At 68.1% G+C, this 42,353-nt stretch carries 38 protein-coding genes and 2 pseudogenes; 15 read left to right on the top strand and 25 right to left on the bottom strand.

The window, feature by feature from the left end; all coding sequences use genetic code 11:
- Positions 1 to 99 precede the first annotated feature (99 nt).
- A complete protein-coding gene (locus tag AB0C46_RS38235; protein WP_362833722.1) occupies positions 100 to 1,980 on the bottom strand; it encodes a BRCT domain-containing protein in 1,881 nt (626 codons plus the stop codon).
- A gap of 558 nt (positions 1,981 to 2,538) precedes the next feature.
- On the opposite strand from AB0C46_RS38235, the gene AB0C46_RS38230 reads away from it, so the two are divergent.
- Positions 2,539 to 3,123, top strand: coding sequence for an NUDIX hydrolase (locus AB0C46_RS38230; protein WP_362833721.1), 585 nt, complete (start codon positions 2,539 to 2,541; stop codon positions 3,121 to 3,123).
- On the opposite strand, the gene AB0C46_RS38225 is transcribed toward AB0C46_RS38230, so the two are convergent.
- The 5 genes from AB0C46_RS38225 to AB0C46_RS38205 form a co-directional block, all read right to left on the bottom strand.
- Entirely contained in the window at positions 3,017 to 3,904 is an 888-nt protein-coding gene (locus tag AB0C46_RS38225; RefSeq protein ID WP_362833720.1) for a hypothetical protein, read from the bottom strand. The genes AB0C46_RS38230 and AB0C46_RS38225 overlap by 107 nt on opposite strands.
- A 202-nt stretch (positions 3,905 to 4,106) precedes the next feature.
- On the bottom strand, positions 4,107 to 5,558 hold the full coding sequence (locus tag AB0C46_RS38220; RefSeq protein ID WP_362833719.1) for a hypothetical protein: 1,452 nt from the start codon (positions 5,556 to 5,558) through the stop codon (positions 4,107 to 4,109).
- Between the two features lie 347 nt (positions 5,559 to 5,905).
- Positions 5,906 to 7,156, bottom strand: coding sequence for a formamidase (fmdA, locus tag AB0C46_RS38215; RefSeq protein ID WP_362833718.1), 1,251 nt, complete (start codon positions 7,154 to 7,156; stop codon positions 5,906 to 5,908).
- Between the two features lie 24 nt (positions 7,157 to 7,180).
- A complete protein-coding gene (locus AB0C46_RS38210) occupies positions 7,181 to 7,819 on the bottom strand; it encodes an AmiS/UreI family transporter (RefSeq protein WP_362833717.1) in 639 nt (212 codons plus the stop codon).
- Positions 7,820 to 7,900: 81 nt separating this feature from the next.
- The gene (locus tag AB0C46_RS38205; protein ID WP_362833716.1) at positions 7,901 to 8,179 is read right to left on the bottom strand and encodes an FmdB family zinc ribbon protein; all 279 of its coding nucleotides are present in this window, start codon (positions 8,177 to 8,179) and stop codon (positions 7,901 to 7,903) included.
- A 368-nt stretch (positions 8,180 to 8,547) separates the two neighbouring features.
- On the opposite strand from AB0C46_RS38205, the gene AB0C46_RS38200 reads away from it, so the two are divergent.
- Both AB0C46_RS38200 and AB0C46_RS38195 read left to right on the top strand, forming a co-directional pair.
- Positions 8,548 to 9,711 (top strand): NAD-dependent formate dehydrogenase, encoded by a 1,164-nt coding sequence (locus AB0C46_RS38200; RefSeq protein WP_362833715.1) that lies wholly within the window; start codon positions 8,548 to 8,550, stop codon positions 9,709 to 9,711.
- 302 nt (positions 9,712 to 10,013) lie between these two features.
- A complete protein-coding gene (locus AB0C46_RS38195; RefSeq protein ID WP_362833724.1) occupies positions 10,014 to 10,397 on the top strand; it encodes a hypothetical protein in 384 nt (127 codons plus the stop codon).
- A gap of 103 nt (positions 10,398 to 10,500) precedes the next feature.
- Here AB0C46_RS38195 and AB0C46_RS38190 read toward each other — a convergent pair whose 3' ends face one another.
- The 3 genes from AB0C46_RS38190 to AB0C46_RS38180 are packed head-to-tail and all read right to left on the bottom strand — an operon-like array spanning position 10,501 to position 13,408.
- On the bottom strand, positions 10,501 to 11,172 hold the full coding sequence (locus tag AB0C46_RS38190; RefSeq protein ID WP_362833714.1) for an LUD domain-containing protein: 672 nt from the start codon (positions 11,170 to 11,172) through the stop codon (positions 10,501 to 10,503).
- Positions 11,169 to 12,659: a lactate utilization protein B gene (locus AB0C46_RS38185; RefSeq protein ID WP_362833713.1), complete on the bottom strand. Its 1,491-nt coding sequence runs from the start codon at positions 12,657 to 12,659 to the stop codon at positions 11,169 to 11,171. The genes AB0C46_RS38190 and AB0C46_RS38185 overlap by 4 nt, the downstream gene beginning before the upstream one ends.
- The gene (locus tag AB0C46_RS38180; RefSeq protein WP_362833712.1) at positions 12,656 to 13,408 is read right to left on the bottom strand and encodes a (Fe-S)-binding protein; all 753 of its coding nucleotides are present in this window, start codon (positions 13,406 to 13,408) and stop codon (positions 12,656 to 12,658) included. Before AB0C46_RS38180 ends, AB0C46_RS38185 begins: the two co-directional genes overlap by 4 nt.
- Positions 13,409 to 13,530: 122 nt before the next feature.
- On the opposite strand from AB0C46_RS38180, the gene AB0C46_RS38175 reads away from it, so the two are divergent.
- The 6 genes from AB0C46_RS38175 (at position 13,531) to AB0C46_RS38150 (ending at position 20,249) form a co-directional block, all read left to right on the top strand.
- Complete coding sequence (locus AB0C46_RS38175; protein WP_362833723.1) at positions 13,531 to 14,838, top strand: MFS transporter; 1,308 nt, start codon at positions 13,531 to 13,533, stop codon at positions 14,836 to 14,838.
- Between the two features lie 679 nt (positions 14,839 to 15,517).
- Positions 15,518 to 16,282: an MHYT domain-containing protein gene (locus AB0C46_RS38170; RefSeq protein WP_362833711.1), complete on the top strand. Its 765-nt coding sequence runs from the start codon at positions 15,518 to 15,520 to the stop codon at positions 16,280 to 16,282.
- 168 nt (positions 16,283 to 16,450) lie between these two features.
- Positions 16,451 to 18,886, top strand: coding sequence for an ATP-binding protein (locus AB0C46_RS38165; RefSeq protein ID WP_362833710.1), 2,436 nt, complete (start codon positions 16,451 to 16,453; stop codon positions 18,884 to 18,886).
- On the top strand, positions 18,883 to 19,290 hold the full coding sequence (locus AB0C46_RS38160; RefSeq protein WP_362833709.1) for a roadblock/LC7 domain-containing protein: 408 nt from the start codon (positions 18,883 to 18,885) through the stop codon (positions 19,288 to 19,290). The genes AB0C46_RS38165 and AB0C46_RS38160 overlap by 4 nt, the downstream gene beginning before the upstream one ends.
- A gap of 10 nt (positions 19,291 to 19,300) precedes the next feature.
- Positions 19,301 to 19,675, top strand: a complete 375-nt coding sequence (locus AB0C46_RS38155; RefSeq protein WP_362833708.1) for a DUF742 domain-containing protein — start codon at positions 19,301 to 19,303, stop codon at positions 19,673 to 19,675.
- The gene (locus tag AB0C46_RS38150) at positions 19,656 to 20,249 is read left to right on the top strand and encodes an ATP/GTP-binding protein (protein WP_362833707.1); all 594 of its coding nucleotides are present in this window, start codon (positions 19,656 to 19,658) and stop codon (positions 20,247 to 20,249) included. The genes AB0C46_RS38155 and AB0C46_RS38150 overlap by 20 nt, the downstream gene beginning before the upstream one ends.
- Here the strand turns inward: AB0C46_RS38150 and AB0C46_RS38145 are convergent.
- The 6 genes from AB0C46_RS38145 to AB0C46_RS38120 all read right to left on the bottom strand — a co-directional run bounded on the left by AB0C46_RS38145 (position 20,210) and on the right by AB0C46_RS38120 (position 26,190).
- Positions 20,210 to 21,328 carry an NAD(P)-binding domain-containing protein gene (locus AB0C46_RS38145; protein ID WP_362833706.1) on the bottom strand — a complete coding sequence of 373 codons (1,119 nt, stop codon included), beginning with the start codon at positions 21,326 to 21,328 and terminating at the stop codon, positions 20,210 to 20,212. The two genes, AB0C46_RS38150 and AB0C46_RS38145, sit on opposite strands and share 40 nt — an antisense overlap.
- A 263-nt stretch (positions 21,329 to 21,591) precedes the next feature.
- A complete protein-coding gene (locus tag AB0C46_RS38140; protein WP_362833705.1) occupies positions 21,592 to 22,797 on the bottom strand; it encodes an LLM class flavin-dependent oxidoreductase in 1,206 nt (401 codons plus the stop codon).
- A 1-nt stretch (position 22,798) separates the two neighbouring features.
- The gene (locus AB0C46_RS38135; RefSeq protein ID WP_362833704.1) at positions 22,799 to 23,854 is read right to left on the bottom strand and encodes an ABC transporter substrate-binding protein; all 1,056 of its coding nucleotides are present in this window, start codon (positions 23,852 to 23,854) and stop codon (positions 22,799 to 22,801) included.
- 117 nt (positions 23,855 to 23,971) lie between these two features.
- Positions 23,972 to 24,820: an ABC transporter ATP-binding protein gene (locus AB0C46_RS38130; protein WP_362833703.1), complete on the bottom strand. Its 849-nt coding sequence runs from the start codon at positions 24,818 to 24,820 to the stop codon at positions 23,972 to 23,974.
- Positions 24,793 to 25,716, bottom strand: a complete 924-nt coding sequence (locus AB0C46_RS38125) for an ABC transporter permease (protein WP_362833702.1) — start codon at positions 25,714 to 25,716, stop codon at positions 24,793 to 24,795. Before AB0C46_RS38125 ends, AB0C46_RS38130 begins: the two co-directional genes overlap by 28 nt.
- A 384-nt stretch (positions 25,717 to 26,100) precedes the next feature.
- A complete protein-coding gene (locus AB0C46_RS38120) occupies positions 26,101 to 26,190 on the bottom strand; it encodes a putative leader peptide (protein WP_362608349.1) in 90 nt (29 codons plus the stop codon).
- A gap of 145 nt (positions 26,191 to 26,335) precedes the next feature.
- Here AB0C46_RS38120 and AB0C46_RS38115 point away from each other — a divergent pair, with 145 nt between their 5' ends.
- Positions 26,336 to 26,770 (top strand): secondary thiamine-phosphate synthase enzyme YjbQ, encoded by a 435-nt coding sequence (locus tag AB0C46_RS38115; RefSeq protein ID WP_362833701.1) that lies wholly within the window; start codon positions 26,336 to 26,338, stop codon positions 26,768 to 26,770.
- Between the two features lie 608 nt (positions 26,771 to 27,378).
- Here AB0C46_RS38115 and AB0C46_RS38110 read toward each other — a convergent pair.
- From AB0C46_RS38110 to AB0C46_RS38070, 9 genes are all read right to left on the bottom strand, one after another.
- Positions 27,379 to 28,371 carry a phospholipase gene (locus tag AB0C46_RS38110; protein ID WP_362833700.1) on the bottom strand — a complete coding sequence of 331 codons (993 nt, stop codon included), beginning with the start codon at positions 28,369 to 28,371 and terminating at the stop codon, positions 27,379 to 27,381.
- Positions 28,372 to 29,011: 640 nt separating this feature from the next.
- Positions 29,012 to 30,106, bottom strand: coding sequence for an aminotransferase class I/II-fold pyridoxal phosphate-dependent enzyme (locus AB0C46_RS38105; protein WP_362833699.1), 1,095 nt, complete (start codon positions 30,104 to 30,106; stop codon positions 29,012 to 29,014).
- A gap of 29 nt (positions 30,107 to 30,135) precedes the next feature.
- Positions 30,136 to 30,840, bottom strand: a complete 705-nt coding sequence (locus tag AB0C46_RS38100) for a class I SAM-dependent methyltransferase (RefSeq protein ID WP_362833698.1) — start codon at positions 30,838 to 30,840, stop codon at positions 30,136 to 30,138.
- Positions 30,841 to 30,862: 22 nt separating this feature from the next.
- Positions 30,863 to 31,492 (bottom strand): hypothetical protein, encoded by a 630-nt coding sequence (locus AB0C46_RS38095; protein ID WP_362833697.1) that lies wholly within the window; start codon positions 31,490 to 31,492, stop codon positions 30,863 to 30,865.
- Positions 31,479 to 32,429 (bottom strand): NAD(P)-dependent oxidoreductase, encoded by a 951-nt coding sequence (locus AB0C46_RS38090; protein ID WP_362833696.1) that lies wholly within the window; start codon positions 32,427 to 32,429, stop codon positions 31,479 to 31,481. The genes AB0C46_RS38095 and AB0C46_RS38090 overlap by 14 nt, the downstream gene beginning before the upstream one ends.
- Positions 32,426 to 33,574: an aminotransferase class I/II-fold pyridoxal phosphate-dependent enzyme gene (locus AB0C46_RS38085; protein WP_362833695.1), complete on the bottom strand. Its 1,149-nt coding sequence runs from the start codon at positions 33,572 to 33,574 to the stop codon at positions 32,426 to 32,428. The genes AB0C46_RS38090 and AB0C46_RS38085 overlap by 4 nt, the downstream gene beginning before the upstream one ends.
- A gap of 33 nt (positions 33,575 to 33,607) precedes the next feature.
- On the bottom strand, positions 33,608 to 34,939 hold the full coding sequence (locus AB0C46_RS38080; RefSeq protein WP_362833694.1) for a hypothetical protein: 1,332 nt from the start codon (positions 34,937 to 34,939) through the stop codon (positions 33,608 to 33,610).
- 13 nt (positions 34,940 to 34,952) lie between these two features.
- Positions 34,953 to 36,620 carry a hypothetical protein gene (locus tag AB0C46_RS38075; protein ID WP_362833693.1) on the bottom strand — a complete coding sequence of 556 codons (1,668 nt, stop codon included), beginning with the start codon at positions 36,618 to 36,620 and terminating at the stop codon, positions 34,953 to 34,955.
- Positions 36,617 to 37,600: a methyltransferase domain-containing protein gene (locus tag AB0C46_RS38070; RefSeq protein WP_362833692.1), complete on the bottom strand. Its 984-nt coding sequence runs from the start codon at positions 37,598 to 37,600 to the stop codon at positions 36,617 to 36,619. The genes AB0C46_RS38075 and AB0C46_RS38070 overlap by 4 nt, the downstream gene beginning before the upstream one ends.
- Positions 37,601 to 37,996: 396 nt before the next feature.
- Here AB0C46_RS38070 and trpS point away from each other — a divergent pair, with 396 nt between their 5' ends.
- From trpS to AB0C46_RS38050, 4 genes and pseudogenes are all read left to right on the top strand, one after another.
- Entirely contained in the window at positions 37,997 to 38,962 is a 966-nt protein-coding gene (trpS, locus tag AB0C46_RS38065) for a tryptophan--tRNA ligase (protein ID WP_362833691.1), read from the top strand.
- A gap of 497 nt (positions 38,963 to 39,459) precedes the next feature.
- Positions 39,460 to 39,669, top strand: a pseudogene (locus tag AB0C46_RS38060) (IS5/IS1182 family transposase); the annotation flags it as partial.
- 288 nt (positions 39,670 to 39,957) lie between these two features.
- The gene (locus AB0C46_RS38055; protein ID WP_362826065.1) at positions 39,958 to 40,137 is read left to right on the top strand and encodes a hypothetical protein; all 180 of its coding nucleotides are present in this window, start codon (positions 39,958 to 39,960) and stop codon (positions 40,135 to 40,137) included.
- Between the two features lie 39 nt (positions 40,138 to 40,176).
- Positions 40,177 to 41,009 (top strand): annotated as a pseudogene (locus AB0C46_RS38050) (IS5 family transposase).
- A 137-nt stretch (positions 41,010 to 41,146) separates the two neighbouring features.
- On the opposite strand, the gene AB0C46_RS38045 reads toward AB0C46_RS38050, so the two are convergent.
- Entirely contained in the window at positions 41,147 to 41,641 is a 495-nt protein-coding gene (locus tag AB0C46_RS38045; RefSeq protein ID WP_362833690.1) for a CGNR zinc finger domain-containing protein, read from the bottom strand.
- A gap of 56 nt (positions 41,642 to 41,697) precedes the next feature.
- Here AB0C46_RS38045 and AB0C46_RS38040 point away from each other — a divergent pair, with 56 nt between their 5' ends.
- A complete protein-coding gene (locus AB0C46_RS38040) occupies positions 41,698 to 42,270 on the top strand; it encodes an MFS transporter (protein WP_362833689.1) in 573 nt (190 codons plus the stop codon).
- The last annotated feature ends 83 nt before the right edge of the window (positions 42,271 to 42,353 follow it).

Genomic DNA, 42,353 nt, shown 5'->3' with positions numbered 1-42,353 from the left:
GGTCCCGTTCCTGAGCAGTCAGCACCAACGCAGCCTTCGGCCGCCCCATCCGAGCCATGAACAGACTCTACTCATGAAACGAATTCCTGACTCAGGACACTAGAGCGAGTCCCAGTAGTTCCGCAGCCACTCGCCGTCCGGCGCATCCCCGAGAGCGGTTCCCGCGCTCCGGGCGTCCGGTACGACATCGAGCTCGCCCCAGCGCACCGGCCAGGCCAGACGCTCATTCACTGTCCAGGCGAGTATCTCGTCCAACGACTCCATTCCCCGACCGTCCGGAGCGATCACCACCCCCTCCTCGAACAACGCGCACCACGTCTTGTCGTCCGGTGCGAAGTGCCTCCTCGCGAAAAACCAGTAGTTGGTACCCAACGGCTTCGGGACCCGCGGTTTGTGGAGGAAGGCGAAGTCGCCGAGGACCTCGCCGGATCCGGCCCGGAGGAACCGCAGGGTGGTGGGGCCCATCGCGACCAGGACATCGTCGGCGCCCCACAGCAGCACACCCGTCTCGGACGGGACGTCCAAGGTGCGCAGCCGCTGCGGCTCGTCCCCGTCCAGCGACCACACCTCTACCCGCCCGTCGGCCGTGAGCCAGGCTCCCGCGTCGCCGGACGGGGCCCACGCCCAGGAATCGGCGTAGACCATGCCCTCTTGCACCGGTGTGACGTCGAGGCGGTAGCGGAACCGGTCCTCGTCGTAGATGAGGACACCCGGCTGTGTCCTGGAGGCGTTGCCCGCGCCGACCAGGGCCGCCAGCCGCGGCACATTGCCCCGCATGCCCCATTGCAGCGCCGAAACGCCTTGGTGGCCGGTCTCCCTCCCGCTCGGCTTGCCGGTCACCGCGTCGAGGAAGCGCAGCCCCTTGTCGTAGTGCACCAGCAGCCGGTCATCCGGGCTCCACGCGGCGAGTTCACCGATTCCGGCCAGCCAGCTCACCTGCCCGGACGAGACGTCGATGACGAATGCCTCCGCGTGGCCCCTGCTCTCGCCCTGCGCCTGCAACCGGGCGCCGTCCCGTGACCAGCGGACCCAGCGGTCGGCCTGGAGCGTGACGCCGTCGTGCGCGGCCATCTCCTCGGTCCGCAGATCCTCCCGGAGCCTGTCGGCCAGCAGGAACGGATGCGCGGGCGGGGCGTCACGGGAGGTCCAGTGCAGCTCGCCGCTGTCCATGGGGACGATGCAGCCGCCCACCTCGCACGGGGTCCCGGAATTCACGAAGACCCGTGTCCCGTCGGGCGCCAGCGCCCAGGGCACCGGCCGGGTCGTGCCGTCCGTGACCAGGCACTCGGCGAGGGTGACGGAGCCGAGGAAGGGGCTGAACGGATCGAAGACACCGAGGTGGTCGGTGTCGTACGCGAGGCCGATGCGGCGGCTGTCGGCCGACCATTGGATGCTGCGCTCATCGCCGGGCCGGCCGATGCCGCCCTGAATGCCGATGTCATTGACGCAGCGTCCGGTGACCATTTCCCAGATCTGCAAGGTGCCGCTGTGGTCGCCGCCCGGCAAGGTGCCGGTGGCCAGATAGCGGCCGCAGGGGCTGAGAGCGTAATCGTTGATCTCCGTCTGATGGCTGTACGGATGGCGAAGGAGTGCGCCCGGCCTCTCGCGGACCTCTCGCGTGGCGGCGCGGTGCTCCTCGGTGATGCCCTGCTCGCGCTCCAGTTTCAGCAGCCGCGCCCGCAGAGCCACCAGATCCGAAACCGCCCCGGCGGCCTGAGGCTCGCCGTGGTCGGAGGCGTCCTCATCAGCGAGCAGGGCCCGTAGCGCCTGCTCGTCGAATATCGGGATGTTGCGTCCCCGTGCCTCTTGGAGCTTTCTCCCCTCGTTGTAGTGGAGGCTGTCCACGAACACCAGATCCGTCCGGCTGGTCACCGCACCCGTCACCCGGGCACCCAGCTCCTCCAGCCGTCGCTGCGCCTCGTCCTGGCGCAAGCCGTCGAAGCGGCCGATGAGCACGATCGACTTTCCTCGTACGTCCATGCTGCAGACCGTAGCCGCAGCCACTGACAACGGCCCTTCGGTGGCGTTCAACAGCGCCTCTGGGGAGGGAGGTTGATGTGTGCGGTAGCCGCTCCCCGGGTGGTGGCCCGCGATCTCCTCGGCACCGCGAGCCTTACTGGCCGGTGAGCCTTCCCGGTCGGTGGGGCTTCTCGCCCAGAGGGATCCCAGTGACCCGGCAGGCGAAGACGTCCACATCGCGTCGGTCGGCCGGTACCGGGTGGCCTGTCGCCTCGGCTGTGTCGTCGCAGGCGGTGGGCCGTTGAGCGTCGGACCCGGGATAACGGTGCGGATGGCTTGGCTCGTGGGAACGCGCTGTGTTGGCGGTGGTGTCTCGATGTCCCCTGGCCGGCGCCGACGGCCCGTCGTGGCGCGGGGCACGCCGCTCCGCCGGGAGCCCTTGAGCGGGTGGTCCGCCGGGGGCCCTTGAGCGGGTGGTCCGCCGGGTGCTCCGGAACCGGTCCGCCGCTGATTCATCGCCGGTACGGTGGACGTCCGCCACGGGCCTGACGCCCGTCTCTTCGGATTGCGAGAAGTCCGATGAATCAGATTGCAGCCGACACTTATCTGGCCGCGGCGGTGGTGGTGCACCACGCCCGCGTGCTGATCGTGCGCCGTAGCTACCGCGAGCGATTTCTGCCCGGCGCCTGGGGTGTGCCGTGCGGGAAGCTTGATCGTGGGGAGTCCGCCGAGAGCGGCGCCCTACGGGAGTTGAAGGAAGAGACCGGGCTCCTCGGCACCGTCGTCGCGCACACCGGCTCGACCAGCTTCCTGAGCGACTACCAGGGCCGCCGCGTCCACAACCATCAGGAGAACTTCGTCGTCCGCCCGCTCACGCTGGATGTCGTCCTGCCCAGCGCGGACCAGGCCTACCGCTGGGCACGGCCTGCCGAGCTGGCCGAGGCAGGGGTGGACGCATACAACCTCACGGTGATCCGCCAGGCACTCGGGGGACGGCTGGACACCGCCGGGGTCCGCGTCATGACGGCCCGCTTCGGGCACCCGGGCCCGCCCCCTTTCAGTAGCCCAAAGACCCTGCCAGAGCGTCGAGTTCGGCAAGATAGACGGCCGGCGGCAGCGGAGTCTTGGGCAGCGGATCGACGCGCTCGGCGCGGCCGGTCCTGACCTCACCGCCGGTCCTGATCTCACCGTCGGTCCTGATCTCACCGTCAGCCCTCACCGCACTGTCGGCCCTGATCTCACTGCCGCCCCGGCCGGCGTCGCCGGTCGGGTCCGGGGCGCCGCCGCTGTTCATGGCGGAACTGCTGTGCATGACGGAGCCGCTGCCCCTGACGCGTCCGCGGCTCCTGACGTAGACATCGGTCACCGACCGCTGCTGGGCGGTCTCCAGGAACAGCGTCACCGTCGGCTCCTCGCTCACCACCCGGTGCAGCGTACGGGCGGCCAGGCCATAGCTCCGCCCGGCGCCGTACTGTTCCGTGCGCAGCAGTCGCAGCCGTGCCTCGCCGACCCGCCGCAGGCGCCAGGCCCCGCCGGGGCCGTCGATGGTCTCCCGGTAGGCGACCGCCGGCACGCCGTCCGCGGCAGGCTCGTAGCACTCCATCCGCACGCTGCCGCGCACCACCGCCGAGGCGATCGCACAGCGGTGATTGTGGATGTCCTCGGAGACCGCGCCGGCGGTGCCGTGCCAGAAATGGACCCGCAGCATGAACCGGGGCGCGCCGGGCAGCAGCAACAGCTTGTCGAAGCCCAGGACATGGCGGTACGAGAGCCGGATGCACTCCGCAAGCTCCAGATCGCCGGCGGATAATCGGCGCACCAGTGGACCGAGTGTGCCGGGGTGCGCCAGCTGGGCGATCACCTCGCGCGCCGACTCGGGCGACGGCGGCACCGGCCCGCCGCCCAGCCCTTCCACCAGCAGCCGCCTGGCCTTATCGACCTGCATCTCCGACTCCCCTTCGCCGACCTACTGGCCCGCACCGCCCCCTGACCTGTCCCCCTGACCTGCCCCGCCCCTCCTGACCTGCCCCGCCCCCCTGACCCGCACCGCTCCCGTGACCTGCCCCGCCCCCTGACCCGCCCCGCCCCCTGGCCCGCCCCGCCCCAGACAGCACCGGCTGGCCTCGTTCCTCGGAACCCGGCTCGCCTCACGGCCGGTAGACCATCAGGGCGTACCGTCGCAGCACCGACAGGCCCTGGTACGCCATCCACACCGGGTGGCCCATGGGACCGTCGTCCCACCGCCACACTCCGCCCTGCTGCATACCGTGCACCCGCGCCACGGCGGCGGTCAGCTGCGCCTCCCACACCGGCAGCCCCACCTCCTCGGCCGCCACCTGCCGGGCGCCGTCCGTCATCAGCGCGCGGGCCACCCACGCGGCGGCGAAGTGCCGTACGGACAGCAGCTCCTGATGCAGCGGATCCTCCTGGACCGGCCGCCGTACCTCCTCCTGACAGTTCTGCAGATCGGCTGCGCCGCCCCCCGGTGCCGCCGGTCCTGCCAGCAGCCAGCGCAGTCCCTCCTCGCGCACCGTACGCTGCCGTTCGTCCTCACCCAGCACCCGTGCGGCCCGGTCCAGCGCCACCACCGCCCGCGCGGTGTGCACCGCGGACGGCGCCGGATTGCCGTGGCCGGTGGCCAGCGCCGCGCCCCAGCAGCGGTGATGGCCGCGCGCCGGATCGGCGGTGGCGCCGTTGACCAGGACCTCACGCAGTCCGCCCAGCGCGGTGGCCCCGGGCGCCGCCCGCAGCAGCCCGCGCAGCACATTCGTGACCACGTAGGTGTTCGCCAGCCCCGACGCGTCATGGTCCGGGTCCCACAGCACCTCGCAGGAGCGTATTTCGGCCTCCAGCAGCCGTGGATCGGCACCGGCCCGCGCCAGCGCACCCAGCACGATCGCGGACACCTCGGGGCGCGCCCCGCTGCCCTGGGAACGGGCGGCCCACCCGCCGCCGGGAAGCCGTAGCCGCCACAGCGTCTCGGCCACCTCACCGGCTCGTATGCGGCCGTCGCACGGCGCGATGTCGAGCAGCAGATGCAGCCCGTACGCCGTGCCGAACGCCGTCGGATGCACCGGCGGTTCGCTCTCCGCGAGGGAGTGCGGCCAGCCCGTGAGCGGTCCGCGGCCGGACACCTCGATCACTGCGAGGCCGCGCCGCAGCGCCTGGTACGTGCCGTCCACGAGCTCGGGCAGCGACCCGGCGGGGGAGGGCACGGGGGCGGGCGGGGGCGCGGCGGAGGCGGCCGCACCGCGGGCCCGCAGCAGCGCCGCCGCCAGCCACACCACGGTGCCGACGCCGACGCCGGCGGTCGCCGCCACGCAGTAGCGCGCCGCCTCGCCCGCGAGATTCTGCGGCAGGATCCCCAACAGCGCCTGGAACACGGCGAACGCGGCGGCCGGCACGCCCAGCCGCCCCAGCCAGGGCAGCAGCCGGGACGGGGCCAAGGCCCGCGGAGCGGCGGCGGACGGCGGGCCGGGATCCGGCAGGGGCGAGCGGTCGGCCGCACCGGAACGCTGTGGTGGTAAGTCCTGCCGCAGCACCATCTGCTGCTCCCTCCCCCCGGGCGCGCGCCCCCGCACGGCCTGTGCGAAGGGCATCCCGATCAGTGTAGGAATCCCCACTGACAGCGGGGTCGCACACCTGTTGCAGCCCTTCCGGGCCATCGCCCCCCCGCCAGGGCGCCCGGCTCCAACTCCCGGCGCCCGGCTCCCGGTACCGTCCCCCGGCTCGGGGACCCCCCGGCTCCGGCCCCCGCCTCCGCGCCGTGGCCCCGGCCGGGTAGGCCCTTCCTGACGCGAAACCGCGAAACCGCGAGCGGGTCGCTTCCTGACGTGAAACCGCGAAACCGCGAAACCGCGAGCGGGCCGCCGGACCGAACGGCGCTGACGGCGCTGAGCAACGCCCCGCAGCCCGCACGGACTGCGGGGCCGTCGCTGCGATCCGGTCAGGCGCCGGCCACCGCGCACTGGCCGCGGTCGGCCTTCATCGGGCCGGCGGCAGTGGGGCGGACGTCGAAGTCGAACATGGCGGTCGGTACGTACAGCGAGCAGCAGGCATTGGGGATGTCGACGATGCCGCTGATGCGTCCCTCTATGGGTGCGGAGCCGAGCAGCAGGTAGGCCTGCTCTCCGCTGTAGCCGAACTTCTTGAAGTACTCGACGGCGTTGAGGCAGGCCCGGCGGTAGGCCAGCGTCGCGTCCAGGTAGTAGTTCGTGTCCGTGTCGTGGTCGACGGAGACCCCGATGAAGGTGAGGAACTCCGTGTACCTCGGCTCGACGTTGCCCGGAATGAAGACGGGGTTGGTGGTGATGCCGTACGTCTCCATGCCGCCCTTGATCAGGTCGACGTGGAAGTCGATGAAGCCGCCCATCTCGATGGCGCCGCAGAAAGTGATCTCTCCGTCGCCCTGGCTGAAGTGCAGATCGCCTCCCGAGAGCTTGGCGTCCTTGACGTACACGGGATAGAAGACCCGCGAACCGCGCGTGAAGTTCTTGATGTCGTGGTTGCCTCCGTTCTCGCGGGCCGGCACCGTACGTGCGCCTTCCGCGGCGATGCGCGTGGCGAGGTCTCCGGTTGCCGTGCCGGCGAGCGCGTTGGAGCTGTCCGGCGGTACGGCGAGTGGCGGGACCCGGTTCGGGTCGGTGTCGATCAGCGCCTGCTCGCGGGTGTTCCAGCGGGCGAGCATTTCGGTGGACGGGGCGGTTCCGAACAGGCCGGGGTGGGTGATCCCGGTGAAACGGATCCCGGGAAGGTGGCGGGAGACCGCCTGCTGCCCGTGGAAGTCCCATATGGCCTTGTAGGCGTCCGGGAAGTAGTCGGTCAGGAATCCGCCGCCGTTGGCCTTGGCGAATATCCCGGTGTAGCCCCAGCCCTGGCCCGCCGCGTCCCCGGCCTGCTGCGGCACGGGGCCGAGGTCGAGTATGTCGACGACGAGCAGGTCGCCGGGTTCGGCGCCCTCCACGCCTATCGGGCCGCTGAGCATGTGAGGGATGGTCAGGTCGATGTCGCGTACGTCGTTGGCGGTGTCGTTGTTGCCGACCTGGCAGTCGGTCCAGTCGCGGCACTCCATGCGGAATTCCGCTCCCGGCTTCACCATGGTGACGGCGGGGATGTCCGGGTGCCACCTGTTGTGCCCGGGGACGTCCTGGTCACGCATCGACTTGCTGTGGTCCACTTTGAAGACAATTTCGGGCATGACAGCTCCTCATTTCTGGTCCGGTCACGTTGGTGCGCCCACGCTTTCGGCCGCCGGGGCCGCCGGGGGCGTCTGCCGCGACTTCCGGGTGAGCGGCCACAGCGCCGCGAACACCACCACGCCGAAGACCGCGAGTGCGATGGCGGTTTCGGTGGAGTGCAACCAGTAGCCGGAGAGCAGCAGCGCGGCGGGAATCACGCCGGTGACCCAGCCCTCGATCGCCGTGACATAGCCCGTATAGGTGGTAAGTCTGTCCAACTTGAGACCGAGCAGCAGGAAGAACAGGAACCACAGGAATGCCCAGTAGAGCCAGATCACGCCGAAGGGGTAGTCCTTCAGGAGATGGAAGTTGGCGAACGAGTATCCCAGGGCCGCGACGGCCACGAACAACGAGTAATAGCCGACGCCGGTGGTGTCCAGATTGGTGAGCAGCCCGATACCTACGTAGAGGTAGGTGAAGCCGAACAGATAGATGCCGGATACCGCCAGGATCTTGGTGGGGTCACCAGCGGCAGCGATGATGAGGTAGGTCGGTGTCAGCACCTGCAGTGCGCCTACGAAAAGGTTGAACACCGCTGCTGCCCGGCCATCAACCTTCCCGAGCAACAGCATTCCGTTGAGGAAGAGCACCGCACCGACAAAGAGCAGTCCCACGTTACCCACGGGGACGCACCTCCTCAGTCCGCGTGGGGGACGGAATCGTCGAAACCCGCCTGCGACGTTCTGCCTGGTCGACCACCGCCCTCAGGGGCGCGGCAACCGCGAGAGTGCGGGATGCGGGTGCCGTGGCACCGTCCTGCGTGGCGGCACTTCGGAGACCACTGCCGGGGCCTCACGGGCCTGCTCCTCCTGGTCATGGAGGGCGGCGACCGTGTGCGAGGTCTGGGTAAGGCCAGGCGAGGAGTACACGCGTCTCGCGGCGCTTGCGCAATCAGGGCAGCCATACGTCTTGGGCGCCGTCCCGATCGCCAACTTCACGTCGAAAGACCCACAGCGGCTGCATAGATATTCATAGGTTGCCATCAGCAGCCTCCGGATGCCGGTGGACGCTGGCCAACCCGAGTGTGTGCGGCGCGCCTCGATAGGCGTGCGCCAGAGTTCACTTCGTCTCTTCCAGGAGACGTCTCCTAGATCCACGTGTCAAGTCCCGGACGGCTGGGCCCGTCCCTTGGCGGAACGGCCCGACGCCAAGCCCTGACGCTGCCGCCGCCAGACCCACCGCGAGGCGTGCCACGGCGTACAGCTCGGACCTTCCCACCTGGTGCGGACTCGACGGGGATTGCAGCGCCGATGCCTACTCGACTAAAATTCAAGATCACCGGCAAACCGAACCGGTTCGAGGAAACCGGCCGGTTTACAGGAGCAATGGCCCCCACTGATGGAGGACGGCCATGGCAAAGATCCTTGCGGTGCTCTATCCGGACCCCGTGGGCGGCTATCCCCCCGATTACGCCCGCGACGAGATCCCCACCATCACCGGCTATCCGGGCGGTCAGACCGCGCCGACCCCACAAGCCATCGATTTCACCCCGGGAGAGCTGCTCGGCTGCGTCTCCGGAGAACTGGGACTGCGCCGCTTCCTGGAGGAGCGGGGCCACACCTTCGTCGTCACGTCCGACAAGGAAGGAGCGGGCTCCACACTGGACCGCGAGCTGGCCGACTCCGAGGTGGTGATCTCGCAGCCCTTCTGGCCCGCCTATCTGACCCCCGAGCGCATCGCCGCGGCTCCCCGGCTCAGACTCGCGATCACCGCCGGGATCGGGTCGGACCACGTCGACCTGCCGAGCGCCATCGCCCAGGGCATGACGGTGGCCGAGGTGACCTACAGCAACAGCATCAGTGTGTCCGAACACGCCGTCATGCAGATCCTCACCCTGGTGCACAACTACCTGCCCGCCCATGACTGGGTCACCGTCCAGAAGGGCTGGAACATCGCGGACAGCGTGTCGCGCGCCTACGACATCGAGGGCATGAACGTCGGCGTCCTCGGCTCCGGCCGTATCGGCCAGGCGGTGCTGCGCCGCCTCAAGCCGTTCGACGTCACCCTGCACTACTGCGACGTGCACCGGCTGCCCAAGGACGTCGAGGAGGAGCTGGGGCTGACCTATCACCCCGACGTCCGTTCGCTGGCCTCCTCGATCGACGTGCTGTCGATCCACACTCCGCTGCACCCGCAGACGCAGAACCTCTTCGACGACGAGCTGATCGGCGCCATGAAGCGCGGTTCGTACATCGTCAATACCGCACGCGCGCTCATCGTCAGCCGGGACGCCGTGGTGCGGGCCCTCAACAGCGGCCAGCTGGCCGGGTACGCCGGTGACGTCTGGTATCCGCAGCCGCCACCGCCCGACCATCCCTGGCGCACCATGCCGTACGAGGCGATGACCCCCCATGTGTCCGGTTCGACGCTGTCGGCGCAGGCCCGCTACGCCGCCGGCACCCGGGAGATCCTGGAGTGCTGGCTCGACGGGCGCCCCGTCCGCCAGGAGTACCTGATCGTCGACGGCGGCGGGCTCGCCGGGGCGGGAGCACGCTCGTACACGGTCGCCGGATAGCAAACGGCGGCCGCGGCGGACGAGAAATTGCCGGGAGATTTTATAGGGGTCTTTGAAAGATCCAGCATTCTTGGAGAAATTCCAGCAGAAGATCCACCACCCTGCTGTGAGCCGACTCACGCCGAAATTCCTGGACGGGCGCCAGGTGCGGCCCTTAGCGTCCGTAAATAGATTGATTTTTCCTTATGCGAAGGCATCGGCGCCGCGCATACTGTTTCGCAGGAAAACAAGGTGAACCCCGGGAAGGTGGATCAGTGAGCAGCACGGACGCCGTGTGGGTACGAGGCGTGAACGGCATTCAGATGCATCACGTGACCGACCTGCAGGATGCCGGCAGATTTCTGGGCAACGCAGCCATGGCGCTACGGTCCGCGCATGTGCGGACCGGCTCCGACCGGTACTCCGGCATTGCCGCCGAGCTCAGGAGCCTGGTGGAGCGGGTGCGGGAGCTGGAGGACGAGGCCAGGTCGACCATGCACGACCTGCACTCCACCGACCCCGAGCGGTTCCTTCGCTGCCGGGACGGCCACGAGCCGTGGCCCGGTGAAATCCCGGCCGGATTCATCCCCCGCCATACCTGCAAGGACGAGTGCCTCTATCACGACCGTGAGGTGCTTGAGGCCATCATGCAGTGCACGTGCGGCCGGCCGCCGTGCCGGGCGTGCGAGATCGGCGGAAAGCTCTGACGAGCAAGGAGCGGAAAGCTCTGATGAACAAGGATCAGAGCGCGCGCTGAGGGAGCCCCCGCACGGGTGGCTCCCTCAGCGCTTTCCCGCGTCCGCCCACCGCCTATGCCAGCCCTGGGTCCGCCGTCCGCGGTGCGCTCAGCAGAATCACCTCCAGCGTCCGCGGCCCGTGCACTCCCTCCACCCGGTCGAGTTCGATGTCGCTGGTGGCGGACGGGCCGGAGATCCAGGTCAGCGGGCGCTCCGGCGACAGCCGCGGCAGCGCCTCCGGCACCGAGCCGACCACCTGGTCAGGGACCCGGACGACACAGAGGTGATGGTCGGGCACCAGCGTGATCCGACGCCGGCCCTGGTCGGGGCCGCCGTCCAGGACCAGGGTGCTGGTCTCCGCGATGGCCACCGCACAGCCCGTCAGCACACTGTCCACGGCGTCGAGTTCCCGGGGCGTGCTCGACGCGCGGTCCTCGGCGCGGGTGATCTCGGCGCCGGCCGTCCAGGCGGCATCCAGCCCGGGCGGCACCAGCACCGTCCGCGCCCCGCGCGCCGCCAGCAGGCGGCGGATCAGTGACGGCAGCTCCTCGGCGGTGCTGCGATGCACGAGCGCCCGGTAGTCCGCGAGATTCTCCGCGAGCAGGTCGATGTCCTGCGCGGCGGTACGGGACCCGTGCACCCGGCGATAGTCGCGCGCCACCGGCGGGCCGTCGGGTCCCTCCCCGCGCGGCACATCCGCCAGCGCCCGGCGCATCCGCGCCAACACCACATCCCGGCTGCTCACTTGGCGCCTCCCTGCGGCTCGGACGCGGTACCGCGGGTGCGCTGCCACCAGTCGCGGAAGGACTCGGCCGGTACCGCGGGCAGCTCACGCGTCGCCGACCAGGCGCGCCCCGGCCCCGGCAGCCGCCGTGGATGCAGCCGCCGGGTGCGGGCCGCCAGCCGCGCCCCGGTGCGCAGCGCGCCCGGGTGATCGAACGCCCAGGCCGCCGCGCGCATCGCGGCCCGCTCCGCGGCATGCCCCTTGGCCGGCTTGAGGACGGTGCGTGCCCCGCCCCGGGTGACCGGCCCGCCCTCGACGACCCGCTCCCGCAGATGCACCAGCACCTCGGGGATGTCGATGGCGACCGGACACACGTCGTAGCAGGCCCCGCACAGCGAGGACGCATACGGCAGTGAAGCCTCCAACGAGCCCTCGACGCCGCGCAGTTGCGGGGTGAGGATGGCACCGATCGGGCCGGGGTACGGCGAGCCGTACGCATGCCCGCCGGCCCGCTCGTACACCGGGCAGACGTTCAGACAGGCCGAGCAGCGGATACAGCGCAGCGCCTGCCGCCCGACGGTGTCGGCGAGGGTGTCGGTGCGCCCGTTGTCGAGCAGCACGAGATGGAAGGTCCGCGGCCCGTCGCCGTCCGTCGTGCCCGTCCAGGTGGAGGTGTACGGGTTCATCCGCTCCGCGGTGGAGGAGCGGGGCAGCAGCTGCAGAAAGATCTCCAGATCCTGCCAGCGCGGCACCACCTTCTCGATGCCGACGACGGAGATCAGCGTCTCGGGGAGGGTCAGACACATCCGGCCGTTGCCCTCGGACTCCACGACGACCAGGGTGCCGGTCTCGGCGACCATGAAGTTGGCGCCGGAGATCCCGACCTTCGCGGACAGGAACTTCTCCCGCAGATGCAGCCGCGCCGCTTCGGCCAGCTCGGCGGGGGAGTCGGACAGCCCCTCGGGTGCCGGCCGTCCCCAACTCCCCATCTCCCGGCGGAAGATGTCGCGGATCTCGGAGCGGTTGCGGTGGATCGCGGGGACCAGGATGTGGGAGGGCAGATCGTCGCCGAGCTGCACGATCAGCTCGGCCAGATCCGTCTCGTACGCGCGGATGCCGGCCTCGGCCAGCGCCTCGTTCAGCCCGATCTCCTGTGTCGCCATCGACTTGACCTTGACGACCTCGCGCTCCCCGGTCTCCCGCACCAGCCGGGTGACGATCCGGTTGGCCTCGTCCGCGTCCGCCGCCCAGTGGACCTGCCCGCCCGCGGCGACGACCGCGGCCTCCAGCTGCTCCAGATAGTGGTCGAGATGGCGCAGCGTACGGTCCTTCACCGCGGCGCCCGCGGCCCGGAGCTGCGCCCAGTCGTCCAGCTCGGCAACGGCCCTGGCCCGCTTGTCACGGATGGTGTGGGTGGCGTGGGTGAGGTTGGCGCGCAGCCGGGTGTCGCGGGTGGCGGCGGCCGCCGCCCGGGGGAAGGCCGGCATGCCCAGGTAGGTGCCGCTCACCACACGCTCCCTTCCGTACTGGCCAGGATCTCGGCGATATGAACCGGGCGGACGGCCGAGCCCTGCCGGGCCAGCGTCCCGCCGATGTGCAGCAGACAGGAGTTGTCGACCGTGCAGACCGCCCCGGCACCCGTCCCGAGGACATTGCGGACCTTGTCGGCGCCCATGGCCGCCGACACCGCCGCGTTCTTCACCGCGAACGTGCCGCCGAACCCGCAGCACTCCTCCGCGCCCGGCAGCTCCCGCAGCTCCAGCCCCTTGACCTGCGCCAGCAGCCGCCGCGGCCGGTCGCCCAGCCCCAGCATCCGCAGCCCGTGACAGGTGGGGTGATAAGTGACGGTATACGGGTAATAGGCGCCGACATCCGTCACCTTCAGCACATCCACCAGGAACTCGGTCAGCTCGTACGTCTTGGGTACTGCGAGCGCCGCCGCGTCGGCGAGCTCCCGTCCGCGCCCCTCGGCCACCGCCTTCGCCCCGATCCGCGGATAGTTGTCCCGCACCATCGCGGCGCAGGAGCCGGACGGGGCGACCACATACTCGTAGTTCCGGAACGCACGGTCGAAGCGGCGCACCAACGGCTCGGTCGCATGGCGGTATCCGGTGTTGAACTGCGGCTGGCCACAACAGCTCTGCTCGGCGGGGAAGCCGACCGCCACCCCCAGCCGCTCCAGCAGCGCCACCACCGCCTGCCCCGTCCGCGGATGGAGCAGATCGTTGATGCAGGTGACGAACAGTGCTACGCGCACGTTGCCATCTCCTTTCGGCCGCTCCGGCCTCTGGCGGCCATCCGCTTCCGCGGTACATGATCACCTGTCGGCTCATCCTGCCCCAGCTGCAGGCCCAGGAGAAGAACCAGGAGCGGAGGACCATGTCGAGTGCCGAGCACATAGCCAAGGACCAGGCGCCGAGCGGTGCCCGCCCGCCGTCGCGGCTACGGCAGCTGGCCGCCGCCTCCATCGGCAACGCCGTCGAGTGGTACGACTGGTACGCGTACTCCTTCCTCGCGGTCTACTTCGCGGGGCAGGTCTTCCCGGAGGGCGTCGGCAACTCCCTGGTGCCGCTGCTCTCCACCTTCGCGGTCTTCGCGGTCGGCTTTTTCATGCGGCCGGTCGGCGGACTGCTGATGGGTGCGATCGCCGACCGCCGCGGGCGACGGACCGCACTGACCCTCACCATCCTGCTGATGGGCGGCGGCAGCCTGCTGGTCGCCCTCACCCCCACCTATGAAGCCACCGGAGTGCTGGCCCCGGTCGTGCTGGTCATCGCCCGTCTGGTGCAGGGCCTGTCGGTGGGCGGTGAGTTCGCGGCCTCCACCACCTTCCTCGTCGAATCGGCGGGGCCCGGCCGGCGCGGGCTGTTCTCCAGCTTCCAGTACGTGTCCACCACCGCCGGCCAGCTGCTGGCGTCCGGGACCGCGGCGCTGCTCGCGGCGCTGCTCACCGAGCAGCAGATGGGCCTGTGGGGCTGGCGGGTGGCGTTCCTCTTCGGCGCGCTGCTGAGCCTGCTGGGACTGTGGATCCGGCGCGGCGCCCAGGAGACCCTCCCCGACCCCGCACAGCAGGCGGCCGACCGCCCCGGCCTCTTCGAGGCGCTGCGCCGCCACCCCCGCCAGTCGCTGCTCATCTGCGGTATCACCGCGGGCGGCACCATCGCCTACTACACCTGGACGACCTACCTGCCCACCTACGCGCAGGTCAACGCGGGCTTCGACAAGGGCGATTCGCTCACCGTCGGCACCCTCTCGCTCGCCTTCTTCGCCCTGCTGCAGCCGCTCGGCGGCCTGCTCTCGGACCGCATCGGCCGCAAACCGCTGCTGCTCGGCTTCTCCCTGGGCTTCGCCGTCCTGGTCGTTCCGCTGCTGCACCTGGTCACCGACGCGTTCCTCTCGCTGCTGCTGGTGCAGTGCGCGGGCATGGTGCTGCTCACCGGATACACCGCGGTCGCCGCGGCCGTGAACGCCGAGGTGTTCCCCGCGCGGGTCCGGGCCGCCGGCATCGGCTTCCCGTACTCGCTCACCGTCGCCCTCTTCGGCGGCACCGCCCCGTACGTCGGCACCTGGTTCCAGCAGGCCGGCCACGCCGATCTCTTCCCCTGGTACGTGGCCGCGCTGTGCCTGGTGTCGTTCCTCGTCTATCTGACGCTGCCGGAGACAGCCCGGCAGAAGCTGGACAAGTAGCCCGGCGGACACGAAGGCGCCGCCCGTCCCGGGACAGGGACGGGCGGCGCCTTGGCCATGCGGTCTGTCAGACGAGCCAACCCACGAAGTGCAGGATGTTGGCCAGCAGGTGGGTGAGGATGTCCATGGGGATTCGTCTCCTTGAAGTCGGGGACTCAACTCTCCGGCCCAGCAAGGGATATCGACCGGAGGCGCGGTAACGGTCTGCAGCACGTCGCTTGCGCCCCGTCATCATGGCTCGTCGCTACGAGTCAATTGAAGGCCTTCCCTCTTCGATCATGCTTACCGGCGAACACTCGCTCCCACGTTCGTTTGTTCCCCTCGTGTGGAGTCTTCGCGATGTCCCATATGGCGCTCCTGCCGCCCTTTAGGGGGGCATGGAAGAGCTTGTGCGGGCATGGTGACCGTGCCGCGCGTGACCTTTCTCATTTTCGATCTCATTGCTGAAATGCAGCCGGGCGGCATTCGCCCGTAATTGACGTGCAATCAGAAGTGCCAGGCGCCCGGGCAATGGTGGACATATGCCCGGAAGTGAGATCACTGAACTCGCCGGTAGCGAAACGGTGCGTCAAGAACTCCGTATTCCCGTCGGAATCTCTCGGTGCCGGTGTCCGATTTTCACAAGACGATCACGTGTTAGCGTCCGTCGCCGCGAACCGAAAACGCGAAAGGAAACTCCGTGGGCCACCTGCACCACTTCAGCGCGGGCTGGATATCTCCGGTTCTCGCCTATGCCATGGCATGCGTGGGATCCGCCCTCGGCCTGCGCTGCACCGTAAGGGCGCGAGCGGCCGAGGGGCGCTCACGCCGCAATTGGCTGCTGACCGCCTCCGTCGCCATCGGCTCCGGCATCTGGACCATGCACTTCATCGCCATGCTCGGATTCGGGGTCACCGGCAGCCCGGTCCACTACGACGTCCCGCTGACCGTGCTCAGCCTGCTGATCGCCATGGTGGTCGTCGGCGCGGGTGTCTTCACCGTCGGCTACGGCACCCCCGGACTGCGCTCGCTGCTGCTCGGCGGTCTGGGTACCGGCGTCGGTGTGGCCGCCATGCACTACCTGGGCATGGCGGCCATGCGCCTGCACGGGCACGTCGGCTTCGACCCGGGCCTGGTCGCGCTCTCGGTCGTTATCGCCGCCGGCGCCGCCACCGCCGCCCTGTGGGCCGCGCTCAGCGTGCGGGGCACCGTCGGGGCGGCCGTCGCCTCCCTCGTCATGGGGCTCGCCGTCAGCAGTATGCATTACACCGGAATGAGCGCTGTGCGCATCGAATTGACGCCCAGTCGAGCGCCGTTGAGCGGTGTCACTGCAATGGAATTCATCTTTCCGCTGGCCGTCGCACTCGGTTCATTTCTCTTCCTCACAGCGGCCTTTGTCGCTTTGTCCCCGACCGCCCGCGAGCGTGCCGCAGCCGCCTCCGTTGATTCGCTGGGCGAGCACTGAACTCCCCACCTCGCCCGACCTGTTGAGGAATTCATGCACACACGACAGACCCCGGACCATTCCGGGCCCGCAGGGGAGGCCCCGCCGCCCGGGAACGGCCGCCCCAGACATGCGCTGCCCGCAGTTGCCAAGCCCCGGAAAATCGCCGCGGATTACCGTATTGGCCTGATGCCCCGATCGGTGCGCGCGAAGATCGTCGCGCTGCTCATGGTTCCCGTGGTGTCCCTGATCGCCCTCTGGGCGTTCGCCACCGTCACCACCGCGCGGAACGTCTCCGATCTCCAGCGGCTCAAGGACGTCAACGCCACCCTCGTCGCCCCGGTCGGGGACTTCGTCTCCGCCGTACAGGAAGAACGCAGCGCCGCGGCACGCGCCCTCGCCTCCCCCGATCCCGGACGACAGCAGACGCTGCGGGAACGGCAGCGGGCCACCGACTCCGCCGCGGTCGCCCTCCGGGACGGCATCACCTCCGGAAGTGCCGACGCGGAGACCGTCGACCCCCAGCTGCCCGGCCGTATCGACCGGCTGCTGCACGACGCCGACGGGCTGCCCGCGCTGCGCGGACGCGTCGACGGCCACCGGCCCGACCGGGACCGTCTGGTCGCCGGCTACACCGGCGTCGTCGAGGACGGTCTCGCCACCGTCGGTGCGCTGACCGGCCTGGAGAAGACGGCGGTCTCCTCGGAGGTGCGGGTCGTTCTGGAACTCTCCCGGGCCCGCGAGGCGCTCGCCCGGGAGGACGCGGTCCTCGGCGCCGCCCAGCTTTCCCGCCGGATGTCACCGGGGCAGTTCGACGCGTTCACCGGTGCGGTGCACACCCAGCGCGCACTGTTCACCGCCGCGGTCGACGACCTGCGGCCCCAGGACGCCGCGGCCTACCACCGGATCCTGGACGGCGCGGCATACCGTGAACTGCGCGCCGCCGAGAACGCCGTACGGGACGCCGGCGCGGGCACCGCGGCTGCCACGGCCGTCTCCGCCGTGCACTGGACCGATATCAGCGACACCGTCCTGCGCGACCTGCGTGGCGCACAGCGGGCCGCGAGCACCGGGGCGGCCCAGGACGCCGACCCGCTGTCCGCCGGCACCCTCGGCGGACCCGGTATGGCCGTCGGCCTGGGCCTGGCCGGTGTCCTGCTCTCGCTCCTCATCTCTGTCAAGATCGGCCGTCGGCTGGTCGTCGAGCTGGAGGAGCTGCGCAACTCCGCGCTGCGGGTCGCCCGCCGGGATCTGCCCGCCTCGATGCGGCTGCTGCACGCGGGCAAGAAGGTGGACATCGATGCCGTCGCCCCACTCGGCCCGCGCGGCACCGGCCGCGACGAGGTGGGGCAGGTCGGCGAGGCCCTGGTGGCGGTGCACCGCGCCGCGCTCCAGGCGGCGGCCGGCCGCGCCGAGGCACTCAGTGGTATCTCCGGTGTCTATGTGAGCCTCGCGCGGCGCAGCCAGCTGCTGCTGCACCGCCAGCTCGCCCTGCTGGACACCATGGAACGCCGTACCGAGGACCCGGTGGAACTGGAGGACCTCTTCCGGCTCGACCATCTCACCACCCGGATGCGACGGCACGCCGAGAGTCTGATCATCCTCTCCGGCGCCGCGCCGGGCCGCGGCTGGCGCCATCCCGTGCCGCTGCTGGATGTGGTACGCGCGGCCGTCGCCGAGGTGGAGGACTTCCCGCGGGTCGAGGTGCAGGCCCTCGTCGACACCCGGCTGATCGGCGGTGCGGTCGCCGACCTCACGCATCTGCTGGCCGAACTCGTCGAGAACGCGGTGATGTTCTCGCCGCCGCAGACCAAGGTGCAGGTGCGCGCCGAACGGGTCGGTTCCGGTATCGCCGTGGAGATCCACGACCGCGGCCTCGGTATGGACAAGGAGGCACTCGACGAGGCCAACCGCCGTATCCAGGACGCCGAAGAGGTCGACCTGCTGGACACCGAACAGCTCGGTCTCTTCGTCGTCAACCGGCTCGCCCACCGCCGGCACGTCAAGGTGGCCCTCCAGCCCTCGCCGTACGGCGGCATCACGGCCGTGGTGCTGGTGCCCGACGCCCTGCTCGCCGCAGGAGCGGACGAGGAGTCGCCGGACGCGCGCAGCGCGGAGCCGTCCGAGGAGAGCGCCTCGCTCTTCCACCCGCGGCGGCCGGCCGCACACCGGCCACTGCCGGCTGTGGCGCCACGCCGGGACGCGCTCCCGCCCGCCGCGGACGGCACAGCGGCACAGAGGCCTCCGGCCGAGCACCGCACACCCGCACCCGCCGCCCCCGCACCGCCGTCCGACGCCGCGGCAGACCCGGACGCCGCTCTGCCGCGCCGGGTGCGCCAGGCCAACCTGGTGCCCGAGCTGCGGACGAGTCCGGAGAAGCAGCCCGAGTGGGTGCCGCGCACCGAGGGCCGGCCCGCACCGCACCGTTCCCCGGAACGGGCCCGCGCCACCATGGCGTCGCTGCGCGCCGGCTGGGCGCGCGGCCGTGGGGCCACACCTCCGCCGCAGTCCCCGCAGCCGGCGCCGTCGGAGCAGCCGCAGCCGCAGCCGCAGCCGCACCCGCAGGACCCGCGGCAACCGAACGCGACGAACGACAATCCGTCACGAGGAGAAGAAACACCATGACCGGCGACCAGCAGCTGTCCGGCGAACTCAACTGGCTTCTCGACGACCTGGTCTCCCGTGTGCTGGAGATCCGCTCCGCCGTGGTGCTCTCCGGCGACGGCCTGGCCGTCGGTACGTCCAGCGGACTGACCCGTGACGACAGCGAGCGCTTCGCGGCGATCGCCTCCGGCTTCCACAGCCTCGCCAAGGGAGCGGGCCGGCACTTCGCGGCCGGCCAGGTCATCCAGACCATGGTCGAGCTGGAGGGCGGCTTCCTCTTCGTGGTGGCGGCCGGCGACGGCTCGTGTCTGTCGGTGTTCGGCGACGCCGAGGCCGATATCGGCCTGGTCGCCTACGAGATGGCCCGGCTCGTCAAGCGGGTCGGCGCACACCTCGGTACCCCCGCGCGCGCCGGATCGGAGTGACCGGCCTGCCATGACCGACTCCACCCCGCGCTGGTACGACGACGAAGCGGGGCCGATGGTCCGGCTCTATGCAATGACCGCCGGGCGGGCCCGGCCGAGCAGTGCGGCCTTCGACCTGATGGCCGTGGTGCAGGCCGAGCCCCGGCCGGACGAGGGCCCCACGCTGTCGCCCGAGCAGCACACGATTTTCACGCTGTGCGGCGAACGCCCCCGCCCGGTTGCCGAGGTCGCCTCCGACTCCGGGCTGCCACTGGGCGTGGTCCGGGTGCTGCTGAGCGATCTCCTGGCCGAGGGGCTGATCCGCGTCAACCGCCCCGTGCCGCCCGCCCAGTTGCCCGACGCGCACATACTCAGGGAAGTGATCGATGGACTCCGCGCGCTCTGACTCCTTCATGGCCCTCAAGATCCTGGTGGCCGGCGGGTTCGGCGTGGGCAAGACGACCCTCGTCGGTTCCGTCAGCGAGATCCGCCCGCTCAACACGGAGGAACGGCTGACCGAGGCCGGCCGCCCCGTGGACCGGCTCGATGGGGTCAAGCAGAAGACCACGACGACCGTGGCCATGGACTTCGGACGGATCACCATCCACGACGACCTGGCGCTGTATCTGTTCGGCACGCCGGGACAGGACCGGTTCTGGTTCCTGTGGGACGAGCTGGCGCAGGGTGCGCTCGGCGCGGTGGTACTCGCCGACACCCGGCGGCTCGCCGACAGCTTCGCGGCCATCGACTACTTCGAGCACCGCAGCATCCCGTTCGTCGTCGCCGTCAACTGCTTCGACGGCGTCCGCGCCCACCGGGCGCAGGAGGTGGCACGGGCCCTGGACCTCGATCCGGAGACCCCGGTGCTGCTGTGCGACGCCCGGGAGCGCGCGTCCTGCAAGGAGGTGCTGATCGGTCTGGTGGAGCACGCGGCCTCGGCCTACGAGGCGAGGCTGCCCGCCAACTCCGTTTCCCCATAGGTCTGTTGAGGGTCCTCCGCAAGCAGTCTGCGCATGCCGACGGCCGCGGCACGGCCCGCCCGGTTGGCGCCGATGGTGCTCGCCGACGGCCCGTAACCGACGAGATGCACCCGCGCGTCACGGAGCGTGCGGGTGCCCGCCATCCTGATGCCGCCACCCGGCTCGCGCAGCCGCAGCGGGGCGAGATGGTCGAGGGCGGGGCGGAAGCCCGTCGCGTAGAGGATCACATCGGCCCCGACCGTGCGCCCGTCGCCCCAGACCGCCCCGGTGGGCGTGAGGCGCTCGAAGAGCGGCAGCCGCTCCAGCACGCCGCTCTCCCGGCCCCGCCGGATCGCCTCGGTCATCGGCAGCCCGGTCACGCTCATCACGCTCCGGGGCGGCAGCCCCTGCCGGACCCGCTCCTCCACCAGCGCGACCGCCGCCCGGCCCTGCTCCGCGCCGAACGGTCCCGCGCGGAACACCGGCGGCCGACGGGTCACCCAGGTGGTGGCCGCCGCGACCGGCGCGATCTCCAGCAGCTGCTGTACAGCCGACGTCCCGCCGCCCACCACCACGACCCGCGCCGCACGGAAATCCTCCGGGCCCCGGTACTGCGCACTGTGCAGCTGACGGCCGCCGAAGACCTCCTGCCCGGGGAACCGCGGCCAGAACGGCCGGTCCCAGGTCCCGGTCGCATTGATCAGCGCCCGCGCCGTGTAATCCCCCTCCGACGTCTCGACCAGCAGCCGCTTGTTCTCGCCCTCGCGCACCGCCGGCACGCTCACCGGCCGGTGCACCCGCAGCCCGAAGGTCCGCTCGTAGCTGTCGAAGTACGCGCCGATCACCTCGGACGACGGGCGGCGCGGATCGGCGCCGGTCAGCTCCAGGCCCGGCAGCGCATGCATCCCGTGCACCTTGTCGTACGTGAGCGTGGGCCACCGGAACTGCCAGGCACCTCCGGGGTGTGGCGAGTGGTCGAACACCACGAAGTCCCGGTCCGGCTCAAGGCCGACCCGCCGCAGATGAAACGCGGCAGCCAGGCCGGCCTGCCCGGCACCGACCACCACGACCCCGACCTCACGCACCCCGCTGTAGTTCATGTTTCTACTAACCAGGGGGGAGGGGCAGGTCTTCCCGCCGGGCGGATCGGCCCTTCCCGGGCTCCGGCCCGGCCACTCCGTACGAGGCGGGTGATCCACCGCTCGTCCCCGGGACGCCGCCGGGACGCCGCCGGGAGCGCCGTGGGCCACGGTGGCCCGCCGGCCGAGGGGCGGAGGTAGCCGGGCCGAGGGAGGGCAGTGGCCGGGTCGAGGGGAGGCAGCACTGCGCTTCATCGGCCCGGCCACCGTGATCCATATGACGCTCAGCGACCGCCGGCGATCAGCAGCGGTGCACCACCCGGCGCGGACGCCGGCCGGCCATTGGCCGCCGGTACGCCGTCCAGCGGAGCGGGGCCCGCATCCAGCAGCCCCCGGGCGGCAAGCTCCGGCCGTACGCCTTCACCGAACCAGTAGGCCTCCTCCAGGTGCGGATAGCCGGAGAGGATGAAGTGCTCGATGCCCAGGGAGTGGTACTCCTCGATCCGGTCGGCCACCTCGGCATGGCTGCCGACCAGCGCGGTGCCCGCGCCACCCCGCACCAGACCCACCCCCGCCCACAGATTGGGCGAGATCTCCAGCCTGTCGCGCGAACCGCCGTGCAGCGCCAGCATCCGCTGCTGCCCCACCGACTCGCTCTTGCCCAGCGCCTGCTGCGCGGCCGCCACCGTCTCCGGATCGAGGTCGTCCAGCAGCCGGCCGGCGGTCGCCCAGGCCTCCTTCGACGAGTCCCGTGAGATCGTGTGCAGCCGAATGCCGAACCGGACCGTACGCCCTTCCTTCTCCGCCAGCCCGCGAATCCAGTCGATCTTCTTCTTGACCTCCTCGGGCGGTTCGCCCCAGGTGAGGTACACATCCACATTCCGGGCGGCTACCGGCCCCGCGGCCGCGGACGAGCCGCCGAAGAAGATCTGCGGCAACGGGTCCGGCGGCAACGCGGTCAGACCGCCCTCGACCTGGTAGTGCTCGCCCTGGAAGTCGAACGGCCGGCCACCCCACACGCCCCGAACGATCTGCAGGAACTCATCGGTACGGGCATACCGCCGGTCATGGCCGAGATGATCGCCGAACCGCTTCTGCTCGGTCGAGTCACCGCCGGTCACCACATTCAGCAGCAGCCGCCCGCGCGAGATCCGCTGATAGGTTGCCGCCATCTGCGCCGCCAGCACCGGCGAGACCACCCCCGGCCGGAACGCGACCAGGAACTTCAGCCGCTCGGTGACCTGGGTGAGCGCCACCGTCGTCAGCCAGGCGTCCTCGCACCATGTACCGGTCGGGGTGAGTACCGCCTCGAACCCCAACTGCTCTGCTGCCTTGGCGATTTGGGCCAGATACTCGATATCCGGGGCCCGTACCCCGCTCACCGGGGTGATGCGGTCCCGCCGGATCCCGCCGTCGGTGTAGGCATGCCGGTCGACGAGGGTCCGCCCGTCGCCGCCGGTCGGGAGAAACCAATGCAGGTGTACGGACATCTCAGTGGGCCTTTCCATAGGTACGCGGCGCCGTGCCCGAAGGCGGCAGGTCACCGTTGAAACGGGGGTCGACGAACGTCCCGAAGTCGAAGGAGCGGGGGATCAGCTTCAGCGCCGCGAACGAATCGACGATCTGCTGCTCGGAGGCGATGGCGGCCTTGTCCACGGCCACCGCGACCGCCGTCCCCCGGGTGCGCTTGACCGCGTCCAGCGCCACGTTGTCCGGCAGTCCGGTCTCCTTCGCCCAGGCCTTCGCCCAGACGTCGGGGTGCTTGAACACCCAGTCCTGTGCCCGCCGCAGCCGGTCGGTGTAGTCCTTGAGTGCCGCCGACTTCTTCTTGTCGTCCAACGCGGCAGGCGCGGCGACCTGGAAGCCCAGCCCGTTGACGACCCCCCGCCCGGTGGTCAGCACCCGGGCATCGGCCTGGTCCAGGGCCTGCGAGGTGTACGGGTCCCACACCGCCCAGGCATCCACCTTCCCCCGGGTGAATGCGGCGAGCGCATCGGCCGGCTGAAGGTAGTTGAGCGTGACGTCCTTCGGCGTCAGCCCGGCCTTCTTCAGCGAGGCGATGAGCTGGTAGTGCGCCGAGCTGCCCTGGGCCACGGCGATCGACTTGCCCTTCAGCTGCGACGGCCGCTTGAGCGGGGAGCCCTTCTTCACCAGGATCGCCTCGCCGTCCGACCTGCTGTGCGTCCCGGCGATCACCTTGATCTTCGACTTCGCCGCGGCGGCGAAAACGGGCGGGGTATTGCCCACCGCGCCGACATCCACCGCCCCGGCGTTGACGGCCTCCAGCAGCGGCGGACCCGACGTGAACGTCGACCACTTGATCTTGTACGGAAGGTCGTCCAGCTCTCCGGCGGCCCGCAGCAACGCCTCCGAACCGCCTTTCTGATCACCGACGTTGAGGGTCAGTGAGCCCTTTCCATCGGTTCCGCTCCCGCTCCCGCTCCCGTTCCCGCCGGCCCCCTCGGCCCGCGACGCACCACCGCAGGCGGCCAGCAGCAGGGTGAACGGAAGCAGCAGGGCGGCTGGGGCGAGGTGGCGTGCTCTCATGGGGTGTCCGTTTCGGTCTTGGTGTGGTGGAGCGATCGGTGCGTGTGGCCGGTGTTCGTGTGGTGGAGCGATCGGTGTGCGTGTGGCCGGGGGAGTGGTGGTCTGGTCCCGGCGTGGTCAGGCAGCAGCGGCGGATCCGTCGTCGGTGGCCTCCGCGGGGGCAGCCCCACCCGCCACGCCGTCCGCGTCGTCCAGGCTGTCCGTACTGCCCTCCACACCGAGGCGGTCGAGCAAACGGGCGCGCAGGGCGCCGAACCGCGGATCGGAAATATCGCGCGGCCGCGGCAGATCCACCGTGGTCCCGTACGCGATCCGGCCGCCCTCCATCACCAGCACCCGGTCGGCGAGCAGCAATGCCTCCTCCACGTCATGGGTGACCAGCAGCACCGCGCAGCCCCGCTCCCGCCACAGCTCGGCCACCAGGCGCTGGGCCTTGATCCGGGTCAGCGCGTCGAGCGCACCGAACGGCTCGTCGAGCAGCAGCAGATCGGGCTCCCGTACCAGCGCCCGGGCGAGCGAGGCGCGCTGCGCCTCACCACCGGAGAGCGTCTTGGGCCAGGCATCCGCCCGATGGCCGAGCCCGACCTCGTCCAACGCCCGTACCGCAGACGCACGTTCGGGGCGCCCCGGCAGCCCCAGCAGGACATTGCGCCAGACCCGCTTCCAGGGCATCAGTCGCGGCGCCTGGAACGCCACGGCCTTACGGCGCGGCACCAGCACCTCACCCTCGATCTCCCGGTCCAGCCCGGCCAGCACCCGCAGCAGGGTCGACTTACCGCAGCCGCTGCGTCCGAGCAGCGCCACGAACTCGCCCGGCTGAACGGTCAGTTGCAGATCGTCGATGACGGCGCGGTCGCCGAAGGCGCGCACCAGCCCCGCCACCTGTACGGCGGCACCGGAAGGCGCGGAGCGCGGGCCCTCCTCGGTCGCGAGGTCGGTCACTGACCCGTGAACGTCGGTCGCCATTGCAGCAACAGCCTTTCGAGGGTACGGACGAGGAAGTCGGCGATGAGCCCGAGGATCGCGTAGACCACCAGGCACACCACGATCACGTCGGTGCGGAAGAATTCCCTGGCCTGGTTCATCAGGAAGCCGAGGCCGTCATCGGCATTGACCTGTTCCCCGAAGACCAGCGCGAGCCAGGCGGTGGCCAGCGAGTAGCGCAGCCCGGTCATGGCGCCCGGCGACGCACCCGGCAGCACCACATGCCGGATCAGCCCCCATCGGCTCAGCCCGAGCGATGTCCCGGCCTCCACCAACTGGGCATCCACGCCACGGATACCGGCATAGACATTCAGATACAGATGGAAGGCCACACCCAGCGAGATCAACGCGATCTTGGGCGCCTCACCGATGCCCAGCCAGATGATGAAAAGCGGAATCACGCCCACCCACGGGATGGAGCGCAACATCTGCACAGTGGCGTCGACAAGGTCCTCGCCGAGCCGCGAAAGCCCCGAGGCGAGCGCCAGCACCACGCCGGTCACCCCGCCCAACAACAGCCCGACCGCGACCCGTTGGAGAGAAACCAGCATCGCCGACGGCAGCGTTCCGTCCGAGACCAGATCCCCGGCGGTGGCAGCGATGGTGCCGGGCGACGCCAGGATGTCTTCCGCCAGCGCACCACTCGCGCTGAGCACCTGCCACAACACCAGCAGCGCGACGGGCCCCACCGTACGACGCAACCACCGCGGCACCGACCGCCGCCGCCCCGAGACCGGAACGACACGGGCGAGCTCCGGCTGGCCGCCACGGGAAGCGGACTCCACCCCCGCCTCCACACCCTTGGAGAACGAAGGCCGCGCCGCTTCAGCGGATATATCGGGTGGGGCATGGCCGGGCACGGCCTGGTCGAGAGTCATGAATGCTCCACGAGGAGGTGAACTGGGGGAGGGGGAGGGAGAAGCGAAGGGAAGCGAAGAAAAGCGAAGAAAAGCGAAGAGAGAGGAGCAGAGAGGGAGCGGAGAGGAGAGAAGGCGCGCCGTCACACGCCAGGACGCACCATGCCAATGCGCCCGGCCAGCAGCAAAAACACCGCCAACGGACAGTCCCGACAGGACCGACAGGACCGACAGGCAAAAGGTCCGGCAAGAATCGTGAAAGCCGAAATACCGCGAGGTCCGCAAATACCGCTCAGAGCCGCGGAGAACCGCAGAGAACCGCGAAGGGCCAACCCCTAAAGAAGCGGTATCAGCGTCGACACCGGCGGCATCTACGCCGCCAACAGCATCAGTGACAGCAGCGCATCAGCAACGGCCGCCGCGGCGACACGCGGCAGAGGCCACCCGCACCAGGTCGATGTGACCGCGCGTGGTGAGCAGGGCTGATGTAGACATGCCGCTGAACGTAGCGGTGCGCTCCGAGAGGGGTCAAACGTCATCTCGGCTGGTGGACCGTTGTTGCCGGAGCATTGAGGCAGCATTGCGGACAACACCCGCGGGGGTGCGGACGAGGGCGGGTCGTCCATACGAAAATGAACGCATGAGCACCGCATTCACCACCCGCACCCTTGACGTCACCACCGGCTCGACGGAAACCGTCACCGACCTCACCGCCGACTGTGCCGCTTTCCTCCGTGAGGCGGCAGACGGCCGCGACGGCCTGCTGAACATTTTCGTGCCGCACGCGACGGCCGGCATCGCCGTACTGGAAACCGGCGCCGGCAGCGACGAAGACCTTTTGGCCGCATTGCACGACCTCCTGCCCGCCGACAACCGCTGGCGCCACCGCCACGGCAGCCCGGGCCACGGCCGAGACCACGTCCTGCCCGCTCTCGTCCCACCCCACGCGACCCTCCCCGTCGTAGCGGGCCGCATGGAGCTGGGCACCTGGCAGTCCGTCTGCCTGGTCGACACCAACGTCGACAACCCCAACCGCCAGGTGCGGTTGAGCTTTTTCGGCCAGGGATTCGCGTAGGTGGGACTGAATCGGTGGCGTTCGGCCCCGCCCAAACGATCGTGGCGGGCCACGACTCTGCACGGTCGTGTGTCGGAGCTGAACCCGCGACATCTACGTCGGGAACGAGGAACGCGCAGGTCGCCTCCCTGTTGAAGATGACGTTTGCACAGCTCAGAGCATTGTTCTCGGTTGGTCTGGGAGGCCTATTGGGGCTTTGGGTGAGGATCTCTATGCAGGAGCCGGTAGTTGGCACGGAGAGATCGCGGTCATTCCCAGAGGTGACGGTGCATCATCTCGATGGCACGTGGCTTGGGCAGCGATCGATCGGTCCCGCGGATATGGCACCCCGAGGTTCATCCCGCTGTCGGTCGTGATCGGGGGGAGGCGCAGATCGTGGAACATCGGCTGCGTGGTCGGATCGGCGCGGCTGCCACGCACCGGGTGCCTGCCCGGTGCCCCGAGCTGACCAGCGGCACGGCAGGCCGACATCCCGGACGGTGACCGGACAGCGAGAACTCACCCGCGCCCAGCCGTGACCGGGGGCCGCCGTGTCTGACTCGGCCCCCGGCGGTCCGGGCGGCGACGGCGCTGACAGGAAGCGGGGCCGGGCGGGGTGGCTCGGGGCGTCAGCTGCCGAAGGGGATGTCCCGAGGGGTGGCCATCCGGCGGGTGTCCGGGTGGGCCTTCACATAGTCCGTGACGTACGAGAGCGACTCCCGCACCGCGCTGTCGTCCGTGCCGCAACCCTTCGGGCCGCTGACGCCGTCCGGGTAGCACGACATCCGGTTGCCGTAGATCAGGCTGTCCACGGCGGCGTTCCCGCCGGAGGAGTCAAGCAGGGTGGCGGCACGGTCCCCGTCCCCCTTGCTCACCGTCCAGCCGACGGTCAGGCCGAGCTCTCCGGCGTCCCGGGCCTTCCTGCCGGCCTCCAGTTCCTTCCGGATGCTGCCGAACTTCAAGGCCATGTTGAACAGGCCGTTGTCCATCACGCGCTGGTTGCCGGGGACGTTCGGCCCGTGCTCGGCGAAGCCGTCCCGGACCTTCGCGTAATCGCCGCTGAAGCTGACCGCTTCCTTGGAGTTCAGGTCAGCGAGGGCGGTCTTCCAGCCGCTGCCGCCCTCCTTGCCGTAGAAGCCGTAGAGCACCCGAATGCCCTTGCTCTCCAGCTTCTTGCGCGCCATGTCCCGCAGCCCGGCCACGGAGCAGTGGCGCCACTTGGGGTCGTTGCTGTCGCACCAGTCGGGGTTCTTCATGTCCAGCCAGACGAAGGAGGCCTGACGCCCTTGCTCATGCTCCTTCGCCACCTGGTCGAACATGGCCGACATGGGGTCGCCGTAGCTGGTGAGAGTGCCGTCGTGGTCGGCCCACCAGCCCTTGCGCCAGGCCGTTGCGTCCATCTCCAGCGCGTTGGCCCCGTTCGCGAGTGCCCTGGTCACACCGCCCGTGGTCAACACCCGGTGGGCGATGGCCCAAGTGGGGCGCTGCTCGGTGGTGCCGGGCGCGGGCTCGGAGGGCTTGTCCTCCGGTGTGGCCATCGCGGCTCCGGTGCCCAGGGTGGCTGCGGAGGCGACCAGAGCCAGCGGCAGCAGTATGGCGCGAAGCGGACGTGGGGCGGCCATGAGGATGGTCCTTTCCGTTGCACGGGCCAGGTGTGGTGGCGGCCCGTGTGCTGTGCGGTGACTGTCTGCGTTACAGACAGGCGGCGGGTCAACTGCCCGCCGGTGCAGCACTGTACGATTAAGTTACCCATCAGTAAATAGACTGGCCGGCCGCACGCGTCCGCCCCCGTTCGAGGCAAGGGAGCGGAACTTGTCGACGGTGCCCATGGGCCCCGCGTCCCCGGAGGTGCACTCGACGACTGTCGAGTGCGGTGGGAATCGCAAGGTGCGCGGGCCGATCAGGGCCGCCACGGCGGGACTGTTATGCACGGCCAACTCCACGAAATAGACGCGGAATTGTGCGTACGGTTTACCGATCAATAGCGTGATTTATTGCACCCGAGGTGAGCGGTCACGGTGACGCCAGAGCCTGGAGTGATCTCGTGCCGGGTGCGGCCTTCGTCGGCGTCCACCCGGAGCAGGCGAGCGAAGCGCCAATCGCCGAGGAGCGAATTCCAGATGAGATGCCGCGAAATCTCCGTACCCTGCATGCGGCGTCAGCGGGAGGACGTCCTCACGGCCATCTGCTCAAATCTTTGACCTTGAACAAAGCGAAGAGGGTCCGCCAGCGAGCTGACGGACCCTCTTGCCGGAATCGAGGTCAGCCCGAAACCTGCACGGCTTGCGCATAGCGCTGTGCTGCCGTCAGGACTGCAGCATGTGCCTGCTCAGGGCCAACAGTGATGCGAACACCTTCGCCGGGATATTCCCGGACGATGACCCCATCCAGTAAGGCGCATCGACGGAACACGTGTGCCTTCTGACCGAGCGGGAGCCACACGTAGTTGCCCCTGCTCGGCCACGAGCAGACCCCCACCGATCGCAGTGCCTCTTCCAGCCTGGTGCGTTCCGCCTGGATCCCGGCAGTGCGCTCCCGGAGGGCGGGCTGTTCCCGAAGAGCGGCAACGGCGGCCAGCTCCGCAGCACGAGTGACGGAAAACGGGATGGCGGCTTTGCGGGCCCGCTCGCAAAGGGTCCGAGAGGAAGAGAGGGCGTACCCAACGCGCAAGCCGGCGAGCCCGTAGGCCTTGGAAAAGGTACGAAGTAGGGCCAGCCGACGCCCGAGACGTAACAGGGTCATGTCATATGGATCCGCTTCCTCGTCGAATTCGATGTATGCCTCGTCCAGAATCACGGTGACGGCGGCCGGCAGCCTTTCGAGGCTGTCCAGCAGCTCGTCGCGTGGAATCCGGAGGCCAGTCGGATTGTGCGGGGAGCACAGGATGACGACCTTGGTCCGGGGGCTTACGTGTTTGAGCATCTCCGGTAGATCGTGATGCCCCCGGGGAGTGAGAGGTACCGCGACAGCCGCTGCTCCTGTCGAAGCGATCAGTATCGGATAGGCATCGAAGCCAGGTGTGGCGTACAGCACTTCGTCGCCCGGCGAACACAATGCCAGCAGCAGTTGCTGCAGCACTCCTGCGCTGCCGGCGCCGACCAGGATTTGCCGCGGACCGACCGCGTAGTGCTCGGAGAGCGCGGCAGCGAGCTGGCCAGGGTAGGGGGAGGGATACCGGTTTGCGTGGGTCATGCCGCACTGCAGTGCCGTGAGGGTTCTCGGAGCAGGTGGGGAGAACACCTCATTGTTTGAGAGATCCCAGGTCAAGCCGTCCTGTTCGTGCAGCTCGGGGTCCTCTTGGCGGTAAAGCGGCACCTTGTCGATCTGCGCTGCACGCGTGGTGAGAGAATGGTGCACCTGAAGTCCTTCGTATTGGGTGCAGTCACCTACGCCGTACCGTGAACGAGCAAGAACTGAGGGTGCGGCGTGGAGTCACCAGCAGGTGGTGGCAGGTGTATGACCTCGACGTCCCGGAAGCCGGCATCGGTGACGACGGTGGCGTAGTCATCGACGCTCCAGTAGTAATCACGGAGGGTCAGTTCCCCGTGCTCGGTTGCGAGCACGGTCGTCATGGGATCGCCCGAAGCGTATGTGCGGTCAGGTTCGCCGTTGCGGAGCGTTTTGAACTGGATTCCGACACTGTCCGGGTCGGTGTTCAGCATGGCGAAGACGGCGTTGGGGCGCAGTACTCGCTGTATCTCCTTGCAGGCCTCCAGCATGGCCCTCCGATCCGCGATCTGCATGAACACGAAGCAGGACATGCAGGCACCGGCGCTGGAGTCGGGAAGGAAGGACATCCGTCCTGATGCGATGTGCTGGTGGTTGACTCGCGAGTGAGGATGCTTCTGAGCGGCCAGGTTCACCATGGACTTCGAGGTGTCCACGGCGAGGACCGGATGGTCGAACGCGGCGGCGACGTGTTGTGCCACGAAGCCGGGGCCACAACCGTAGTCGATGACGGTGCCCTTGCCGACCTTGCCCAGTCCGAGGACGTCGAAGACCGCTGGGTATCCCATGGTCTGCCAGTCGGCCGCTTCGACGCTGTGCGAGTAATCCTGCGCAGACGAGGAGGTCTCCCAATTGGTATGCATCGGCGTTCGCCTCTCGTGAGTTCTATTCAGAGCTGAGGAGAGAGTTTTCGAGGGCAGACCATAGGTCCTGAGGTTCGAGGAGCCGCCCTGGCGCAAGAACAGGGTCGAGTACGCAGGCGGCGATCCCTTGCGCGTGGCATTCGGACAGCTCATCCACCACGTCGTCGTCAAGACCTGATCTGCTCAGTGGGGGAAGCTGCGCGGCGTCCAGGAGGCCATGCACGGACGTGCCGCCGGCGGTCGCCAGGCCGCCGGCGGGGGCACAGCCTGCTGCGACTACGACGAGCCGGGTCGCTCTGCCGGAGTCCAGCATGCACCGCCCGGCGGAGAATGCCTCGGCCCGAGACGACAGGGTGTCTTGAGCAACGAACAGAGCACTGACTTCCGGCGAATGATGCCGAGCTGCGGCTTTCAGGACTTCCATGACGTACAACGCGGAGAGGGAGACGGCGCTGTGGACACCGTGCACGCGCTCGGCCCAGGGCTCGTGCCAGCAGCACAGCAGACAGACGCGGGCTCGCTGGTCGGGATTGAGGTGAGCCGTGAAGGTTCCTTCGGACTCGCTGACACGGGCGCCGGAGGACAGATACCGAAGCTGGTCCGCGAACCATGCGTGTGCGTGGTCAGTGGCGTCGGGGCTAGAAAGCTGCATTGCGACATTCTCCGGAGAGGTAGCTTCTGACGTTGTCGAGGACCTCGTGCAGATTTTCTTGACGGGCGCGCTCGGTGTACCAGGCGACCCCCGGTGTCAGAAGAGTGTTCGGCACCGCGGTCAGCGCAGGGACAAGATCATCAGGGGTGTCGTCCAGTGCGACGCCACCGAGCTTTCCGGCGCGGTGTCGTTGCACCAACGCCTCCACGTCAATGACGGAGTGGCGCGAGACGCTGATCACGATGGCATCCGGACGCAGGTTGGAGATCAGGTCGGCCGACAGCAGATGGGCCGTGTCCGGCCTGGCCGGCACCTGCACGGAAATGACGTCGCTGCGGCGGACAAGCTCGTCCAGCGGCACGATGTCGATTCCCGGCACCGGTGTGCCGCTGCTGTTCGTGCCGAGGACGCGCATGCCCAGTTGCGCGGCCTGCTTGGCGACGGCTTGCCCGATGCGACCGACGCCAAGCAGCCCCAGCACGAGCTCTCCGGACTCTCGCCCGCGGTAGGGAACGTAGCGATGCTGGACACCGGCAGATGCTGCGGCGTGAGCTGGTAGCAGCTTGCGGCGGAGCGCGGCCACACACGTCAGGGCGTGGTCAGCCACGGAAGCCACCGAGTATTGCGGACAGTGCGAGACACTGATGCCCAGCTGACGGGCTGCCGCCAGGTCCACCTGGTCAGTGGCGGACAACACGGTGGCGATGTGCTTGAGGTGCCTGGCCTTGTAGAGGAGCTCTCGGGTGAGGCGGGTCCACTCGACGATGACGATATCGGCGTCGGCCAGGCGTCGTGCAGCTTCAGCCGGGTTCGGCCGGTCGTAGTACACCTTCACCGGGCCGAGTTCGGCGAGCGAACGCAAGAACCCGGTGGTGATGTACGTGGGCTCGTCGAGGTAGACGATGCGCGGTTCGACGCTGTCGCTGGTCTCGGTCATGCCTGGAAGTCTTCGTTGGCTCCGATGACCGTCCGCAGGTGCCGGCATGCGCCGACGAACCAGTCGCACGGACGGGCGAGAGCGAACCGGATGTACTGGGATCCGGTTTCGTGGTCGGCCCAATAGAAGTGGTCCCCTGGGAGGATGCCCAAGTGGTCCTGGCCCAGCGCTTCAACGACGTGCTCACTGCGGAGTGTGGCGTGGTCGATGCGCGTCCACTCGACGCTCACGGTGCTCTGCGGGAACGCAGGCGCGAAGATGCTGCCCTGCAAGGCGTCGCGCAAGGCCTGCCGGTTCGAGCGGATAACGCTCCATATGGTCTCGTCGAGACCATTACGTTCCGTGTCGCGAACATAGGAGGTTAAGAGTCGGAGAATGAAAGGGCTGACGTTGAGCAGGATATCGTTGTGCAGTTCCAGCATGTCGTCGTAAAGATCTTTACTCACTGCGAGGATGCTGCACTTCAGGTCCTGGGTAGGCCACGTTTTGCCTGTGTCCTCGACGACGATGTAACTGACCCCAGACTTCTCCAATACCTCGTACTGATCCCAGAATGGGGAAGTGGCGAAGAAGCGGAAGGTGCAGTCGATGATGAGGATCTTACCGTGAACACGACAGTGGCCGACCACGCGCTCGAACGCGGCGGGGTCAAGGCTGAATCCCGTGGGATTATTGGGAAGCGTGAGGAAGAGTGCGTCCTCTCCCAGAGAATTCAGGAATGCCTCAAGCCGTTCCGGTGCGAATTCGTTCTCGGCGACCGGAACGAGGGGGATATTCCGGCGTTTGAGGATCGTGGCGAGGTTGTCGAAGGAGGGCTGTAGGAGTCTCACGGTCAGGCGCTTGGATGACAGGTATGTCGCGACCAAGTCCGTCGCGAGCGACGCGGAATAGCACAGGAATGTCCGCGGGTGCGTTACGGCCGAGTGCTGGCCGGCCAGAGAATAGAACGCCTGCTGGAATTCGTCTTCAGAATCGGCCTGCCGCGCCTTCTCTGCTGCATAGAAGAGATCGGGCAGTTCGGCGACGATGGATTGCTGAGTGGAGTTTTGCCCTTGATGGGCGTGGCCGTCGGCGAGGTTGAACTCCTTGTTGATTCCGATGTTCTCGTAGCGGGTGAGGTTGGTGTACCGAGCGCTTGCGGGCATCTGTCTCTCCTGGGGATCATGGTGTACTGAACGTCAGGAAATGAGGCTGATTATCTGGTTGCGCTTTCCCCTGTTGGTCACGCGAAGGAAATCGACGAACTCGACCTCGACGGTCACTTCGTTGAACAGGAACTGGGTGACCTCGTTCCGAATTCGTTCGCGAATGTCGTCCGTCATGCCCGGGCCCGGAATGCACTCGAAGGCGACCGTGTTCTTGTCCTTCTGGACGAGGCTCCAGGAATTCAGGGCCTCCCCGTACTCCATCAGGCGCGTATATCCGACATCCAGCAGGTAACCAGAGGACAGGAACCTGCCGCTGGGCAGGACGAACGAAGAGTTCCGCCGCCCCTCGAAAGATTTGAGCATTCGCATGGAGCGGCCGCAGGAGCAGAGTTTGTCGACCGGGTGAAGCGCCGCGATATCGCCCTGTCGATACCGGATCATGGGCATGGCCCAGTTGTAGAGGCAGGTCGCCACCAGGTCGCCGGTGTCCCCGTCCGGCATGGGGTTGCCTGAGTCGTCCACCACCTCCACGACCGCAATGTCCTCCCAGACGTGGTAGCCCTTGTGTGTGCACTGAGCGGCGACGGTGCCGGCCATCTCTTCGGACCCGTACTCGTCCAGGACCGGAACTCCGAAGAAGTCCGACCACTCGTTGCGTTGAGCCTGCGTCGACATTTCTGACTTAACGTTGATAACGACCAAGTTCGTACGCAGGAGTTCGACGTCTTGAGGGCTCAAGGTCCGGCGAATATCCTCCAGCCTGGAGGGATACAGCGTGAGCATGTGGGGCTTGCTGTGGAGCAGCTTTTCCCTGGCTTCGTCCAGAGGATCCAGCGTCCAGATATGCTTGAGCTGATAGCTCCCGTCCGGGAGGCTCTCCAGCGGGTACTTTCCGGTGTAGACGTAAGTCTGTACGTGATGCGACTTGTAGCCTCCCATCATCATGTCGTAGATCCGGTAGGCAGTCATGACGCGCTTGCGCATCGTCTGAGCTGAATAGGCAACGCGCACGGTCTTCCCGCTCGACCCCCCTGTGATTGCGGTGGTCAGCTCGTCCAGGGCATACCCCGCTGCGATGGTCTCCTCAGGGAAGCCCTCGATCAGTTCTTCCTTCTCCAGGACCGGGAGGAGGTGGGCGTCCTGTACCGCACGAATAGAGTGGATGTCTACGCCGGCCGCGTCGTACTTCTTGCGGTACAGCGGCACGTTGCTGTAGGCATGGCGCACCATTTTGACGAATGCTGCGTCCTGGAGTCGCTGTAGCTGCTGCCGCTCCAAGAATTGGTTACGGCGCAGTTCTCGACGTATTTCTGGAGCCTCTTCCATCAGAAGCTTGAGCTGTTCTTGATCGAAGTCCTTCATTGCGGTCTCCTGTTCAAGCGCTGTTGAGATCTCTGGCTCGCCCGGTCAAGAAGTAGTGAAATGCGAGAACTTCGCCGATTTCGAAGTCGTGATCACCTATGTGGAAGGCATGCCGCATAGGGTGTGAACTCTGCGTGAGGCCGCAGAGGGCTTGCTGCCAGCGCACGACATTGTCTGATCGGAAGTCGACCCAGGCTGTAGGGCTGCCCGGGATTTGAGGCGCTTTCGACGGCCCAGCTGAAGGCGACGATTCCTTGTCGGTGGGGTCGGTGGGAAGCGATGTGAGGTACTGGTCATCGAGCGTCAGGATTCCTAGCCCGATGGACAGGGCCTGCTGGCGCAGGTACCAGTCCGTGGCCATCAGATCCGCGCACTGCTTGGCCAAAGTATCGCTTTGGCCATCTCGTGCGCAGTGGAGGGACCCGGCTGCCTCCAGGAGCACATGGAGTTCGAAGAGATCCTTGGCGATACCTGGTCCGAGGTTTCCGCTGACTACGCTGGGCCGCCCGACTTCTTGCTCCAGGTCTCGCATTTGCCGTAGCAGCGAATCCCTCATGTGAGCGCTGCGATACGAGGAGTGGAGAGCGGCCCCGTCCATCGCCGACAGGAGGTCGTACTTCGTGGAACCTAGGGCCGTTTCTGCCACGGCGAGTGCAACTTCCTCGCGAGTGACGCTCTCGAACTGTCCTAGGGCGGTGCTGAGGGCCATCTCGGCGCGGCTGTAGGTGGAGTTGTCTCCAGCCGGAACGACGACCATCTGAGCCGCGGCAGGAGACACACCGGCGTCCGGCGACGGCGGGAGGGACTGCACGCCGGAGCGGAGATCATCCCGCGTCGACACGCCGACTCCCCGGTGGGTGTACGGCCCGTACCTCACTTCTTCCCAACCCACCAACGCGAGCGGGACGATGAGGCGGACATCCCGTCCGCGGGTGTGGTGGAGATTCCACAGGAGCTGGTGCAAGACGCCGGCTGCACCGATCTTTCCCAGCAGCGCGTCGGAGGCGAAACCATCCGCGGCGGTGCCGTGGGTGTAGGGGCATGCGAACCCCATACCGCCCAGGCCACTTGTGGACACCTTGATGTAGCGCTGCACATCAAACGCTTCCAGTGCGGCATCCAGGTTGGCCACGTACCGAGAGAGCGGCGCCGTCGGGTTGCCCAGCAGCGCGTCGAGCAGGGCTCGTTTGCCGACGCTCTCCGCGATGTGCGCGTTGTCAGTGGCATGGGGAGCGGCTGCCCGGAGCAGTTCCTCGAGCGACTCGGTGGGCAGGACGGTACGGGGGCCACTCGTAGCGGAGGTCACCGCATCGACGATCAGGTCCGGACGATGTTCTCGGACGACCTCGTAGATCATCGAAGCGTCCGGCTGCGCCACCGGTTTGGATGGCTGGTGGTAGAAGGCTGCGAGTTGCCAGCGGTCCCGGTCCGTCATGACGTCGGCCGGTACCTGGGCCAGGGTGCATGGGCTGAAGATGTCACCCCAACTCCCGCCGATGTGGGTGGAGGCCCCTGCCAACGATTGCAGGCGACGGGTCCGGGTGTGCAAGGTCTGCTGCCGGGAGGTGTGTATGGCCAGGTAGGAGGGTGCTAGCTGGCGGAGGAGTGCTTCACTGACAGCGGCCCCGACCTCGCCTGCCCCGAGCACCAGGATCCTCCGGCCGGTGCTTGCCTCGCTCACCCGTGCTCCCTCAGGGGTTGTAAGATCCAGGCATAGCTGTGGGGCACGGACAGAGCAGTCTCCTGCATGCAGCGATATCCAGCCTCGCGGATCAGCCTGCGCATGGCCTCGCTACTGCGAGGCTCCATGCCTTGCAGGGCATGCAGGTAGTCGAAGCCCGGCCCGAACAGTTCGGCACCCTCCACCGAGGCCGGCGGCGTCACCGTGTCGAAGACAACCAAATAGCGCGCGTTGGGGAAGGTTTGCTTGTAGGACCGAAGTACTGCGGCGCAGTAGTCGTCGGGCGCAATATGGTGGGTCATGAACGCCTGCATGACGATGTCTACGTCTGGGCGCTGCCGACCCGGCGCCGTCGCGTCGCCCCGCTGCACATCCAGTTGGATGCCGAGTGCACGGGCATCTCGGACGGCAGCCTGCGCGGACTGCACGGCCGAAGCAGAGATATCAAACCCCAGGCCTGGCTGTCCCGTCCGCTCGCAAACCGCCAGCAGCCGGGTGGCTGCGCCACATCCCAGGTCGCAGATCGCACCGCGGGGCTGTAGCGACTCCAGGAGTTGAAGAATCGTTTCGTCAAGGTGCTGGGCCCCAATGCGCCCGGATGACTCGGCGACGACGCTCCCGCGCGCGTGGGTGGTTGGATCCGGGGTTCCTGCCACGTTGCGGGCGAGGACCGAGGCGTACCCGCCGAACCAGAGCTTGAACACGGCGACGTGACGCTGCAGGTCAGTGCCAAGCTCGGTCAGTTCGAATGCCCTGTCGCTGCGCCGGACGATGCCGGCCCGAAGCAGCGCTTGCAGCACGCCCCTTGCGCGAACTCGGTCGTGCAGCCACGGGGGCTTGTTGAGATCTGACTCCCTGACGGGGTCCTTGATCAGGGCGTCAAACAGCCCGATATCGTCGGCTACAACGACCGCGTGCGCCGCGACCGCGCCGGTGAACATCTGTGCCATCTGTGAATGGGCAAACTCGTTGCCAGCCATAAGGGTCTCCGGTTCTCGAGCCGTTGTCCGGATCGATGTATGGGGGGCCAGAGGCAATGGCCGTGACGCTAGATGCTGTGTGATCTACGAACAACACCTGCGTAACTGGCGTGGAGATGATCAAGACACATGTTCGCAATAACCCGCTTGGCTCAAGATCGAGCCCTTCTCGATGAAGGTCCCCCGACACCTGGGGCCTCTGTGGAGAGCATGTGGATCAGAATGGCTAGTTGCTGGTGATAGCGTCACAGTCATGAAGCGCATCAACGGGAAGTGGCGGGCCACCTAACGTGGCCTGATCCTGCGCTTCGAGAAGCCAGTCAGCCGCTCCGCCGGTGGGTGACTGAGAGCATGGCCCACCCGAGCGGGTCCCCCACCAGCAGAGGAAACGGGTCAGTGATCAAACTCTCCGGCATCACGCCTTCAGGCACGGCTCACCTGGGCAACTACCTCGGAGCGATCCGGCGTTGGGCCACTCGCTCAGAGCCCGAAGACCTGTACTTCGTGAGCAACATGCATGCCATGACGACCAAGCACAGCGCTGAAGAGTTGCGGTTACTGACTTCTCATCAGCTGGCGGTCCTCGTGGCTGCGGGAGTCCCGAAGGAACAACTCTTCGTGCAGTCCGACCTCATGCGCGAACACATGGCACTGGCCTGGATTCTGGAGTGCACCTGCACATTCGGAGAGGCGAGGCGCATGATCCAGTTCAAGGAGAAGTCCCAGGGCAGTGCATCCGTCCGGCTCGGGCTGCTGACATATCCGGTGCTCATGGCCGCGGACATCCTTCTGCACGGCACAGCGCGGGTGCCGGTGGGGGAAGACCAGAACCAGCACGTCGAGTTGGCCCGGACTCTCGCCCGGCGCTTCAACACTGACTATGGAGAGGTCTTTGTGGTGCCCGAGGCCGTACTTCCTGAGGCCGGTGCACGCGTGCGCTCGCTCAGCGACCCGTCCCGGAAGATGTCCAAGTCCATTTCAGATGACGGCGGGACGGTGTACGTCCTTGACGAGCCCGACGTGATCCGCCGCAAGTTCCGGCGGGCGATGACCGATAGCCGCAACGAGGTGCGGTACGCACCCGACGAGCAGCCAGGGGTTGCGAACCTGCTGGACATCCTCGCCGCCTGCCAGGACTCAACTCCTGAGCACGTCATCCAAGGGATCGGGAGCTACCGCGACCTCAAGGAGGCGGCTGCCGAAGCGGTCGTGACCACACTCTCCCCGGTGCGTGAACGCGCGCTCGAACTCCTTGAGGACAAGGTTGAGCTCGCGCAGATCCGCCAGGAGGGGGCCGACCATGCGCGAAAGAGGTCCGAGGAGCGCTTGAATCAGGCGATCTTCCTGGCCGGCCTGGTCTAGCGGAGGAAGTAGGCCACAGGCCTCGGTTTAGGCGGCACAGTACGTGCCGCGAGGCAGAGGCACCAGCGGGCGCGTCCGGTGGTCGGGCGCGCCCGGTCGGTGGGGGCAGCGGATGAGCTGCACCATGAGTTCGACACCAACGCCGTATCCTCGACGGCGGTTGTACTCGACCACCACGACGAGTCGCCTTAACGGAGTTTGCCGGATACCAATATCGACAATGTCAACCGTCAGGTGCGGCTGAGCTTCCTGGGCTGACCAAGATCGTCCTCGGGGTGGCCGTGAATTCTCCGTACCCTGCGTGCCCGAAACGGAGAGACCTTGCGCGGTACGGACCTGAACATGGTCGAACGACCCTATGACGGATGCGGAAAGTGCCTGCTGGGCGTGCGGCGGCTGTCCCGTATGAAGCTGGCCACGTCGTCCCCGGAGCGCGACGCGCCTGCGGAACTCGTCTGGCGTCCCGGGTTGGCGAAAGCGGAGACGGGCGATGGCTCCGCCAGCGCGGCATCACTCATCGCATCGCCCGCAAAGGTGTCGAGCCATCGCAGCGGCTCGGTCGCCACCGCTGAGTGGTCGAGAGAACGGTGTCCTGGCTGGCCGGCTGCCGACGCCTCCACCGGCGCTACGAACGCAAGCCCGAGCACTTCCTCACCTTCGTGGGCATAGCCGCAACCCTCATCGACCACCACCGACTCACCAAGTGAAACAACCTTTTAGCTTGTCGTTTAACCTCGTCTCCGTTGGGGGTGGGGATGGAGCAGGCGGTTTTCGAATCCGTCAGGTACTCCGCTGTGTGCCAGGACTGCGGTGCGGAGCTGGAGTGCTGGGGAGTTCAGGCCCTGGTGGACGGCCGGTTGCGATGGGACGTTGAGTCAACCTGTTCCGCCTGTGGATTTGCGGTAGCCGCGTGCGGTGGCGACGTGCCGGCCGAACGGCGGGATCAGATGCTCTCCAAGCATGGACCCGCGAGGCTGCAGGTGAGCAGTCCGCCGGTGAACAGCGTCGCCATCATGCGCGTGCTGCGGGCTGAGCTCGGCATTGACCTGATAAACGCCAAGGCTGTGCTGCGCCGTGTGTTGGACGGTGACTACTCAGGAACGCTTCCCGAGATGGAACACCTGGCCCGCACGCTTCGGAAGTCCGGCATCGCTGCTGCAGCTACTCGGCCTTAGAGGTCATCTCATTTGGTTGGTTAGCCTGGGCCCGTGGGGATTGTGGAGCGTCTCGTGCCTGATGAGTTGTGGGAGCTGTTCGAGCGGGTGGCGCCGCCGGCTCCGCTTCGGCCGCAGGGTGGTGGTCGTCGGCGCCATGGAGACCGTGAGGTTCTGACGGCAATCGTCTTCGTTGCCACGTCGGGTTGTACGTGGGCCCAGTTGCCGCCGTCGTTCGGACCGTCAGGACCCACGGCGCATCGACGCTTCAGCGAGTGGTCCGAAGCCCGGGTATGGGCCAAGCTGCACCGCCTGGTCCTGGATGAACTGGGGGCGCGTGGAGAACTTGACTGGTCGCGGTGCGCGATCGACTCAGTGAACATGAGGTCAATGAGAAGGGGGACCTGACGGGTCCGAATCCTGTGGATCGGGGCAAGTACGGTTCGAAGATCCATTTGATTACCGAGCGCACCAGTCTGCCGCTCTCGGTCGGCATCTCCGGAGCGAACATGCACGACAGTCAGGGACTGGAGCCACTCGTGCGAGGGATCCCGCTGATCCGCTCCCGGCGTGGACCGTGACAGCGAAAGCCCGACAAGCTCCATGGCGACAAGGGGTATGACTACCGCCACCTGCGGCAATGGCTCCGCAGTCGAGGCATCACCCCTCGCATCGCCCGCAAAGGCATCGAATCATCCGAGCGATTGGGCCGTCATCGCTGGGTGGTGGAACGGTCGATGTCCTGGCTCGCGGGCTGCCGCCGCCTCCATCGACGCTACGAACGCAAGGCAGAACACTTCCTCGCCTTCGCCGGCATCGCCGCCACGCTTATCTGCTACCGGCGACTCGCTTGTCGCACCCGGCGCTCCCCGGCCGCAGTGGACGACGGATGAGCTGGAAGGCGCGACAGGGAGCGGCAACCGTGCTGGCCATCGCCCACAGAAGGGGCTCAGCGAGCCCTCACGCCCGCCGCGCTTATGGCAAGAAGATCAGCGAGGCGCCCGGGGATTCCGGTGTCGTCCACAGCTGGTCAGGTGATCGCGGCTCGCGCCCGGTGCCTGCGGACGGCGTCGCGGTTGGCGCAGCGCTGTGAGCAGTAGCGCTGTCGTCCGGTGGGCGAGGTGTCGGCGAAGGCTGTGTCGCACTCGGTCACCTCGCAGCGCCGCAGCCGGTGCATGCCTCGGCCCGCCAGATGCAGTGCGGTACCGACAGCGAACAGCGTGAACAGTACGGAGCCGACCGGCTGTTCCGCGTCTCGGTAGTGCAGATGCCAGCCGGTACCGGAGTGGGAGGTCAGCCTCGGGTAGGCGGCGGCCTCGGCCAGCATCTGGTTGAGCAGTTCTGCGCGCTCCTGCTCCTCGGCGGCGTCGACGATCCTCTCCCAGGCGTCCAGTGCGGCCTGGGTGCGGCCGAGATCGTCCGCTGTCACCGGGCACTCCAGCATGAGCCCGGCGGCGCGGCAGCGGTCTGTTAGCTCGTCCACGCTCTCGGGCCGGCGGTTGGCCAGGTCCGCGGCCAGGTTCACCGCATCTTCACCGTAAGGGTTGAGCTACATAAAGGGATTACAGCAGGGTGGGCGACATGACACAACAGACCGCCGGGCGCGCTGGATCCCAGGCCCGCGACCCGTGGCGCTATCGCTGGATCGTGCTGGGCATTGCCACCTTCACCCAGGCTGCGTCCGGGTTCTTCGTGGGCGGGATCGGAGCGCTGGGTGTCCACCTTCAAAGCGCCCTGGAGCTGAGCACGGCGCAGCTGGGTCTGCTGGTCTCTGCGGCCCAACTCGTGCCGCTGGCCGGGTTGCTGGTGGCCGGTGAGCTGCTGGACCGCTACAGCGAGCGCTGGGTGGTCGGGGTCGGGGCAGTGGTGGTCGCGCTGGCTCTGGGCGTGGGGAGCGTGGCGCCGGGATACACCGCTCTGTTGATCACGCTGTTGGTGGTCGGCGCGGGATATAGCACCGTCCAGCCGGGTGGGAGCAAGTCGGTGGCTTCCTGGTTCGACGCGTCACAGCGCGGCTTCGCGATGGGTGTCCGGCAGGCCGGGCTGCCGCTGGGGGCGGCGCTGGCCTCGGCCCTACTCCCGCTCGTTGCTGAGGAGTTCGGTTGGCGGGCGACACTGCTGACCGGCGGCATCGTCGCACTGCTAGATGAATGAGTCCGATGTTTGTGCTGGCCGCGACCATGGCGAAGGGCGCCCGTTGACTCGTGTGTGACTACCAGCCTGGACGCCCTTCTGGC

It is taken from the genome of Streptomyces sp. NPDC048637, assembly GCF_040650675.1.
In the GTDB taxonomy this organism is placed as follows: Bacteria; Actinomycetota; Actinomycetes; order Streptomycetales; family Streptomycetaceae; genus Streptomyces.
The sequence above is the reverse complement of the archived record's forward strand: the minus strand, read 5'-3'. Positions and strand labels throughout refer to the sequence as shown.

Excerpts from the sequence above, each read along its gene's own strand:
- AB0C46_RS38150 (WP_362833707.1), top strand. The coding sequence starts at position 19,656 with ATGGACTCCGCGCGCTCTGACTCCTTCATGGCCCTCAAGATCCTGGTG.
- AB0C46_RS38220 (WP_362833719.1), bottom strand. The coding sequence starts at position 5,558 with ATGCCCTTCGCACAGGCCGTGCGGGGGCGCGCGCCCGGGGGGAGGGAG.
- AB0C46_RS38100 (WP_362833698.1), bottom strand. The coding sequence starts at position 30,840 with ATGCATACCAATTGGGAGACCTCCTCGTCTGCGCAGGATTACTCGCAC.
- AB0C46_RS38165 (WP_362833710.1), top strand. The coding sequence starts at position 16,451 with ATGCCCCGATCGGTGCGCGCGAAGATCGTCGCGCTGCTCATGGTTCCC.
- AB0C46_RS38080 (WP_362833694.1), bottom strand. The coding sequence starts at position 34,939 with ATGAAGGACTTCGATCAAGAACAGCTCAAGCTTCTGATGGAAGAGGCT.
- AB0C46_RS38145 (WP_362833706.1), bottom strand. The coding sequence starts at position 21,328 with ATGAACTACAGCGGGGTGCGTGAGGTCGGGGTCGTGGTGGTCGGTGCC.
- AB0C46_RS38230 (WP_362833721.1), top strand. The coding sequence starts at position 2,539 with ATGAATCAGATTGCAGCCGACACTTATCTGGCCGCGGCGGTGGTGGTG.
- AB0C46_RS38200 (WP_362833715.1), top strand. The coding sequence starts at position 8,548 with ATGGCAAAGATCCTTGCGGTGCTCTATCCGGACCCCGTGGGCGGCTAT.
- AB0C46_RS38155 (WP_362833708.1), top strand. The coding sequence starts at position 19,301 with ATGACCGACTCCACCCCGCGCTGGTACGACGACGAAGCGGGGCCGATG.
- AB0C46_RS38125 (WP_362833702.1), bottom strand. The coding sequence starts at position 25,716 with ATGACTCTCGACCAGGCCGTGCCCGGCCATGCCCCACCCGATATATCC.
- AB0C46_RS38135 (WP_362833704.1), bottom strand. The coding sequence starts at position 23,854 with ATGAGAGCACGCCACCTCGCCCCAGCCGCCCTGCTGCTTCCGTTCACC.
- AB0C46_RS38095 (WP_362833697.1), bottom strand. The coding sequence starts at position 31,492 with ATGCAGCTTTCTAGCCCCGACGCCACTGACCACGCACACGCATGGTTC.
- AB0C46_RS38160 (WP_362833709.1), top strand. The coding sequence starts at position 18,883 with ATGACCGGCGACCAGCAGCTGTCCGGCGAACTCAACTGGCTTCTCGAC.
- AB0C46_RS38130 (WP_362833703.1), bottom strand. The coding sequence starts at position 24,820 with ATGGCGACCGACGTTCACGGGTCAGTGACCGACCTCGCGACCGAGGAG.
- AB0C46_RS38235 (WP_362833722.1), bottom strand. The coding sequence starts at position 1,980 with ATGGACGTACGAGGAAAGTCGATCGTGCTCATCGGCCGCTTCGACGGC.
- AB0C46_RS38120 (WP_362608349.1), bottom strand. The coding sequence starts at position 26,190 with ATGTCTACATCAGCCCTGCTCACCACGCGCGGTCACATCGACCTGGTG.
- AB0C46_RS38070 (WP_362833692.1), bottom strand. The coding sequence starts at position 37,600 with ATGGCTGGCAACGAGTTTGCCCATTCACAGATGGCACAGATGTTCACC.
- AB0C46_RS38090 (WP_362833696.1), bottom strand. The coding sequence starts at position 32,429 with ATGACCGAGACCAGCGACAGCGTCGAACCGCGCATCGTCTACCTCGAC.
- AB0C46_RS38110 (WP_362833700.1), bottom strand. The coding sequence starts at position 28,371 with ATGGCCGCCCCACGTCCGCTTCGCGCCATACTGCTGCCGCTGGCTCTG.
- AB0C46_RS38140 (WP_362833705.1), bottom strand. The coding sequence starts at position 22,797 with ATGTCCGTACACCTGCATTGGTTTCTCCCGACCGGCGGCGACGGGCGG.
- AB0C46_RS38195 (WP_362833724.1), top strand. The coding sequence starts at position 10,014 with ATGCATCACGTGACCGACCTGCAGGATGCCGGCAGATTTCTGGGCAAC.
- fmdA (WP_362833718.1), bottom strand. The coding sequence starts at position 7,156 with ATGCCCGAAATTGTCTTCAAAGTGGACCACAGCAAGTCGATGCGTGAC.
- AB0C46_RS38225 (WP_362833720.1), bottom strand. The coding sequence starts at position 3,904 with ATGCAGGTCGATAAGGCCAGGCGGCTGCTGGTGGAAGGGCTGGGCGGC.
- AB0C46_RS38085 (WP_362833695.1), bottom strand. The coding sequence starts at position 33,574 with ATGCCCGCAAGCGCTCGGTACACCAACCTCACCCGCTACGAGAACATC.
- AB0C46_RS38040 (WP_362833689.1), top strand. The coding sequence starts at position 41,698 with ATGACACAACAGACCGCCGGGCGCGCTGGATCCCAGGCCCGCGACCCG.
- AB0C46_RS38175 (WP_362833723.1), top strand. The coding sequence starts at position 13,531 with ATGTCGAGTGCCGAGCACATAGCCAAGGACCAGGCGCCGAGCGGTGCC.
- AB0C46_RS38115 (WP_362833701.1), top strand. The coding sequence starts at position 26,336 with ATGAGCACCGCATTCACCACCCGCACCCTTGACGTCACCACCGGCTCG.
- AB0C46_RS38205 (WP_362833716.1), bottom strand. The coding sequence starts at position 8,179 with ATGGCAACCTATGAATATCTATGCAGCCGCTGTGGGTCTTTCGACGTG.